Origin of the sequence: Clostridioides sp. ES-S-0054-01 (assembly GCA_021561035.1) — a bacterium.
Taxonomy (GTDB): Bacteria; Bacillota; Clostridia; order Peptostreptococcales; family Peptostreptococcaceae; genus Clostridioides.
This window is the reverse complement of record CP067346.1, coordinates 3,038,573-3,096,243: the sequence shown is the minus strand read 5'-3', so window position 1 is coordinate 3,096,243 and position 57,671 is coordinate 3,038,573. Positions and strand designations below refer to the sequence as shown.

The window sequence follows — 57,671 nt, the reverse complement described above, 5'->3', positions numbered from 1 at the left end:
TAAGAAAAAAAGAAATAAATCCTAGACAGATGTTGACTAAAATAGCACAGATGCAACAAGAAAGTGGATATCCATATGTAGTGTACATAGATACAGCTAATAGAGAACATACATTAAAAGATGTTGGAATGATTAAGATGTCTAACTTATGTTGTGAAATATTCCAATATCAGACACCTTCGGAAATAGAGGGATATGGAGGCAAAAATGAATGGGGACAAGATATAAGTTGTAATCTTGGTTCTTTAAATATAGCAAATGTTATGGATAATAAAACTATAGAAAGTACGGTTGAGACAGCAATAAGAGCATTGTCGTTTGTAGCAGATAATACAGATATAAGACCAGTACCAACCGTAAGTAACAGTAACAGCAAGTCTCATTCTATAGGATTAGGAGCTATGAATTTACATGGATACTTAGTAAGAGAAAATATTTTATATACTTCAGATGATGCTATAGATTTTTCTAATGTATTTTTTGCAATGGTTAGATATTATTCAATTAAAGCATCGATGAAAATAGCTATAGAAAAAAATCAAACTTTTGAAGGATTTGATAAATCAGAATATGCTAAGGGAAGAAATAGCAAGGTATTATCAAAATACTATGAACAATCTTATCTACCTAAGTCGGAAAAAGTAAAAGCATTATTTGAAGGTATTTATATACCAACAAAAGAAGATTGGACAAATTTATTGGATGAGGTAAAAGAAAAAGGTATATATAATGCGTATTTAATGGCAGTAGCACCAACTCAAAGTATTAGTTATGTTCAAAATGCTACATCAAGTATAATGCCAATTACTGAACCAGTAGAAGTAAGAACGTATGGAGATTCTACCACAATATATCCAATGCCATTTTTAACGAATGATAATATATTGTATTATCAATCAGCATACAGAATAGATATGAGAAAGGTTATAGATTTAGTAGCAACAGTTCAAAACCATGTTGACCAAGGTATATCAACAACACTGTTTGTCACAGATGAGAAGACAACTAGAGATATAGCTAGACATTACATATATGCATATAAAAAAGGCTTAAAAAGTTTATATTACACAAGAACAAAGATGGCAAGAGATACTCATGAGTGTCTAGTATGTTCAGTATAGGGAGAGAAGTATATGACATTTAATTTACATAAAATACATAATGCAGTTAACTGGAATAAAGAAGAAGATGGGTTTACACAGGCTTTTTGGGAGCAAAATGTAAAACAATTTTGGCTTCCTGAAGAAATATCTGTTTCTAAAGATATCAAGGTATGGAATGAACTAAGTGATAAGGAAAAGGAATTATATAAAAAAGTATTGGGTGGTTTAACATTATTGGATACAAAACAGGGGAATAATGGAATCCCATCTATGATGAGTTTAACAGAAAATTTGCAAAGAAAAGCTGTTTTATCTTTTATGGGAACTATGGAAGAAATACATGCAAAAAGTTATTCTTCTATATTTATGACTCTACTTTCTAATTCAGAAATAGATGAGTTGTTTGAGTGGATAGAAACAGAGCCAACTTTACAAAAAAAGGCTGACTTAGTTTTAGGTCAATATGAAAATACTACAAATCAAAAAGGTTTGTATTTATCAATGGTTACAAGTGTATTTTTGGAGAGTTTCTTGTTTTATTCAGGGTTCTTTTATCCATTGTATCTATCTGGTCAAGGAAAGATGGTAGCTAGTGGAGAAATAATATCGCTTATTCTTAGAGATGAGTCTTTACATGGTAAGTATATAGGATTGCTAGCACAAGAAATATACGATTCATTTGATAAAATGGATAAGAAGATGTTAGAAGAGAAGATGTATTCTATACTTTATAGCCTTATGGAGAATGAGATAGAGTATACAAATGTTATATACAGAGAAAGTGGGCTTGAAAAAGAGGTTGTGAACTTTTTAAAATACAATGCGAATAGAGCTTTAGAAAATCTAGGGTTTGAGAAGCTATATACTGTAGATGCTATAAATCCAATTGTATTAAATGGTCTTAGCACTGAAACCAAAACACATGATTTCTTTTCAACTAAGGGTAATGGATACCAAAAAGGAGTGTATGAGGAATTAGAGGATGAAGATTTTATAATATAATTTATAATTATGACACACTGTTGTCACTTTTAGCGTGATAATATCAATGTATAAAATATATATGGAGGTATTTTTATGAAATATGAATGGAGAAAAAGAGATAAAGAGTTATATTTACCTAAAAAGAATCCTGTAATAATTGAAATACCAGAACAGAAATTTATCATGTTAAAAGGGAGTGGAGACCCAAATTCTAAAGAATTTACTGAAGCAATAGGAGTACTTTATTCTTTGGCATATGCAATAAAAACCATGCCTAAAAAAGGAATTGTACCAGAAGGGTATTTTGACTATACGGTTTTTCCTTTAGAAGGTATATGGGATAAGGGAGAAAAAAGTAAAGGCTTAGATGTACTTATTAAAGAAGATTTAATTTACACTATAATGATACGTCAGCCAGATTTTGTTACACAAGACCTGTTGGATAAAGCTACTGATATAGTAAAGAAGAAGAAACCTCATAATCTTCTTGAAAAAGTTAGATTTGGGTCTATTAATGAAGGGCTATGTGTTCAAATGCTTCATATAGGTTCATATGATAATGAACCAGAAAGCTTTGACATTATGAACGAATTTTGCAAAAAAAATAAACTTATAAGAAAATCTTACACACATCGTGAAATTTATATAAGTGATGCTAGAAAAGTATCGCCTGAATCATTGAAGACGGTTTTACGTTTTGAAGTAGAAAGGGAAGTATAAATATTTTGAATAATTTATAAGAGTTATAAAAAGTGAAGTCTGTTGAGACTTCATTTTTTGATGCAATTTTAAAATTAAATTTGATGTTTCATAATATTTTAAAAACTTTCTACTTTTATTAGTGTGAATAACTGTTGCTATTAAATAATAATACTAATTATATAAGTATTATTATATAATATTTATAGATTATTATATAAATAGATTATTAGTAAGATGTATGCATTATTAATTAAAATAAATTACATATACTATTTAATATTTCATTTAAAATATTAAAAAATGTAGATAAAAATTGTTTTATTAAGAAAAAATTAATATATTGACAAAATTTAAGTGCTCATTTAAACTATTAATTGATAATAATATTCAATATTAAATAATAGGAGGCGTTATGAATAAATATCTTCTAATAAATCCAGTGGCAGAAAGAATGTATGGAGAAAAGTTTCACCTTATTAAAGCAAATTTGATAAAAAAGGGGTACATAATAGCAGAATGTGAACCACAGTTAGAATATGTAAAAAAGCAGTACAAAGAGTATACAAAAAAGACTGAAAATACAATGTTGGATTGTAGATGTCCAGAAAGTATAAGTCTTTTAAAAAGAAATAATTTGATAAATAATTTTGAAGTACCTATGATAGAACCAATATTAGTAAGGACTTGTAGGGTTTTATACGATAAATATATAAAAAGTAAAGATGATATGTTGGTAGTAACCTGTCCATGTACACAATTAAGAGACTTTGCAAGTGAAAAGTTTAAGGATAAGGGTAATGCTATGTTTTATACATGGAAAGAGTTTGCTGAACAAGAAGGTGTAAAATCACTTGGAAAAATAGATGAATCACCAATTCCATTAGGATATTTCAAAGATACTTTTGAAAAAGTTCTTGAAGTATCAAGTGAAGACGAAATATTAAGTGAAATACAAAAAATAAGAAATGGCTTTGAAGATAAGTATGACATAGTAGAAATGTTTTATTGTAAAGATGGTTGTAATAATGGAGATGGTTTGTAAATGGTCAATAAATTTAATAATAAGTTTTTAAGGCTAGTAAAGAGTGTTCTGATATTTTTTATAATTTTTTTATTATGGAAAATTACAAATTATCTTGGTATTTGGAGTGATTATATATTACCATCACCCGAAAAGGTATATAGTACATTTTTAAATATGATAAGTGATGGTTCAATATTTATTAATGTATATGCAAGTATGAAAAGAGTTTTGATAGGTTTTGCAATAAGTACTGCTATAGGTGTGCCTTTAGGGATATTCTTTGGAATTTATAGTGGAGTATACGAATACTTTAAATCTCTAATAAATTTTTTAAGGAATACACCTCCCCTTGCTTTAATACCAATGCTTATATTATGGTTTGGTATAGGAGAGGAATCAAAAATTATAATTATAGTTTTAGCATCCTTTTTCCCAATCTTTACAAGCACATTGAAAGGGATTAAAAATTGTGACTCAAAACTGATTGAAGTGGGTAGAGTATTTGAGTTTTCAAAGCTTCAGATAATATTTAAAATAATAATACCAAATGCCATTCTTGATATTGCTGTTGGGTTAAAGTTAGCTCTTGGATATAGCTTTAGAGCAATTATTGGGGCAGAACTTGTAGCAGCTTCATCTGGTCTTGGATACTTGATATCTGATGGAAAAGAAATGTCTAGAACAGATGTTGTTATTGTAGGTATAATCGTAATTGGACTTTTAGGAATAATTACAGATTACATATTTTCGATTATTGTGAAGAAGGTAAGTAAGGGAAAGATGGTGGAAGCATATGAATAATTTAGTATGTGACTCTGGATATATAATTAGAAATTTATATAAAAGTTATAAAGTTGACAATGAAGAACATGTAGTTCTTAGTGATATCTCTTTAAACATAGATAGAAACCATATAACAGTAATTTTAGGTGAAAGTGGTTGTGGAAAGACTACCTTGCTTAGAGCAATTGCATCACTTGAAGGTATAAATAGTGGTGAGATTAGGTTTATTAATGATAATAAAGAGTATAGACCTAATGTTGGTTTTGTTTTTCAGGAGAGCAGATTAATGCCTTGGTTAAACGTAAGTGAAAATATAGCTTTTCATAATCAAAGAAAAAATACTATTTTAAACAAGGTGCTTAGAAAATTTAAACACAATAAAAGAATTATTGGTAAAATTATAAATGATAATTTTAGAAGCTTAGAAACAAATGATAATTTGAACAAATCAAATAAATATAATAGGAAAAGTAATATTGATGTAGAAAAATATCTTAAGATGATGAACTTGCAGAAATTTAAAAACTCTTATCCAAATGAATTGTCAGGAGGTATGGCGCAGAGAGTAAGCATAGCTAGAGCTCTTTCTTTCAATCCAGATATGTTGCTTATGGACGAGCCTTTTTCGGCATTAGATTATTTTACAAGGATTGATATGCAAAATGAAGTTATAAGAATACATAAGTCAACTAATAAAGGCGTGATATTTGTAACTCATGATATTGATGAAGCGTTAAAGATAGGCAAGAAAATAGTTGTTTTCACAGACGAAAGAAAAGTAAAAGAATTTAATATAGAAGATGGTTATAATAGAGATTTAACTTCAGATTACTATATTAAATTAAAAAAAGATATTTTAATGACAATGAAATCAAATAAAGGCATTTAAAGAAATTAATAATATTTTAAGGAGTAAAGTAAATGAAATTAAAAAAGCTATTGATAGGTATAACGATATTAACACTTGCAACAGCATCTTTAGCTGGATGTGCTAAAAAAAATAATGGAGAAAAACTTTCAGAAATAAATTTAACTTATGTAAAGTCACCATTAAATGTTCCTTCTATAATTCAGAAACAGGATGATTTATTTGGAAAGGAATTTAAAAAGGATAATATAAAAGTTAACTTCCACGAAATTACTACAGGTCCAGAGCAAACACAAGCTTTAGCTGCTGGAGAAATAGACTTCTTACATGCACTAGGTGGTACATCAGCTTTAATAGCTGCATCTAATGGAGTAGAGTTAAAGATATTAAACACTTATAGCAGGTCACCAAAAGGATTTATGATTTTGACTAATAATAATTCAATAAAATCAGCAGCAGATTTAGTAGGTAAGAAGGTGGCAGGTCCAAAAGGGACTATATTACATCAGGTATTGATTTCAGCACTTGATAAAGAAGGATTAAGCATGGATGATGTGGAATTTGTTAATATGGGTATTCCAGAAGCATCAGCAGCTCTTTCTGATGGTAGCGTAGATGCTGCATTGATTGCTGGTCCAGCAGCTCTTAAAGCTATGAAGTCAGGGAGTAAACTTGTAGCAAATGGTGAAGGTTTAGTAGATGGTATAATAGTAACTGCTGTTAGCACAGACTTTGCAGAGAAACATCCAGAAATAGTTGAAAGATTTATGAAGGTTGAAAAGGAAACTTTAGAATATGTAAATAATAATTTTGATGAAGCTATGGAAAAAGTAGCTAAAGAAGTTGATTTAAGTCTTGAAGAAACTAAAGAATTATATGCTTGGTATGATTTTAGTTTAGATATAACAGATAAAGACATATCTTCGCTTGAAGATACACAAGACTTCTTAATAAAAAATAAGTTACAAGAGAAAAAAGTGAATATAAAAGAATTAATCTATAATGCTAAGTAGAAACTATGCTAAAATAATACTAAGTAAGAAATATAATAAAAGTTTAAGTTACCTTATTAAGGTAACTTTTTCTATTTTAAATTAGTAATTTCAATTTATTTTAGAATGACTAATTGATAATAATGATTAATTAATCATAAAAAGATACTTTTTTATAGGGTTTTATTAAGATGTCTAATAATATAGTTATACTTATGAAGTCAGTAATTGTGAAGTTAGCAATATAATTAAATTTATATATTGTAAAAAGATTATAATACATTAAAATTGAACTTTTATATGATGAGTAAATAGGTATATTAGGAGGAATTATATGAGTTATAAAGTATATATTGTGGAAGATGATATATCAATAAGTACATTACTTAAAGATTATATTGAGAAATATGGATTTGAAGTAATTGTTGAAGAAAACTTTGATGATATAATGATTACATTTGAAAGTTTTAAGCCAAACTTAGTTCTATTAGATGTAAATTTACCTAAATTTGATGGTTTCTACTGGTGTAGATGTATTAGGCAACAGTCGAATTTACCTATAATTTTTATATCAGCTAGAGATGGCAATGTAGACCAAATTAGAGCTTTAGAAAGTGGAGCAGATGATTATATAACAAAACCTTTTTACTATGATGTAGTAATGGCAAAAATAAAGAGTCATATAAGAAGGGTATATGGTGAATATTCACCTAAAATAGACGAAAGAATAGTGGAGCTAGATGGATTAAAGTTTTATCCAGAAAGGTTAGAACTAGAATTAAATGGTGAAAATCTAATTATAACTAAAAAAGAAGGTATACTGATTGAATGTCTTATCAAGAGATACCCAAAAGTAGTAAGTAGAGATTATCTTTTAGAAAAGATATGGGATGATATTGAGTTTGTAGAAGAAAATACTTTAAATGTAAATGTTAGCAGGATAAGGAAAAGATTTGAGGAATTAGGTATAGATAACGCTGTTCAGACTGTCCGAGGGTTAGGATATAAATTAAATAAGAATTGGTAAGGAGAAAGTATGAAGTTATTTTTAAAAGATTATAAAGGTTATATTTTTATATATTATATAGGCATAGTTATGACAATTATTTACTGTAATCTTATGAAGTTTATTAGTTTTGGAGAGAGTTTATATATTCTTTTATTTAGTTCTTTTATATTGTTATGTTTTTTAATATATAAGTATTATAAAAATAGAGAAGTATATAATCTGTTTGAAAAAGGAATACATTCTTTGGAGGAGTCATTTTTGTATTTAGGAAGCTCATTCTTGGGGAGAAATATATCAGTTATTTTAAAACAACAACATAAATTGTATCAATCAATGATACAAGAGCATAAAAAGATACATAGTGAACATTTAACTTTCATCAACCAATGGATTCATCAGATGAAAACACCAATATCAGTTATAAGCCTTCAGCTTCAAGATTATGAGGGAGAAGAAGTAACTGAAAATATAAGAAAAGAAATAGATAGATTAAATAAAGGGTTAGATATGGCTATGCATTTTGCAAGGGCAGATAATTTTCAGAAAGACTTTATAGTTGAAAAAGCCAAATTAAATGAAATTGTATCTAGTATTGTAAATGAAGAAAAAAGGTTATTTATAAAAAGTGGAATGATTCCTAAGATTCAAGTAGACAAATTTACTTATGTTTATACAGATGTAAAATGGATGAAATTTATAATAGGTCAATTAATTACAAATGGAGTGAAATATTCTAAAGATTATAGTAACTACCTAACTATAAAATCTGAAGAAAATAATAAATATGTAATTTTAAGTATAATAGATGAAGGAATTGGAATTGTTTCTAAAGATTTAAAAAGGGTATTTGACCCATTTTTTACAGGAGAAAATGGTCGTAAGTTTGGAGAATCTACAGGTATGGGTCTTTATCTAGTAAAAAAGGTATGTGATGATTTAGGTCATAAAGTAAGTATAAAATCAGAAGTAGGAAAAGGTACAGAAGTTTCAATCTACTTTAATAAAGATGTAAATAGTTTAATAAAGGTGTAAATAGTTTGATAAAGATGTAAATTATCTGTTACAATAGGGTTTTTAGTTAATTGTACTTTTTTATTATACAATTTATTAAATGAAATATTCATAGTTAAATAATCAAAATTTAAGAGAGTTTATTTGCAAACCTTACATAGATGTAAGGTTTGTGTAATGTTTGCAGATAGTTAAATTTTCTAATCTAAATTACAATTAATATAAGAAATAACATAAGAGAAATAACATAAAAAAAGAAATTTTGTAAAAAAGGAAGGATGTTTATTGATGAGTTTAGATGTTATTTTTATATTGAAATCAGTCATAATAGCTATAGTAGAGGGGTTTACAGAATTTATTCCAGTTTCATCTACAGGTCATATGATTTTGGTTGGTAATTTAATAGATTTTAAGGGGCAATTTGCTGAAATGTTTGAGGTTGTAATACAACTTGGGGCTATATTAGCAGTAGTAGTACTTTATTGGAAAAAGATAAAAGATAGCGTTATAGAATTTTTTAAATTTATATTTACTGGCGGAAAAGAAGGAAAGATTGGTTTTAGATTTGGAATGAATGTAATTATAGGTTGTATACCATTTGCGATTATAGGAGTTCTATTTTATGATAATATAAAATCATTGTTTAATTTACAATCTGTAATTATAGGATTTATAGTGGGTGGGATTTTATTATTAGTAGTAGAAACTTTGTTTAGAAAAAAGAATCATTCAACAGATAATATAGATAAAATTACTCCAATACAAGCTTTAAAGGTTGGGACATTACAAGTTTTGTCTGCATGGCCAGGTATGTCAAGGAGTGCATCTACTATTATGGGTGGATGGATAGCAGGACTTAATTCTCCTACAGCAGCTGAGTTTTCTTTCTTTTTAGCAGTACCAGCTATGGTGGCTTCTTCAGGAAAAGATTTATTTGAATTTGATTATTCAATAATGACACCAACATTGTGGATTGCTTTGGTAGTTGGGTTTATAGTAGCTTTTATTGTATCAATAATAGTTATGGAAAAATTCGTGAATTTTTTAAAGAAAAAACCAATGAGAGTGTTTGCTGTATACAGAATAATCATGGGTGTAGTACTTGCAGTATTAGCTTTTACTAACATAATTAGTGTATAGAAAAAATAGATTTATTATCTATAAAAATTAAACTAAGATAAATTATAATTAACAATTATATATATGTTATTTCAAAAATTAAATTAGGAAGGATAGTTAAATAATGAAAATTTTAACTGTAAATAATTTAAGTAAAGTATATGGTAAAAAAATAATTTTCAACGCATTAAATGACATAAATTTTAGTATAGAAGATGGAGAATTTGTAGGAATTATGGGTCCATCTGGTAGTGGAAAAACTACTCTTTTAAATATGATTTCTACTATTGACAAGCCAACTACAGGAACTATGGAATTAAAGGGCAAGAATCCTTTATTGTTAAGAGGTGAGGAACTTGCATTATTTAGAAGAAGAGAGTTAGGTTTTGTATTTCAGGATTTTAATTTATTGGATACATTAACTATAGGAGAAAATATAGTATTGCCATTGACATTAGATAAGGTCAGTGTAAAAGAGCAAGATGAGAGATTGAATGAAGTATCTACAATATTAGGTATAAAAGATTTATTAGGAAAAAGAACTTTTGAAGTATCAGGTGGTCAAGCTCAGAGGACTGCTATTGCTAGAGCATTGATTAACAATCCATCAATACTTTTAGCAGATGAACCAACAGGTAATTTAGATTCAAAGTCATCAAAGGTTGTAATGGAGCTATTTCAAAAGATAAATAAAGAAAATAAAGTTACTACTATGATGGTAACTCATGACCCATTAGCAGCGAGCTACTGTAGTAGAATCTTATTCATAAAAGATGGGTCTATATATAATGAAATATATAAGGGTAGTAGTAGAGAGCAGTTTTATCAAGAGATAATGGATGTACTTACATTATTGGGAGGCGATAACTAATGAATATAAAACAGTTTGCTATTAACAATATTTCAAGAAATATTAAAGCGTATTTAGGATACTTAGCAAGTATTGTTATATCATCTTCACTGCTATTTTCTTTTATTATGTTTACAAGTCATCCAGATTTAGATGTATCTCAATTTCCTGATTATTTAAAAGAAGGTCTCAAGATGAGTAAGATAATTGCATATCTATTCTTATTCTTCTTTGTGTTTTATTCAGTTAGTGTGTTTCTTAAAAGTAGATATAAAGAATTTGGAATACTTTATATTACAGGTATATCAAAACGCCAAGTAATGAAATTAATCTTTATAGAAAATATGATAATAAATATAGTATCTTCTGTAATTGGAATAATAATAGGCTTAATCTTTGCAAAGATATTTTTAGTGATTATGGCTACTTTTTTAGAATTATCACCATTAAAATTCTATATACCATTTAATGCAATATTGTCTACTTTAATATATTTTATGATTTTAGCTATATTGACATCAATATTTACTTCTTTTATAGTTAAGGAAAATCAGGTGTTGAAGTTACTTAAAGGTACAAAAACTCCAAAACCAGAGCCTAAAACATCACTAATGCTTGCTATATTAAGTATTTGTCTGTTTATAATAGCATATTATAATGCTGTTACCTCAACTGACCAATATACGACATATCTGCGCTTAGTTCCAGTTACATTTCTTACTATAGTAGCAACCTATTTATTCTTTTCTCAATTTAGTGTGTTTTTTATGAAGAAGCTAAAATTAAACAAGAGATTTTATAGAAAAAATACAAATATGCTTTGGATTTCAAACTTAATTTATAAAGTAAAGGATAATGCTAGAATATTTTTCTTGATAACTATAACTTCTGCAGTAACATTTACTGCTATAGGTACAGTTTATTCTTTTTGGAAAGATGTAAATCGTCAAATTAATTTAATATATCCTAATACAATATATTATTCAACTATGACCTTGCATAATGACCCTAAGAAGCCTGATAGCAAAGAAAAAGACAAGGAAAGAATGAGATTTATAGAAACTAAGCTAAAAAAAGAAAATATAGACTATACAATAATTAATGGTGAATTTAAAACTGTATTTCCCAAGAAAAGTGATTTTAATGTCAGAATTATGAAAGAATCTAAGTACCTAGAAATAACAGAGGCTATAGGGGTTAAGCCTATAAGTTTTGAAGATAATGAATCTATATCATTATTATCATCAAGTTTACCAGGAAATAAGAAAGTCAAAGAAAATGTTATTGTAGGGAATAAAAGTTTAAAGGTAGCAAAACAAGTAGAAGAATGTGTTATGCCAGCATATTATAAAAATATGTATGTGGTAAAGGATAATTTTTATGATAGTATAGAATCAAAATTTATAGTGGATAGATTTACTGCATTTGAAGTAGAGGATTCAAGTAAAACTATAGAGATATGTAGACAATTTGAGAATAAATTTAATAATGAGTCTGGGATGCAGCCATATTTGTTTTTCTCTAAAGACTTAATGATAGAAACTGGGAAATTAATGTATTCTACATTTATATTTTTAGCAATATTTATAGGTTTAATTTTCTTTGTTACTACAAGTAGCTTTTTATATAATAAGTTTTATATGGATTGTCAAGTTGATAAGAAAAAGTATGAGCAGTTAAATAAATTGGGGATGACATATAATGAGATTAAAAAAGCTTCAACTATTGAGATTGGAATTGTGTTTTTATTACCTTATGTAGTGGCAGTTGTACATTCGATATTTGCACTTACTGCTTTGAAGAATTCTTTTGATATAGAAGTAGCATCTTCAGCAGTTTTGGTAATGGGAAGCCTATTTTTAGTTCAAATAGTGTATTTCTTAATTGTGAGAAATAATTATTTAAAAGAGATAAGATTAAACTTAGTTAATTTTTAGGATAGGCTATTAACTAATAAGAAGTATTTAAAATTGATTAATATTACTGGAATTATAAATATTTATTTTTTCAGTAATATTTTTTATTGTATTAATTATTAAAATTATATACTAATATGTCATAATAAGTATCTAAATAGTAAAAAATTCTACTTATATAAAACATAAGGAGGTTATATGTATATATGTGTAGAAATAAACAATATAAGATATTAATTAATATTATTAGGAGGTGTTATTCATTAGTAAATTAGCTAATACAATAAGAATGATGATATTAATTCAAAGTAGAGGAAGAATGAAGTGTAAAGAGCTAGCAGAAGAATTGGAAGTAAGTGAAAGGCAAATAAAAAGTTATAAGGAATATTTAGAACAAGCAGGTATATTTATAAATTCAACACCTGGGATTTATGGTGGATATGAAATTGATAAATGTAATAGTATCTCACTAATTAAATTATTGGATAGTGAAGTTTCAATTCTAGACATGATAAATTCACAACTAGAGTACAATAATGATATTTACAAAAATGAATTTAATAGTATTGTAGAAAAAATAAAAGCAGTATTAAATACAGGAGAAAAAAGCGATACATATATGGATTATTTCACAGTACAAGCACAACGTAATTGTAATTATGAGTTTGAAAAAAATAAATGTAACGAAATAACTAGAGCGTATACGACAAAACGTAAGCTTTGGATAGAATATTATTCATTGAACTTAGGTAGTAGCGAAAGAATTGTTCATCCATACGGTTTATTTAACTATAAATCAGATACCTATATGGTAGCTTTTTGTGAAAAAAGGCTTAAGTTTATAGATTTTAAATTATGTAGAATTAAAAGTTATAAGGTTTTAGAAGAAAAATATAATGTAGATAAAAGTTTTAATTGGGATGAATATAGTAAAAATAGTATAGGAATTTATAAGGGAGAAGAAATTAATGTTGTTATAAAAATTAGCCATCCATTTTCAATAATTATAAAGGAGAAAGTTTGGGTTAATAATCAACAAATTGTAGAGTATGACAATAATTCTATACTATTTAAAGCTAAAATGAGAGGTTATGAAGAGATAAAAAGTTGGATTTTGAGTATGGGAGCTTATGTTGAAGTTATAGAACCTATTAGACTTAGAGATGATATATTGTCAGAAATTGAAAAAATGAAAAAAATTTACTGATTTTTTTAAATAATTTATATTCAGACAGATATACTTCACGGTCTAGTGTTAATATATTAGTTGAGAGAGGTGATATTATGAAAATGAAAATTGAATTTAGTACAGATTGTATACCAATATCTTATAATTCACTCTTTATGAGTATTATAAAAGAAGCGATAAGAAAGTCTAATGAAGATTACTATAAAAATATGTACTATTATAATGAAAAAAATAATAAAAAAACTAAAAATTTCACATTTTCAGTTTATATAAAAAAATATAGCATTGAAGGCGACAATTTTATTATTAAAGATAAAGTAATATTAAATATAAGTACTCCAGATTTAGAATTAGGTTTTCATATATATAATGGATTAATGACTTCTAAAAAGTGCTTATATAAAGAATATGAACTTACAAGGATTAGAATAGACTTATCAAGAGAAAAGAAGGTAACAAAAGAGATGGTACTATTTAATGCACTATCTCCAATTTGTATAAAGTCTAAAGAAGGAAAATTCTTGGAGATAAATGATGATGGATATATAGAAGAGTTAAACTATATAACTAATGAAGTTATCAAAAACTATAGAGGAAATGGATTAAAAAGAAAACTAGAATTTGAAAATATAGGTTTTAAAAAGGTAGTTGTTAAAGAGCGTTTAAGAGAATTTAAAAAAATAACAGGAAAAGAGTATCAATATGTTAATGGTTACAAAGGTAAGTTTATATTAAAAGGCGATATTGATGACTTAAATCTTATCTACAACCTAGGAGTAGGTTTTAGGCGAGCACAGGGGTTTGGAAATGTAGATATTCTAGAATGGAGGTGAGATAAATGAAGTTAAGAGTTTATAGAGGAGACTGGTTCTTTAATATGGGTATAGTTGGATTTTTAAACATAATAAAGAAATCAGAGAAGAAATCAGAAATATTTATTATGGAAGACTATATTGAATTTGATAGTTCCTTTCTTGGAAACTTTCATGAGTATTATTTTGATTACTTCATGGATGAATATGATGTATCCAAAAGGATTAGAAAGAGTGTTGATTATAATATAAATTTTATTAAGTCTAAGCCTGATAAAATCAAAGATGGAATTAAGAAAATTAAGGATAATATAAAACAGCAAAATGATAAGGTCAAAAAATTTGATGAAGATAATTCTAACTTGATAAAAGAAAAGCTAGACATTATGTCTAAGATAAAAAGTTATGATGAATTTGATTTATTAGAAACTTTAATTGATGAGATTATTGATATATTTAAAATAAAATCAATAAATGACAGACTTACAGCCAATCTTTATAAATATGTAGTTCAAGATAATTATTTTGGACAAGTTAGTTTTTTTAATGTTGCTAAGGCTAAATTAGATTTAGATGGATTAAAACAAGTAATGTTTAATGATTATTTAAGACAAATTATATATTTTGGAGAGTTAGAAGATTTATTAGAAGAGAATGACTGTGATAAGTTGAAAAACTATTTGAATGATAGATTAAATAGTATAGCTAAGGATATAAGTGAAAAAAAAGTTAGTAAGTCTAGTGTAAATACTATAGAAAAAATTATGAAGGAAATAAATAAAAACTTTATAAAGAAAAATAAAAGTATTGAAGACATAAAGTTGTATATGGATGGTTTAGAAGTATGTGAAATGTGTGGTTCATATAAAGGAATATTAGATGAATACTCAGAAAGTAATTTTGCTCCACTTGGAGTAAGTACCAATAATGCTAGGAATATGTTTTGGAATCAGGAGTATACATCATCAATATGTGATGTTTGTAAGCTTATATTATTCTGTACTCCAGCAGGGGCTACTTATACAAGAAAGAACTATTTATCTAATGAAGAGAATGAGTTTTATTTATTTGTTAACATGGATACTTCTATAAATGAGCTTTTTGAAAGAAATAATGAGTTGAAACTACAGAAAAGTGAGTTATCAGATTCAAAATATGAAAACTTTTTTAATAAATTTATAAAAACTATAATAGTAGAAGAAAATAAATTAAAAAGTGAATGGCAACTTGCGAATATCCTTTTTGTAGAATTCAAAGCAAGTATAGATTCTAAAAAGTGTAAAATAAATTACTTTAATATTCCTACTTATTTAGCAAAAATTTTTACAGATGAGTATGCAAATAAAAAAATACAAAGTATCTATGATTATAAGCTTAAATCAAATGTATTAGATTTAAGCTTGAAAAATAGGGACTTGAAGCATTTAACTAATAATACTTTAAGAAATAAAGTTAATAATTATATGGAAAGCAACAACAAATCAAATATATTAGGAATAGATTGTTTTAGAGTAGTCCAATTAAGAGCATTAATAAATAGTTATAAGAAGGGGGTATATAGAATGGATAGTAAAAATTTGGAAAAGAATGATGAAAAACTGAGAATAATTTATTATTTGGGTTGTGATATACATGACCATTATGTCAATAAAAATTCTAAAAATAAAATAGATGGAGTAAGTTATAAACTTTTAAATTTAGTTAAAGTAGGAAATAAAAGTGATTTTATGGATACACTTATAAGAATTTTTATGTCAGCTGAAAAAAAGCTTCCAGCGTTTTTTTTAGATATAGAGATTGAAAAAGATTTAGACTTTGAATCTATAGGTCATGCTTTTATATCTGGATTAATTTCTGGAAAATATGAAGGAAAAGATAAACTAACAAACGAAGAGGAGGAAAAATAAGATGAAAAGAGGATTAACATTTACAGTAATAGCACAGGCTCAAAGTTTAAACTATGGTGAAGGGATAGGTAATATATCAGAATTAAAAAAACTAAGTAGAGATGATGGAAACATCTATACATTTGCATCTCGTCAGTGTCTAAGATATGACATAGTACGATTAGCTTCGGAGTTATTTAATTGGAATTTACAAGTTGTTGATAAAGGAAAAGGTACAATTCAGTTTAAAGACAATATAAGCATAAGAGAATCAGAAGAAATGGACTTATTTGGATATATGAAAACAAATAAAAAAGATGAGAAAGATAAAAAAGGGGGTTCATTGACTAGAGAAGCCACTGTAAGATTGAGTAATGCGATTTCTCTTGAGCCATATAGAAGCGATATGGATTTTTTAAATAATAAAGGATTAGCAGATAGAATAGGAGAACACCCTAATCTTGCCAACATAGAGCAACATTTAAGTTATTATACATATACAGTGACTATAGATTTATCTAAAATAGGTAAGGATGGAGATATAGAACTTGATAATAAAGATAAATGTAGAAGAGTAGTAGAATTTTTAGAAATAATAAAAGTATTGAATAGAAATATTAGAGGTAGACAAGAAAATTTATCTCCTCTATTTTTAGTAGGAGGAGTATATGAAATACCAAATCCATTTTTCTTGGGTAGAATTAAATTAAAAGGAGATAAAAATGGATTTAAAGTAAATAAGTCAGCAATAGAAGAAGTAGTTCAAGGTACTTTTTTAGGAAAGGGTCTAAAAGAGTTTACCTATGTGGGAATGGTAGACGGAGCATTTACAAATAAAGAAGAATTTGAGGAGTTATTTGAAGATAATTTTTTAAGTGTAGATAAATTTTTTGGACAATTAGTTAAAGAGGTAAAGGAATATTATGGGGTGAATTAATATGAAGGTTTTGAAATTAGATTTATTTCAAGAAACTGCATGCTATAAAAAGCCATTTGCTATGAAGATTACAGAGACATATCCACTACCACCGTATTCTACAGTAAATGGATTAATTCACAAAACATTAAATGCTACAGAGTATATACCATTTAATATAAGTGTGCAAGGAACATATGAAAGTATATTTAATAATTATCAGACAACTTATTTTTACAAAAAGGATAGTATTACATCTATGCCAATGAACAGTCATATGTTATTGAATGTAAATTTGATAATTCATATAGGTGGGGATTTTGAATTATTAAAAAAATTATATGATAGTTTATTAAATTATGATGAGCATTTATCATTAGGTAGAAAAGAAGATTTAGTAAGAATTAATGATATTAGATTTGTAGAAGTTAATAAGTTTGAAGTAAATGCTGTGAAAGTAGAAGTAGATGATTATGAAAATCACAAATTATCAAAATATAAGATAAGACGACCTATATATATACCAAAGTCAACTTTACAAGATAAAGTAATAAATGGGATAAGCTATAGACTCAACAATTATTATAAAAATAATGCTAATAAAGATAAAAAAAGAATTTGGAACAAAATTGATAGTTATTATATTGAAAAAGGTAATAAAATAAGACGTGGATATATATTGTTAGATGCAGATGGAGATTTATTATACTTTAATAGAAAAGAAGGAGATGAGTCTTATTGATATATGCAAAATCTAATCCAGTAGAAACATTAAGAGAACATACTGATGAGCTTTTAGAACAAAGAAATATATTAAAGTGTTGTTATGATACAAGTATAAATAAGTTAGATTTTTTAGGTAAAGAAAAATTCTGGGAATGGCTTGATTTTGTTATAGAATTTCATGATGTTGGAAAAGCATTTTCACCATTTCAAAAGCTAATAAGAAGTAGAATGGATATTGAAATAAATGAACCTGAAATAACAACTAATTTAGAGAACAATATAGGGCATAATTTTATTTCTCCTGCATTTATCAATTATGGATACTTGGATATAGAAGATGATTGGGATTTAATGGATGTGCTCAATCAAATTATTGTATATCATCATGAAAGAGATATCTTTATAGATGAAGATTTTAAAGATTTGGTACAAAAAGTATTAGATAAGGATTTAATAAATAAAGTAGATGAAATACAAAATGAATTTAATGTCAGATATCATATAAAAACTAAGAAACTTAGCAATATATATTTACAAGGTATAGAAAAAAGAATAGATAAAAATCATAAATACTATAATTTATATATTATGTTAAAAGGTATACTACATAGACTAGACCATAGTGCTTCTGCTCATGAGGTTGTGGAGTGTAATAGTAATATGAATATAGGCGAATACACAGAAAAACATTTAATAAAAGAGTTTGGTAGTCTAAGGGAAGTTCAGGCATTTGCTAAATTGAATAGAAGCAAGAATATAATACTGATTGCATCTACAGGAATGGGAAAAACAGAAACTGCTTTAATTTGGATAGATAAAGAGAAGGCATTTTTTACATTACCATTAAGGGTAAGTATAAATGCATTATTTGATAGGGCAAAAAATATAGTTGGAGTAGGAGAATCAAATGATACATTCTTAGGATTGTTACATTCAACAGCAATAGATTATCTGGAAGAAAGTAATCAAGAAAATTCAAATGAGATTGTAGATTTAGCAAAGTTATTATCTTGTAAGCTGACATTTTCTACAATAGACCAAATATTTAAATTCCCTTTTTTGTATAGAGGCTATGAAAAAGTATACTCAACATTAGCATATTCAAAGGTAGTCATAGATGAGATACAAGCATATTCGCCAGAAATAGCAGCTGTACTGGTAAAAGGCATAGAAATGATACATAAGATAGGTGGCAGATTTATGATAATGACAGCTACTATGCCAACTATATATATAGATGAACTAAAAAAAAGAGGTGTAATAGATAGTAATATAGCTATATTAACAAAAAATACAACAAAAATACGACACTGTGTAGCCATTGTAAAAAATTCAATAGATAAAAATTTAGAAAAAATAATACAAAGTGGAATGAATAAAAAAGTTTTAGTAATAGTAAATACAGTTAAAAGTGCTGTAGAAAAATATGAGTTAATAGAAGAGATAGTTAAGTCAAAAGGAATAGATATTAATGTAAATCTTCTACATTCTATGTATATACAAGAAGATAGAGCAAAGTTAGAAAAATATATAAAAGAATTTGCCAATAGTGATAGAAATGGAATTTGGATTACAACACAATTAGTAGAGGCATCCCTTGATATTGATTTTGATGAGCTTCATACAGAAAATTCAACACTTGACAGTTTATTTCAAAGGTTTGGAAGATGTTATAGAAGTCGTGAGTATAAAGAAAATAGTCCAAATATATTTATATATACAGAAAAAGCTACAGGAATAGGCAGTATTTATGATGAAACAATTGTAAAAAATGGACTTGAGTTATTGAAAGCTTTTATAAATGGCAAAGAATGTGTGAAGATGGAAGAAAAATATAAGGTAGAAATGGTTAAGATACTATACTCTAAGGAAAGTTTAGAAGGTACAGCTTTTAAAAAGAGATTTACTAGTGCTTTAAATATTTTAGATACTATAACACCATATAGTTTGGGTTCTAAAGACGCACAAAATATACTTAGAAATATTGAAGGATATACAGTAATTCCAGAGGATATATATAATAAAATTGAAGAAACTTTAATAAAAAATTATAAAAATTTGGGTCAAGAACTTACAGAGGCATATAGTAATGAAGACAGACAATTAATAAATGAAATAAAATCTAAGAGAAAAAAAGCTAGAAGAGAAATAATTAAAAAAAGTGTAAATATACCAATATATAAAGCTAAACAAAATATAGTGGATATAAATATAAAGGGGCTAGAAGATTTAAAAATACTTTTATATAAATATGATATACATGAAAATGAGCATACAAAACAGATATTTGGCAAAGGTGTGCTTATAGGTAAGGAAATAGACCAATTTATTTGATTTTTATATTAACAATGTGGCTAAAATTTACTAAAGAAGGTGATTTTGTGCCAATAGATTTAGAATTATTGAAAGTTCAAGGAGTAAAGATAAATTATTATTATATATGTAAAAGAAAGCTATGGTTATTCTCTAAAGGAATAACCATGGAACAAAATAGTAGTAGAGTTTTATCTGGAAAAATAGTACATGAAGATTCTTATAAAAGAATGAAAAATAAAGAAGTATTAATTGATGATATCTTGAGATTGGATATAATAAAGGATGAGTATGTTAGGGAAGTAAAAATAAGTTCAAAGATGAAAGAAGCAGATGAAATGCAATTATACTATTACTTATATTATTTAAAGAATAGTCTGGGTATAGATAAAAAAGGAACCATAAATTATGTTAAGGAAAAGAAACAAGAAGAACTGATATTGACAGAGGAAAAAGAAAGAATTGTTGAAAATACACTTATAAATATAAATGAAATAAATATGAAGTCATCTCCTCCTAAAATTGAGAAAAAATCTTATTGTACAAAATGCGCTTATTATGAATTTTGTTTCGTGAAGGAGAAGTGACAATGTATAGAGATTACTATATGATAAGTAATGGTAATATAAAAAGAAAAGAAAATACGATTTACTATTATAATTTAGAAGGTGAGAAAAAAATATTACCAGTAGAACAAGTTGATGATATTCATATATATGGAGAAGTAGATTTAAACACAAAACTTATAAACTATATAAGCCAATATGGAGTTATGCTTCACTTCTACAATTATTATGGGTATTATTCAGGTACATATTATCCAAGAAAGAAAAGTGTATCAGGATTCAGCTTAGTATGTCAATCAGCTCATTATTTAGATAAAAATGAAAGACTATATTTAGCAAAATCATTTGTAGAAAGTGCGTCATACCATATTTTAAGAAATATGAGGTATTACAATGTTGATAATAGTTTAATTAATACTATAAAAGATGAACTAAATGATTTGAATGATGTCAAAGAAATATCAGAACTTATGGGTAAAGAAGGTAGAATAAGAAAAACATACTATAAATCTTTTAATCAAATATTAAGAAATGATTTTGAATTTTATAAGAGAGAAAAAAGACCTCCTAAAGACCCAGTAAATGCTCTTATGTCTTTTGGAAATAGCATAATGTATACGAATGTTTTAAGTGAGATATATAAGACACAGCTTGACCCTACAATAAGCTTTTTACATGAACCATCTACAAAGAGATTTTCCTTAAGCTTAGACATTGCAGAAATTTTCAAGCCAATTATAATTGACACAATAATTTTTAGCTTGATTAATAACAAAAGAATTAATAAGAGTGATTTTGAATATCAGGACAAAATTTGTTATTTAAGTGAAAAAGGAAAGAAGAAATTTCTACAAGAATTTGAAAATAAGATGCAGACAACTATAAAACATAGAAATCTTAATAGAAAAGTTTCATATAGAATGTTTATAAGGTTAGAATGTTATAAATTAATTAAACATTTTATCAATGATGAAAAGTATAAAGTTTTAAAGGCATGGTGGTAAAGTATGTTTGTTATTGTTACTTATGATGTTGTTGAAGCAAGGTCATTAAACAAGGTTAGAAAAATACTTAGAAAATATTTGACTTGGACTCAGAATTCTGTTTTTGAAGGAGATATTACTGATGGGAAGTTACATAAATGTATTTCTGAAATAGAAAAGATTATTGATAATAGTGAAGATTCGATTTATGTTTATGAGATAAAAAATCCTAATTCAATTAAAAAGAAATGTTATGGTATTGATAAGTATTCTGATGAAATGTTTATATAGGTTTGCAGTGAGCGATATTTATGCTAAAATAGGTGTTAACAGTTGGAATATAAGGGATTGAAGGCATATGATAACTGTTATCAATTGCACTACTACTCGCTCACTGCAAATTTTGATGTTTTTATTGAATTATAATTGCTTGAATGCAGTATTTTCAATGTATTCAATTACACCTATTTTGGGGTTTTATATTAACTAAGTGGTATGTAAAGTTTCTTTAGACCACATTTTTTCATTATAGTAGTATTGTTTTATATTAACTAAGTGGTATGTAAAGCTGTACAAGCTTTCAAAACTGTTTAAATTTATAACTCGTTTTATATTAACTAAGTGGTATGTAAAGCGTGCTGAACTTAAAATAATGATGCTATTTTGGGACAGTTTTATATTAACTAAGTGGTATGTAAAGCCTTTAAAAAATTTTTCGTCTGCATGTAAAAATAGCGTTTTATATTAACTAAGTGGTATGTAAAGACTATCTAGCTATAGTAAGTAACAGTAATCTTTTACTGTTTTATATTAACTAAGTGGTATGTAAAGTAGTAAAAGTATTTCTATCAACATTATTTCCAAACCCTGTTTTATATTAACTAAGTGGTATGTAAAGGAAGATGTTAAATATGATGACTATATTCTTCAAAGAGTTTTATATTAACTAAGTGGTATGTAAAGTCTAGTATGTCTTGTACTGATGCCAAGTCATCATTAGGTTTTATATTAACTAAGTGGTATGTAAAGAATGACCAGTACAAATGCGAGGTTGGCGATGATAAAGTTTTATATTAACTAAGTGGTATGTAAAGCTTACTGCATCAAAACTATCATTCTCAGTTATGTTAGTTTTATATTAACCGTATCATATCTAAATAAAATACACTTACCTATAAATATGACAAAAATCAATACAAAAATGGGGTGAAACAAAATTTATGATAAGGAAATTAAACAATAAAGATATAAATAAAATCATGGAAATATGGAAAGAAAGCACAATCAAAGCACATGACTTTATAAGTAAAGAATACTGGGAAAATAGCTATAATGCCGTTAAAAATGAATATATACCTATATCAGATACATTTGTGTATAATGATGGAGAGGAAATAAAAGGATTTATAAGCATAATAGATAAAAACTTTATAGGAGCTTTATTTATAAACCCAAACTACCAAAACTTAGGTATAGGAGGTAAATTTTTAGATTATGCAACTAAAAAATATAAAAGTCTAAGCTTAGCAGTATATAAAGATAATAAAAAAGCAGTTGTATTCTACAATAAAAAAGGTTTTAATATATTAAAAGAGCAAATAAATGAGGACTCAGGATTTAAAGAATATATAATGGAATATAGTAAATAATATGAGCTAATATATTTGTCATTTGATTATGCAAAATTTTATGAAGCAGGAACCATGTGACTTTAATCATGGGAGGTTCAGTAGGAGTACTTTTATAAAATAATTTTTAGAATTATAAATTCTATATGCTTAAAATATTAAAAAGTATAATGATGAGATGAAAGAACTATGAATAAAAGAGCATTTATGTATTACACTAGAATAAGAGGATAGCGCACAAATTGTGGCTATCTTACAACAGCTTATAACACATTTTATATAATCTAGAAAAGTTATCTTATGAAAGTAGCCATAATTTAGTGCTATTTAAATTAAATAGTGAATTTAAGGAAATTATGGGAATGAAACAGAATATAAGTAATGTAAATAAAAAAATATTAGTAAACTAAAAAAGATAGAAACAACTAGATTACTACTTAGTGAAAATATAGATGTATTTAAATGTCCACTTTGCAAAGAATATATGGTTACTATTGATAAAAATAGTGTTAAATGTGTGAACAAACACTGTTTTGATATATCTAAAAAAGGATATGTTAATTTATTAAATAGCAATGCAAAAACTATTTATGATAAAGAACTATTTGAGTCAAGACATGAAATATATAGTTCTAAAGTGTATGATTATTTAATAGAAGAAATAAAATCTATAATTAAAAATTACACTTTAAATAAGTATAGTAACTATATATTAGATGCAGGTTGTGGTGAAGGATATTTCTTAAATAAATTATATGGTGTATTTCAGATTTAGCAAATTTACCATTTAAAGATAATAAGTTAGATATAATACTAAATATACTTTCTCTTACAAACTATAAGGAATTTACAAGAGTTTTAAATAATTATGGAATGGTAATAAAGATTGTTCCAGAGTCAAATTATTTAAAAGAAATAAGGACAAGTATACAGGAAAATATAAAAAATATCTATTATAATAATAAAAATATTATACATGTGTTTAAAAAGCATCTTGATTTGATTTATGATAATAGAATTAATTATAAGAGCAATATTAGTACATTAAATTTAAGAAATTTGGTTTAAATGACACTTTTGACATCATCATTAGATGAAGAAGAGATTTTAAGGTTGATGAAATCAGGTATATCTAATATAACTATTGATTTGAGAGTTATGGTTGGCGTTTTGAGAACATAATAAATATATATTTATATAAAAATATATAATATGGTATTACAAAATTTGTAATGGAAATAATCTTATTTTGATAATTTATTAATATAGATTATTTCCATTATATTTTGTGCACTTATACGAAAAAATTTTATCGAAAAATAAAAAAACTGAAGTAAAGAGGTAAGTATTTTTTTTGTAAGGGCGATAAGTATAGTATAAGTTAAATTTAAACTGAGGATGTTATCAGAAGAATTAAAAAATTATCTGAGGGGGGATAATATGAAAAGGTTTAAGAAAGTAATATCATCATTAATTGTTATTTTTATGGTATCTAGTTCAATGCCTACATATGCACTTAGTGAAGAAAAGTTGTCTGGAAATAACAGGTATGAAACAGCAATAAAAGTTAGCAAAAAAATAGGTGACACTTCTAATAGTGTTGTGTTAGTAAATGATTATTCTATGGTAGATGCATTATCTGCAACTCCTTTTGCGAGTAGAGAAAATGCTCCAATTCTTTTGACATCAAAACATTATCTGACAAAACAGACTGAAGATGAAATAAATAGGCTGAAAGCTAAAAAAGTTTATATAATTGGAGGTCTTAATTCTGTATCACAAAAAGTTATAGACAAAATAAAAGCTAAAGGGCTAGAGTATGAGGTAATAAATGGTAGTGATAGATTTGAAACTGCTTTAAAAATAGCAAATAAAATGGATAAAAAGAAAAATATATCTGAGATTGCTGTTGTAAGTGGATACAATGGACTTCCTGATGCAGTGAGTATAGCTGCTATAGCAGCAGAAAAAAATATGCCTATATTGTTAGCTGATGATTTAACAAAAGGAACTAAAAAAGCTAATAATTTTATAAAAAGTAAAGATATAAGGAAAACATATGTTATAGGAAATACAAATGTGATATCTGAAAATACAAAAAATAGTCTGCCTAATTCAGAAAGAATAGGTGGTCAAGACAGAGATGAAACTAATGCCAAGATTATAGAAAAATTCTATCCAGCAAAAAATTTAAAAAATGTATATGTGGCTAGAAACGGCATGAGAAATCAAGAAGACTTAATAGATGCACTAGTGGTAGGAGTACTGGCTAACAAAAACTCATCTCCAATTGTAATATCTGGTGATAAGTTGAATTCTAAACAAAAAGATATATTAAAAGGTAAAAAATTTGATAGTATAACTCAAGTTGGAGGTATAGTAAATAGTTCTGTTATTTCTGAATTGAAGAAATATCAAAAAGATAGTAATGGAAGTTCTAGCAATAATAGTAAGGAACAAAATAGAACTATTGAGGCAAAAAATATTTCAGAATTGAAAAATGCTATTACAAATAGTAAAAATAATGATACTATAAACTTTAATGCCTCTTCAAGTATAACATCAGATTTTATAATGTCTACAACAAAAAGTATAACTATAAATATGAAAGGTACATATAATTGTACTGTTACTATAGATATACCTAATGGCGATGTAAATAATAATGGAACAATAGATAAGGTGGTTATTGAAGATATAAAATATAGCACTTTTAATAATAGTGGAACTATAAAATCTTTGATAGTAAAAGATAATAATGGTTCTAGAATTGTAAACAAAAGTCAAGGAAAGATAGAGAATATTGAAATTATTAATGCAGTTAAGAATTTACAAATAAAAAATGATGGTAAGATTAATAAAGTAACTTCTAATGCTGAAAATGTTAAGATACAAAATAATGGTACTATTGATACTGTGGATGGAAGTCATAAGCCAACTATAGACGGGACAGCTCCTGATGATACAGGGCAACGTGAAATAAAAATTAATTCTATCCAAATCGTAAACTCAGAAAAAATAAAATTAGAAATGCCAAATATAGATTCTATTAAGTTTAGTATTACAGGAAATGGATACGATGGTAATGTTGATTCAATTATAAGTGGAAATTCGTATACTTTGGTATTGAGTAAACCTTTAGTTGAAAATTTAAAATATACTCTTAATATTAGTGCACCAAATTATAAAGATTTGTCTAGAGAGATATGTTTAAGTATTGTAGAAGCTCCTAAAAGTGAAGTATCAAGTATAGCAGCAAAATATAATTATTATAATAAAGATAATATATATGTAGAAGCAAAATTCCCTAGAATTGTTAAATTATATAAAAAAGGCACTAATCAAGAGTCAGATGTATGGCATCTATTTGGTAACTTTAAAGTTTATAAAAAAGAAAATGAAAAGCTTGTGTTGCAAAAAGACCTTATAGGAAGTAGCTATCATCATGGCACTAAGTATTATTTTAGGATTAAAGATAAAGCTATAGAAGATTTTGGAACCTATTTTATAAGGTTTGAAAATGTGGATATAAAAGATTTATCAGGTAAAGATTTTAAAGATGAAATTATATTTAAGATAGGTCCTGATAAAGCGTCAGTATCAACTATGGAAGAACTAGAAAATGCATTATCCATTGGGACTCGAGAAGTAACTTTAAAAAATAGTATCAATGTTACAAAAGATTTAACTATTGGAGAAGGTACAAATTTGATAATACCAAAAGATATGATACTTGGAATAGATGATATAAATTTGAATCTTAATGGTAAAATAACTGGGGAAGGAAAAGTTAGTAAAGAGGATAATGTTAAATTAAGCAAATTTGGTGTATTATATGAGCCTAAACTTAAACTTGATACTGTTGATAATAATTCTGCAATAGAAATAAAGAATGTTGCTAATACATCTATTGATAGCATTATTGTAGATAGATGGAAATTTCTTGAAAAAGATGAAAATGGAGTATATTCAACATCAAGTGGATACCATGGTCCTGACGGGATTGAAGTTAAAGAAATTGAGAATACTGATTTAGTTACAAAAGTTAAAATTACTTCTAAAGAAATTATTGAAAATTGTAATGTAACTGTAATTTGTGGTTCTTATGCTGATTATATACTTAATGGGATTGTTTTAGAAAAAGGTCCAACTATAAATGCTGATAAGAGTAAGTTAATAGATAAGATAAAGGAATGTAATCTTTTACATGACAAATCTGAAGAAGGTACTGAAACTGGTCAGTATCCACAAGGATCAAAGAGTGTCTATAAAAATAAAATTAATGAAGCTCAAAAAATGGTAGATAATAAGGAAAATAATATTCCTCAAAGTAAAATAAATCAAGAAATAGAGAAACTTGATGTTGCAATAAATGATTTTAAGAGTTTAGTAGTTCCTGAAAAAGCTATAAATGAACAAGAATTAAATAATAAATTAAAGTTACATAATACTTTACTTATATCGGAAGATATAAATGTTAAATCATATGATGAATTGAATATTAAAGAAGGGCAGACTTTAATTATAGCGTCAGGAAAAACATTAACAATTAAAAATTTAGAAGTTAATGGAAGGATAAAAGTAGAACAAGGGGGAAATGTCATAGTTGAAAAAACTAAAATAGGTGATGGTGGTGTTATTGATAAGCCTGAAATTGAGCAAATTAAAATTAATGGTGTATCAGGAATTGCAATTAAGAATTCTGGTAAATTTGGTATTAATACCATAACTATAGATGACAAAGCTTATTTTCGTATAGGAAGTTCTGGAATAGTATCCAGGAGCACTCCTCCCCAAGGTTATAATTTAAATATGAATTTAATAAACGAATCAGAGGTGCCAGAAGATTCTTTAGTTAAGAATAGTAATTATAATTCAACTCCTATCTTGTATATAACTGTAACTACACCTAATGCAGGAAAAGAGAAATTTAAGGTGAGAGTATCCGATATTTATGGAAATAAAAGTGATGAGATACTAGACATTCCTTTAGTATTAAAAGTATCTAAAGAACAATTAGAAAGCCAAGTAAATTATGCTAGATATATCCTAAATGTACTGGGTCCAGACAATGTAAATGCTACTCCTGAATCTAAAGAAACATATGAAAAGGTAATAGATAAAATAGATTCAATATTGAAAAAAGAGAACATAACTCAGGAAGAGTTAAACAATGCTAGTATAGAATTAAAAACGGCTACAGATAATTTCAAAAATCAACAAGTTAGCAAGATTAAAAAATAAAATTTGAATTAAAAGTGCTATCTTAAAATAGAAAGTAAATTTTTATATTAGATAGCACTTATTTATGTGAGGGATGAAATTGAATAAAGATAAATATATAACCAAAATTATAGATGTAATACCATTATTATTGATATTAGGGATAATGCCATTGATTTCATATGGGAAAATTGATATTTTAAGTGAAAATATATTCTTAAATTGGAATGGAAAAAATGCTGAAATAGATCTTTTTGCATACTATAAGTTTATATTCACTATTATTATGACAATAATGTCTATATTAATGTTATTTATTAAAAAACAAAAACTTGTAAAAGACATACCAATATATAAATTTATTTTAATTTATATAATTTGTATAATAATTTCAGTTATATTATCAGAGTATAAAGATATGGCGATTAATGGGTTTGTTTTTAGATACGAAGGCATGATAGCATTAATTGTGTACTTATTACTATTATTTATGAGTATTAATATGTTTGATAATAAAGATAAAATAAAAAGTATATTTATAGTATTGATTACATCTTCACTAGTGATATCAATAATAGCTGTATTTCAATATTACAATCATGATATATTTCAAAATTTCAATATACAGAAAAGTTTAATACCTAAAGAACATCAATATTTAGCTGGCAAAATAGTATTTTCAAATGCTGATAATGCTAAGGTGTATTCAACATTGAGTAATTCAAACTATTTAGGCAGTTACTTTGCGCTTATACTTCCAATAATGATAACAATATCAATTTTATCAAAAAAATATAGAAAAATATTTATACCTATATCAATATTAAATTTATTTGTACTGGTGGCATCAGATTCAGCTGCTGGATTCATTTCAGTAGTGGCTACATTTTTAATTTTAATTCTAATATTAAGAAAAAAAATAATGGAAGAATATAAAAAAGGCTTTTTAGTGCTTTCTTGTTTGATTGTAGTTTTAGGAGTTTTTGACTTTTTATCCAAAGGATTAATCTATACTAAGACAAGCAGTGCCTTAAATGAATTTATCTATGAAGTAAATGTTGGAAAAGAAAAATCGAAACTTGAAGATATAAAACTTAAAGACAATTTAGCAGAAATAAATTTCAAAGGTAAGGTTTTAAATATAGAATCAAACAATCAGCAGTTATTTTTTAGAGATGAGAATAATAATCTGCTAAGTCTTAAATTTGATAATCAGTTAAAGTCATGGGAATTTCTAGAAAATGAGTATAAAGATACAATTATTGAGTTTGTACGATTAAAAGAAAGTGGTAAAAATATAATAAAAGTCGATGTAGATGAAGATATACATATAAGATTAACAACTGAAAATGATGTATTTAAATATATAACTCATGGTGGTAGAATAATTGAACCTAAAGAAGTAAAATATTGGTGGGGAGATGGAAAAGAAGAGCTTCTTACATCAAGAATATACATATGGTCAAGAGCTTTACCTATTATTTTAGAAAAACCTTTATTTGGATATGGGCCAGATACATTTGTAGCAGTATTTCCACAATATGATTATGTAGGTTTGTATAAAGCATACGATACTACTAACATGATTGTGGACAAGCCACACAATATGTATATTCAGATTGCCCAAGGTACAGGTATTATATCGTTGTTTGCATTTTTAGGGATAACAACTTTATACATAGGAAAAAGCTTTAAAATATATACAAAATCTAGAAATAATGATTTTTATCATATAATTGGATGTGCAATATTGATGGGGATTATTGGTTTCCTGATTTCTGGATTTTTTAATGATAGTGTTGTATTTATTTCACCTATATTCTATATTCTTATGGGTATTGGTGTAAGGATAAATTATATCATAGAAAGCAATATTGATAAAGAAATTCAGTAAACTATTCAAATATAGGGTATCCTTTAATAAATTAGGTCATTTTATCAACTTGTAAAGGGGTATGATTAGCTTGAAAATTATATATTTTATAATACCTTGCTATAATGAGGAAGATGTTTTAAAAGAAACATCAAATAGACTAGAAATCAAAATCAATTCATTAATAAATGATAAGATAATTAGTGAAAAAAGTAAGATTGTATTTATAGATGATGGGAGTAAAGATAATACATGGTGTATTATAGAAGAATTAAGTAAAAATAAATCTGTTTTTTGTGGTATTAAACTTTCTTGTAACAGGGGTCATCAGAATGCTATATTAGCGGGTTTACTGCAAACAAAAGAATTTTGTGATGCTACAATTTCTATAGATGCAGATTTGCAAGATGATATAGATATATTAGATGAATTTATACAAAAATTTTATGATGGTTGTGATATTATATATGGAGTGCGTAAAAGCAGAAAAAAGGATACTTTATTTAAGAGGAATTCGGCTAAATTGTTTTATAAATTAATGAGTTTATTAGGTTCAAATATAGTGTATAATCATGCGGATTATAGGCTTTTAAGCAAACGTACTATAGAATCACTTTCACAATTTAGAGAGGTAAATTTATTCTTAAGAGGAATAATTCCTCTTATAGGATATAAATCCAGCTTTGTTTTTTATGAAAGAAAAGAAAGACTTGCTGGTGAGTCAAAATATACGATAAAAAAGATGTTGTCATTTGCATTTGAAGGTATAACTTCTTTTAGTATAAAGCCATTAAGAATGATAATGTCAACTGGTATTTTGATTTTTTTAGCTAGTTTAATAATATTAGTGTATTTACTTGTGCAGTATTTCCTAAAAAAACATGTTGATATGTGGATAATTATTGTATTTTCAATATGGGCTATTGGAGGATTTCAAGTGTTTTGTATAGGTTTAGTTGGAGAATACATTGGTAAAATATATATGGAAACTAAGAATAGACCAAGATTTATAATAGATAAATTTATAAATAACAAATAGTTTTGCCGAAGATATTAAGGAGATATGATGAGTAAATTAAACTTTAAGGAAATACTATTATTTTTATTTACATCAATATTTATTTTTAGTTTCATATGTATAATAAAAATTATATTGTTTGATAATGTAAATTTATTTTATAACATGAATCCATTTATAATTATTATTGGAATATTAGTATTATTATTTTTATTATATACTTTAAATAAATTTTTTAATAATTTAGAAGATAAAAAATTAAAAAAAATAAGAAGAAATTGTTTTATAGGGATTTTAGTTTTACAGATTATTTTTGCTGTCTTTCTTCATGTTAATCCTACTTGGGATTTTAGAAGTGTAAATCAATCTGCAATAGAACTTGCTCTATATAATAAGCCATTAGGAGAATATTTTTATGTATCATATCCCAATAATATCGCAATAACATTATTATTATCATGTATGTATAAATTTATAGGTATGTATACAGATAATATACATACTTTTTATACTTTTGGAACTTTACTAAACATATTTATGATAAATATATCAATACTAATATTATCTAAGTTTATAAAGAAAGTGTTTGGGATATGTAAAGAAACACTATTTAGTGTATTTGCCTTGTTGATAACTCCTTTTTATGCTTATTCGCAAATTGTATATACTGATACAATTACAATGTTTTTTCCAATTACAATGTTTTTATTCTTATATAACTATATAAATAGTAAAAGTAAGGTAAGGTTTAGATATTTAATTTATATTGGCATATTAGCATGTATAGGGACTGCATTGAAAACAAATGTTATAATATCTTTAATAGCCATAGTGATATATTTGTTTTTTTTAAATAAAATTAAACCTTCAATAAAGTGTATATCACTAATAATAATTCCTTTTATAATAGGGACGATGTTTTTTCAATATATGGTAACTTACTTTATACCTGTGACATATAAAGAAGCTGGATTACCATACACACATTGGATGATGATGGGACTAGAAAAACCGTATGGGAGTTTTTCTCATGAAGATGTTCAATTTTCATTAAAGCAACGTTCTTTAAACGGAAAAGAAGGCACTAAGAAAGCTAATATTAAAATTATAAAACAAAGATTAAAAAGTTATGGAGTGGAAGGATATCTTAGATTTTTAAAGAATAAAATATCTTTTACATGGGGTGATGGAACATACTATTCTTTGAGCAAGCTTAGTAGAGAAGCTGTATTTAAAGGGAGTATTTTTTATGAACATGTTGTAGGAAAAAAGAATGGTGTATTTGTGAGTGTAAGTCAGTTTTCACATATACTTATTTTAATTATGATTGTCGTATCAAGCATAAGATTTTATAAATATCCAAAAGAATTTACAAGTTCCCTTAACATATGCATATTTGGAGTATTTTTGTTTTTAATCATCTGGGAGACTAGGTCTAGATATTTATTGTGTTATCTACCTATTTTAATATTAAGTGCGTTTTTTGGATTAGATTATATTTTAGAAGTGTTAGAAAAATCAGCAAATAAAATTAAAAGTTACTTTAATGGATTGTTTAAAAATTAATAAATTAAATATTAATAAAAAATTGCTATATAACGTGCTCGTTATTATCAAGTTGTATAGCAATTTTTAGATATAAAAGAAGTCTATTCATATATTCGAAAAATTTATTTATAATTCTATTTAAATACTTTATAACGTTACACTAAAAATGAATTTTTAAATCTTAAAATGTTCTTTTTGAGATAAATTTATTTCAGTGTCACAATTTCCACAACAGTAAGATGTTGAGACATGTTTAAATTCTTCACTATTCTCATCAAAGTCCATTTTTTTCTTTGCAATGATTCCTACTTTAGTTAAATTAGAGCCACAATTATTACAATTTTGAATTTTACATAGGTTATATAATTTGTCAGGTGTAATACCTTCTAAGAATCTATCACAATTACAACATCTGATAGAGGAAACTTCATTAGATATTTCAATAGGTTCAGATTCTTGAGAAGAAAATTTATAAGTTATGTCATTTGATACTTTATAACCTGTATCAAATATATTAGAATTACAGCTTGGACACAAGTACTTTGGAATATATACATCTTTTTTTTCAAAAGTATCACCACTAGTATTGTAATTCAAGTCATCTGAAGTAGAACTTTCATCTAGAGTGTTATCTTTATTTAAGCTTAGAAGATAATTATAAATTTTTTTATCTTCATTCTGTTTTGCCGTATCTAAAAAATGGCTCATTATATTAGGGTATTCTTTATTTTTTGATGGCATGTTTAAATCTATATAATTGTTTTCAATAGCAAAGGATAATATATTGAAATAGTTATATTTAACTGCAAAAAATAATAACATTTCATCAAATACTTTATCTATTATTTTGTCAGAAATGCTTATCCAAAAATCTGGTGATTCTAAATAAACTTTCTTACTAAGTTCATCTAACTCTTCATCTATATTATTTAAATTATTTTCATTGACCTTCATATCATCACTTCCTTATTGTTTTTTATATAAAATAAAATATCATATAAAAATATATCATATTATAATTTACAAGTATAGACTAAATATAGCTGTTTTTAAGCAAAGTTTTATAAATAACCATTAAAATATAGAGCTACAATATAGAGTTTACTTACAAATTAAATGTAAACTTATATAATTACATAGGTTGACAAAAAAACATCTTTATTTTATACTAAAACAAAGCTTTAATAGAGACTTTGTATATGTACATATAAACTAAATTGAATAAGGTGTATGAAGGGAATTATAAAAATGAAAAGAACTAAAGTAAATATTCAAGATTTAACTAAAATGTCAATATGTGTAGCATTATTGTGTATATCATCTTACATATATATACCATTACCATTTACTCCAGCGGGAGTAACAGCACAGACAATAATGATAAATTTAATAGCTTTGATTTTAACACCAAGACAAGCATTTAGTACAGTTGGTGTGTATATAATGATAGGTTTAATTGGAATACCAGTATTTGGTGGAGGTACATCTGGGATTGGAAAATTGTTAAGCCCAACAGGTGGTTTTTATTTTGGATTTTTGTTTGCAGTACTAATTATTAGTTTATTAAAAGGACGAAATAATGATATTAAAAGATATATACTAATAACAATTTTTATTGGCATGCCTATTATATATTTTATGGGAACAGTATTTATGTGTTATTTTAATCAAATGACAGTAGAAGCAGCACTTTTTGCAGCTGTAATTCCATTTTTAATTGGAGATACAATAAAATCAGTTATTGCATCTTTTTTAGGTACTAAACTGAATAATGTACTAAGAAGAAATCTATGATAAAGGAAGGATGTAATATATGGATGAGGTTTTTATATTAGGAGGACTTAGAAGTCATATAGGTCTAAAAAATGGAATTTTTCAATTTGTTCAACCTGAATTACTAGGAGCGAGTGTGTTAAAACATCTAATTGAAAAGTATGAAATTGACAGAATTGATGAGATTATATGTGGAAATGCAGTTGGGACAGGGGGTAATATAGCTAGATTAATGACTTTAACAGCAGGAGTGTCAAATGAAGTACCTGCTTTTACTGTGGACATGCAATGTGCTTCTGCTATGATGAGTATAGACATAGCATTTTCAAAGATTAAATCTGGGCAGTGTGATTTAATTATTGCAGGAGGCTTTGAAAGTAGCTCTCTACAACCAATGCGCACATATCATAAGAATGATAAACGATATAGTATAAATAATCCAAATTATACAGTTGCTCAGTTTTCTCCTGATGATAATAGCCAAAATAGTATGCTAGAAGGAGCAGAAAGAGTAGCGAAGTTATATCAAATTGAGAAAACAGAATTGGATTTTTGGGTAAAAAAAAGTCATAAAAGAGCAAAAGAAGCAAGAGAAGAGAAAATACTTGAGGATATTATATCTCCTGTAAATAATAGTATTTATGACGAAGGTATACGTGATAAGATGAATCAAAGGTTATTGGATAGGATACCATCGATTTTAGGAAAAGAAACTATTACAAATGCAGCAAATTCATGTCTTATTAATGATGGAGCTTCATTTATTATACTATGTTCTAAAAAGTATCTAGAACGTACAAAAAAGGAGTCTAAAGCAAAAGTTATCAATACATGTACAATAGGAACAGATGCAAATTTAAGTCCAACATCAGCGATAAAAGCAATGGATAAAATTTTAAAGATAGAAAACCTTAATTATTTAGATATATCTGCTGTTGAATTTAATGAAGCATTTGCAGTTATAGATGTGCTATTTCAAAGAAAGTATCCAGAATTAATCAATAGATATAATATATTTGGTGGAGCTTTAGCGTATGGACATCCATATGGTGCTTCAGGTGCAATTATTGCATTGCATCTTTTAAAAGCATTAGAAAAGACTAAGGGTAGATATGGAATTTGTTCTATAGCTGCAGCTGGTGGTTTAGGTTCAGCTTTATTGATTGAGAGGGTGTAGATTATGAACTACTATGAACTTCTAAGAATAAAGAGAGATATACATAAAAATAAAAATTTTTTAATTGTAGATGGAGAAAAACATACTTATGAAAATATATTAAATGATAGTGAGGAGTTAGGAAAACAAATTTTGACAGGTGAAAATATCCCTATTTTAATATATTCTAAAAATATAATGTTTCAGTTGGTTAGTTTTTTTGCTATTAATTATTCAAAAAATGTTCCTATTATTTGTCATTATAATCTTTCTAAAAAAGTGTTAAATGATATTTTATTAAAAAATAATATTTCAATTATTATATCTGATGAATATATGGACATTGTTGATTTATATGATAATAATGATAATGAAGGAGTAAAGGAAGTTAATTTTTCTATTTTTAATCCTAAATTCAATGTATATATATATCAATATAAGAATCCTACAAATTATTTAGATAAAAGTATTTGTATGGGAGTTTTATCTTCGGGTTCTACAGGTGTTCCAAAAGCGTTGTATAGAACGTATGAGAGTTGGGCTGGATTTTTTCCTGTACAAAATGGTGTTTTTAACATTTCTGAGGAATCAATCTTGTTTATTAATGGAACACTTAGCTTTACAGGAAATCTAAATTCTATAATATCAGTATTATATGAAGGTGCTAGTGTTGTAATAAGTTCAGGTCTTAACTGTAAGTTATGGATAAAGACAATAACACAATACAATATAACCAACATATACCTTATACCTACAAAGCTTCAACTCTTGGTTAAACACTTAAAAGAACCAATACTTAAAGTTGTAAGTATTTTTACAGGTTCTCAACTATTGTTTGAAGACACTGCAAAAAATCTAAAAAAATATATGCCAAATTCTGAAGTTGTTTTATACTATGGAGCAAGTGAATTAAACTATATTACATATTTATGCTATGATGAACTAATTGAAAAACCTCTAAGTGTAGGTAGACCATTTCCGGAAATAGATGTATATATTAGAGAAGGCAAAATTTTTGTGAATACAGAATATGCAGTATATAATGCAACCAAGCCTTATTCTGTCAATGATATTGGATATTTTGATGATGATGGATACTTAATATTTGAAGGAAGAAATGATGATATTGTAAATATTGGAGGATTTAAAGTTAGCTCTACTAAGGTTGAAAATGAAGTGAAAAAAATTCCTCAAATTGAGAACGCAGTTGTATTGCCATATTCAGACTCCATAAGAGGGAGTCAAATTGCATTATTTGTAACAATTATAGATAAAATTACAAAGAAAGATTTATTAACTAAAATGAGAGAGAACTTAATAAAAAATGAAATACCAAGAAAAGTTATCTTTTTAAGCTCATTTCCATATACCTCTTCTGAAAAAATAGATAGATTAGCATTATTAAAAATGTTATAAGTATAATATTTAGTAATTTTAGTGAACCAATGTATTGATAAAAACATATTGTATATAGTAAAGGAGGCTTACAATATGTCAAATCAATACGATATAACTGTTATCGGGGGAGACCTGCGACAAGTGTACATGGTAAAAAAACTAATTAATAAAGGATATTCTGTAGTTACTTATGGAATATCAAATGAAATTGTAAATGGAATCGTTGGAAAAGCAACTTCACTAGCTGAAGCACTATCCAAAAGTTCCATTATTTTATGTCCAATTCCATTTACAAAGAATCAAGTTAACATTGAAAATACTGGTGGTTGTCTGGATGCTACTATTGATAACTTGCTAATTAATTTATCTCCTAATCAAATATTATTTGGAGGAAACATACCAACTAAGGTTTGTAAATTTTGCGAGCAACACTCTATTCAGATTTATGATTTTATGAAAATGAATGATGTTGCTATTTTAAATGCAGTTGCTACAGCTGAAGGAGCTATAGCAGAAGCTATTAAAAGAAGTATAATAAATATACATCAAAGTAATTGCTTAGTATTAGGTTTTGGAAGGTGTGCACAGATACTTGCCAAAAAATTATACTCTTTAGATGCAAAAGTATGTGTTGGTGCAAGAAATAATGGTGCAAGAAGTACGGCTAATGCATTTGGATACTCTAGTATTTCTTTGAATAAACTTGATGAGAAACTTTTACAGTTTGATTATATTTTTAATACCATACCAGAATGTATTTTAACAAAAGAAAGACTGGAAAAAGTATCACAAGAAGTAGTGATTATCGATATAGCTTCTTCTCCTGGTGGGGTGGATTATTCTGTTACGAAAGATATAGGTATTAATGCGACTATTTGTCCTGGGCTTCCTGGTAAATACTCACCAAAAACATCTGGTGAAATTCTTGTTAACGCTATAGAAAATATTATAAATGAAAGAAGGGATTAGAAATGAGACTTAAAGGACTTACAATTGGAGTAGGATTTACTGGTTCGTTTTGCACTTATGATAAAATATTTATAGAGTTAGAGAATTTAGTTAAAGAAGGGGCAAATGTGCACACTATATTTTCAGATGTATCACAAAATATCGATTGTAGATTTGGAAATTCTGAAGAGTTTATGAAAAAAGCGTATGAACTTACAGGAAATAAGCCGATAGTTACGATTGAAGAGGCAGAGCCATTTGGACCTAAAGGAATTGCTGATATTATAATAATAGCTCCTTGTACTGGAAATACTGCTGCAAAATTAGCAAATGGGATTACAGATTCACCAGTATTAATGGCAGCAAAAGGTCATCTTCGTAATGATAAACCACTGGTAATATCAATATCAACGAATGATGCTTTAAGTTTTAATTTCAAAAATATTGGTATTCTTCTTAATTCTAAAAATATATATTTTGTACCTTTTGGTCAAGATAACTGTAAAGCAAAGCCTAATTCTATGATTGCACATACTGAATTAATAGTTCCAACTATAGAACTTGCTCTAGAAAATAAGCAATTACAACCTGTTATAAATAGCCCACATCAATAGATTAGTAATGTGATATATGTATGTAATATTAACAAAGTCCAGCAATATTATTTGCTGGACTTTAATCTATAATATATCAAAATTATTTACTTAATCTAATTTATAAATTGGAATTTATATTACTTTGCTTCTTTAAGTATTAAGTTCACTGTACTTGATACAAAACAAGCAGACATACTCAAGATAAATACTGATATTCCTCTAATAAATAAATTATCTACATAATAAGTTACTACTGCAATACCTCCAATAGCTGAAATTGTACTTATAATTAAATATAAAATACTGATTACTTTTGATTTTTTCATACGGATTTTTCCTATGAACTTTAAGTTTATTTATACTGTATTAGCTATATATTATTTCGTATTATATAAGAATTGTGAATGCATATGTTTAATTATACTATATTAAAAAAATTATCAGTATATATTTTTATTTATAAGAAAAATGCAAAATATTTATGTTAAAATAATAACGTTATCATTAAGTTTTGAGATTAATTTTTCTATAATCTGCATAAAAAATAAAGTAATATACAATGAAAGTAAAGATTCATAAAGTAGGGTATTGGCGAGATAAGCAAGTTTATATTAAATAAAAATAAAATGTTAAAAAAATAACTTGAAAATAGGAAAATAAGATGTTATACTGTTAATAAATTAACGTGATAAATGAAAATACTATTCTAGGAGGTTGCTAAAATGGACAATAAAGAACAGGATATAATAGAGAATATAAAGGGAGATGAAGTTATGTCAATTAGTGTAGATGTTGTAAATAATGTTGAAACTTTAGTTAAAAAATTAGCAAAAATTAGAGAGGCACAAAAAATATTTGCCACATATACTCAAGAGCAAGTAGATAAGATTTTTTTAGCAGCATCTTTAGCAGCTAACAAGCAAAGAGTTCCTCTAGCTATAATGGCACAAAAAGAAACTGGTATGGGAATTGCTGAAGATAAAGTCATAAAGAATCATTATGCTTCAGAGTATATATATAATGCATATAAAGAAACTAAAACTTGTGGTGTAATAGAGAAAGACGAGGCATTTGGTATGACTAAAATTGCTGAACCAATAGGTGTTATTGCAGCTGTTGTACCTACAACTAATCCAACTTCTACTGCTATATTTAAAGCACTCTTGGCACTTAAAACTAGAAATGGAATAATTTTCTCTCCACATCCAAGAGCAAAGAATTCTACTATAGAAGCTGCAAAAGTAGTTCTTGAGGCTGCTGTTTTAGCTGGAGCTCCTGAAGGTATAATAGGATGGATAGATGAGCCATCTTTAGAATTAACTACAACTGTTATGAAAGAAGTGGATTTAACTCTTGCTACAGGGGGACCTGGAATGGTTAAATCAGCATATTCATCTGGAAAACCAGCTATTGGAGTTGGTGCAGGTAATACGCCAGCAATAATTGATGATAGTGCAGATATAAAAACTGCTGTAAACTCAATTCTTGTATCTAAGACTTTTGATAATGGTATGATATGTGCTTCTGAACAATCAGTTATAGTATTAGAAAATGTATATAATGAAGTTAAAAAAGAATTTAAAGAGCGTGGAGCTTATTTATTAGATAAAGATGAAACAGAAAAAATAAGAAATATAATTTTAGTAAATGGAGGATTAAATTCTAAAATAGTTGGACAAACAGCTTGTACAATAGCAAAACTTGCAGGCTTTGAAGTTCCAGTAGATGCTAAAGTTTTAATAGGTGAAGTAGAATCAGTTGAATTAGAAGAGGCTTTTGCTCACGAGAAACTTTCACCAGTACTTGCAATGTACAGAGCAAATGATTTTGATGATGCAGTTAGAAAAGCAGAAAAGTTAGTTGAAGATGGGGGATTTGGGCATACATCTTCATTATATATTGATGATGTAAATCAAAGAGAAAAACTTGCTAAATTTACTTCAGCTATGAAAACTTGCAGAATTTTAATTAATACTCCTTCTTCTCAAGGCGGTATAGGTGATTTATATAATTTTAAACTAGCTCCTTCTCTTACTTTAGGATGTGGGTCTTGGGGTGGAAATTCAGTATCTGAAAATGTAGGAGTTAAGCATTTACTTAATATTAAGACAGTAGCTGAGAGGAGAGAAAATATGCTTTGGTTTAGAGCACCAGAAAAAGTTTATTTCAAAAAGGGTTGTTTAGGAGTAGCATTAAAAGAACTTAAGGATGTAATGAATAAAAAGAGAGCTTTTATTGTAACAGATACATTTCTTTACAATAATGGGTATACTAAAGCAGTTACTGACTTATTAGATGAAATGAATATTAAACATACTACATTCTTTGAAGTAGAGCCAGACCCAACTTTGGAATGTGCCAAGATAGGTGCTAAAGCTATGAGAGAATTTAATCCAGATGTAATAATATCTATAGGTGGAGGAAGTGCAATGGATGCAGGAAAGATAATGTGGACATTGTATGAGCATCCAGATGTAGATTTCCAAGACTTAGCTATGAGATTTATGGATATAAGAAAAAGGGTGTATACATTCCCTAAAATGGGTGAAAAAGCTAATTTTGTAGCAATACCAACATCAGCGGGTACTGGTTCAGAAGTAACACCATTTGCTGTTATAACTGACCAAGATACAGGTGTAAAATATCCATTAGCTGATTATGAACTGATGCCAAATATGGCCATAGTTGATTCTGATATGATGATGAATATGCCAAAAAGCTTAACTTCTGCTTCTGGTATAGATGCTTTAACTCATGCATTAGAAGCATATGTATCTATGCTTGCAACTGATTATACAAATGGTATAGCACTACAAGCTATTAAGAGTATATTTGAGTATCTTCCACGTGCATATGACAATGGAGCAAAAGACCCAGAAGCTAGAGAAAAAATGGCAAATGCTTCTACAATGGCAGGTATGGCTTTTGCAAATGCATTTTTGGGTGTTTGTCATTCTATGGCTCATAAATTAGGTGCTTTCCACCATGTACCACATGGTGTTGCAAATGCTCTTTTGATAACAGAGGTTATGAAATTTAATTCTTCAGATGCACCAAAGAAAATGGGAGCATTCTCTCAATATAAATATCCAGAAGCATTAAAGAGATATGCTGAAATAGCTTCATTCTTAGGGTTAAAAGGAAACTATGATGAAGAGAAGTTCCAAAGTTTATTGGTAGCTATTGAAGATTTAAAACAAAAAGTGGGTATTCCTAAAACTATAAAAGACTTTGGTGTTGAAGAATCTAAGTTTATGGACTCAATAGATGAAATGGTAATTCAGGCATTTGATGACCAATGTACAGGAGCAAATCCAAGATATCCTCTTATGAATGAAATAAAAGACATGTATTTGAATTCATATTATGGAAGATAAATTTACTATAAAATGAATAAATTAAGAAACCTTATGCATAAAAATTAATTTTATGTATAAGGTTTTTTTAATTGGAAAAAGGAATAGTTTTTATTCTTTAATTTAAAAGTCAATTAGATAGTGTTATTATAATAATTAAAGAATGTTTTACGCTAAATAATTAGTGTTTTTTGAATTTTAGCTATGTATTGTCTATGTATAAATTAAAAATAATTGTATTTTACAAAAATTATATTAAAAATAAATTATTTTCCTAATAAACATGTTATTAACAAAATAATAGTACTATAATGTATAGATGATAAAAACTTTAATAAAATTTAGTGTATGGGAGTTGTTTAAGTATGATAGATGTAAGTATTGATGAAAAACTTAAGGAAAGATGGCCTAATGCTAAGTTGGGTTGTATTCAAGCAAAAGTAGCAGTAAATAAAAGCTCAGAAAAATTAATTGATGAGATAAATGAGTTTTGTGATATTCTAAATCAAAGTTTAAAAGTTGAAGATATTACAAAACTAGATAAAATCAAAGATGCAAGAAATGCTTATAAAGAACTTGGCAAAAATCCAAGTAGATATAGAACATCTTCAGAAGCATTGGTTAGAAGAGTTATTCAAGGTAAGGGTCTTTACACAATAAATAATATAGTAGAAATAAATAATCTAATATCAATAAAATCATTATATCCAGTAGGTACATATAATGTAAGTAAATTACATTCACCAGTATGTTTTACTGTAGGAGATGAAGGAGAGCAGTATAAGGGTATTGGGAAAGAATTAATAAATATAGAAAATCTTCCTATATTGTCTGATTCAGTGGGTAAATTTGGGAGCCCAACTAGTGATTCTGAGAGAGCAATGATAACAGAAGATGCAAATGAAATATTAATTTGTATGTTTTCTTTTAGTCAAGAGTCTGATATTGAAGAATATTTTGAATATGCTAAGGAATTGCTTAGAGAATATGCAGGTGGAAAAGATATAGAAACTAAAATAATTAAATAGAATGTATATAACAACGTTATGTTAAGCTAAGATACAATATTAAAAAATAAGTTAATATAAAGAAACTAACGAAAAATTAGTTTCTTTTTTTGAAAAGAATAGTTTAGTGTTACAAAAATAGATAGATACACCCACGATTATTAAAAGTATGGTAATATATTAATATAGTAGAGATTGTATTTAAGGGATTTTGAAAGGAGTGATTTACAATAATTATTTTGTCTAAAAGACAAAATAGTTTTATGAAAATAACTATATATTTAAAAATATAAATAATAATACAGTAATTTGGGTATATGAAATAAGAAGGCATACATGGTTTTGTTTAAAAACAAATAAAGTACGTAGGTAATTATAATGTAAGGAAGGATTTAATTATGATTGATGGAAAAGAGGTAAAACAAGAAAGTGGACAAAAAAATCTGAAAGTTAAGATAGCTATAGTAGTAGGTGTTTTGGTTGTAGCTTATATAGGAATGGCAATCTTTTTTAGAAATCATTTTTACTTTGGAACGACTATTAATGGCGTAAAGGTCTCAGGAAAAACAGTTGAGCAAGTAAATGATTTGTTAGTATCTAGTACTAGTTCCTATACTTTAAATTTAGAGGAAAGAAACAATAAAAAAGAACAAATAAAAGCAGAAGATATAGATTTAAAGTTTATACCAGATGATAAAGTCCAAAAGATAAAAGATAGTCAGAGTGCTTTTGGATGGATTGGTGGAATCTTTAAGTCTAAAGAGTATAATAATATGATAACTCTTTCATATAATAAAGATTTACTAGAAAAAAGATTTAATGCTCTATCTTGCTTTGATAGTAAAAATATCGTAGAACCTAAGAGTGCTTATCCTAAGTATGATAGCATTAAAAATGCTTATGTAATAGTACCAGAGGTACTTGGAAACAAAGTGAAAAAAGATGATTTTTATAAGTTAGTACAAAACTCAATTAATTCTGGTAATACTTCTATTTCTTTAGATGAAAGTAAAGTGTATGAAGCACCAAACAATACAAAGGATTCAGAAAAGTTAAAAGAAGCTATAAAGACACTAGATAAGTATGTAGGTGTAGTTGTTACATATGATTTTAGTGACCGTAAGGAAACTTTAGATGGTGTTTACATTAATAAATGGTTAAAAGTAGACTCAGAAAAGAATTATGAGATAAGCTTTGACAATGATGCAATAGTTGAATATGTAAGAGGGCTAAGTAAAAAATACAGTACTTTTGGAGATTCAAGACCATTTAAAACTGCGACAGGTAGAGATATTACAATTTCAGGTGGAATTTATGGTTGGTTGATAGACAAAAATAAAGAAGCTAAAGCATTGGTTGATATTGTAAAAGCTGGTAAAAATGTTACAAGAGAACCTATTTACATACAAAAAGCTGTATCTCGTAATAGAGATGATATTGGAAATACATATGTAGAGATTAGTCTTTCTAACCAACATATGTGGTTCTTTAAAAATGGAGAAATGCTTGTATCAACAGACGTTGTAACAGGTGATTTAGCTAGAGGATTTGCTACGCCATCAGGTATATACCCTCTTAATTATAAAGCTAGAAATGTTTCATTAACTGGTCAAGGTTACAGCTCACCTGTAAGTTATTGGCTTCCATTTAATGGAAATATAGGAATTCATGATGCTACTTGGAGAAATTCTTTTGGTGGAGGTATATATAGGTCTTCAGGTTCGCATGGATGTGTAAATACACCTTTTTCTAAAGCAAAGAAGATATATGAAAACATAGAACCAGGTACACCAGTTATTTTATACTAGTAAATCTACTGCAACCGTTAAGTGAAGTCATCTTAGTTTATTATAGGATGGCTTCCTTTTTATATAAAGATTATTTAAGAGGAGAAATATATAATGAATGAAAAATTAACTAAGATTTTAGAAAAAGCTAAGAATGATGATAAGTTTAGAAAAGAACTTATAAAACCAATAGAACAACGTTATGTTATGGGTTCATATTGTAAGGCTGTTACATCTAGAGGTTATTATATAAAAAAATTAGATTAAAAATAAGGTGACAAAAATCGATACAGATTGATGATTTATAAAAGTTAGATAAAATAGTGTGACATATTTCTAAAAATTCAAAAAAGACAATAAGTTTCAAGGTTTTGAGGTTGAAAAAGAATATAAAAAACTTTTATATGTAATAAATAAAATTAAAATTAAAAAAAAATTAAAGTAAAAATTTAAAATGTCGACATAGCGTTAATTTTAAAACAAAATAACGCTATTGACAAACTATATCGCTTTAAATTATAATTATTGAAAATAATGGTATTTAAAAATCATACTCATGTCATAGTCTAAAAGTAAGTCGAAAAAGGATGTAAATCTAGGAAAGTACTATTCTAAAATATGTTTTATTAAGAAATAAACGTTGAAAAATATTAATTATTATATAAAAATGCTGTTTATACTTTAACAATGAGGTAGTAATCTAATTAGAATAAAAAATCTAATTGGTTATATACATAGTAAAAAGGTAAGAGAGGTGATTTGGATGGCTTTTGAAATAATAAAAAGCATTGTTGAGGCAGAGCAGACAGCAGACAGTATCAAAGTAAAAGCTGTTACTGATGCAGAGTCTATCAGAGCTGATGCTGTAAACAAATGTGAAAGCATATTTGCTGATGTAAAAAAACAAGCAAAGCTTATGGAAGAAACTCTTGTTGAGAAGGCAGTCACCGACAGTAGAGCAGAGGTTGATAAAATCTTAGCTGATGCCAGAAGTGAATGTCTGAAAATTGAAAAAACTGCTAAAGAAAGAAAAATCAAGGCGATTGAAGCGGTTATTGGAAAGGTAGTGAGATAATATGGCAATAGTTAATATGAACAAAATATCTATTGTTGGCTTAGAAGCTCAAAAAAGCCAGATTTTAAAGCTACTTATGAACCGTGGGTTTGTTCAGATTGATGATAGTGCCTTTCTTACTGAGGAGGAGGAATTAAAAAATTATCTTGTAAAAGATAGTGAAGAATCTGAAGTTATAATGCTAGAGCAGAAGATGTCTCATGTAAATCAAGCAATTAATATTGTTTCTTCACTAGTGAAACAAAAGAAAGCCCTGTTTGCACCAAAAAGAGAGTTTAACAGAATTGATAATGAAAAAGAAGAGCAAATTTATGCTGAAGCTTTGGAGTTAAACAATCTACATAAGGAGATAGGTACAATAAGGTCTAACATAAACCTACTTAACAACAATAAAAGTATGTTAGAACCATGGGTAAACTTTGATATTCCTCTTGAAAATATGGAAACTAAGTATACAAAAACTATACTTGGAACTGTACCTATAAGTGTAAATATTGATGCTTTAAGAGTAAAATTAGAAGATGAAATACCAGAAAGTGTTCTTGGGATTATCAATTCCGACAAGTTAATGAGCTATGTTTATTTAATTACTTTAAAAGAAACTTTTGATGACGTTTTAGAAGTTTTAAAAGAATTTAATTTTTCAGTAGTTTCATTACCAAATGAAGAAGGTACACCATTACAAGCTATCAATAAATATAATGAAATGGTAATTACACAGGAAAACGTTTCTAAAAGCAAGGAAGAAGAAATTAAAAGACATGCAGATAGTATACACATGCTTGAGAATCTATATGATTTTTACACTATAGAAAGAGACCAGAAAAAGATTATAGAGAGGCTTGTAAAAACAAAAACAACATTCTGTCTTAATGGTTGGTTACCAAGTAAAAGGGCAGACGAGCTAATTAAAGAAATTACAGAAAAGTTTGATTGTTGTGTTCAGACCGAGGAAGGAAGTAAAGAAGAAGGCTTCCCAATTCTGCTTGAAAACAATAAACTTGTAACACCTTTTGAAAGTGTAACGAACATGTACAGCTGTCCAAGCACAAAGGATATTGACCCAAATGCAATTATGACTTTCTTTTATGTTGTATTCTTTGGAATGATGCTAAGTGATGCTGCATATGGGATAATAATTGCACTAATATGTGGATTTGTTGTATACAAAGCCAAGATGCAAAAAGGTGAAGGAAATTTAATTAAACTTATTGGTATGTGTGGAGTTTCAACTACTATATGGGGTCTTATATTCGGGGGTATTTTGGGGGATTTAATTCCTATAAAAGCATTAATCAATCCTTTAGAGGATGTTATGGTACTTATGGGAATGTCGTTACTGTTCGGTATTATCCATATATATGTAGGTCTGGGAATAAAAGCATATACATTAATAAGGGATGGAAAGGTAATAGATGCAATTTTTGACATAGGTTTTTGGTACTTATGTATAACAGGTGTATGTCTACTTATAATACCTTTTGTTGCAGGGGATATAGGTGTATTTTCAGAAGTAGGAAAATATTTAGCAATTATAGGTGCTATAGGTCTTGTACTTACTCAAGGAAGAAGTTTTAAAGGCGTTCCTGTTAAGCTTTTTAAAGGTTTTTCAAGTCTTTATGGTATAACAAGCTATTTTGCTGATATATTATCTTATACAAGAATTATGGCACTTTGTTTAACAACAGGAGTTATAGGGCAGGTTATCAATCTTTTAGGGGCTATAGCTGGTCCAATCTTTGCAGTTGTAATTGGTGTTGTGGGACACACAATAAACCTTCTTATAAATGCACTAGGTGCATATGTTCATACAAGTAGATTACAGTATGTAGAATTTTTCAACAAGTTTTATGAAGGCGGAGGAGTTCCTTTTGTTCCGTTTAAGTATAAAACAAAATATACAAGCATTAATAAAAAGGAGATGTAAATATGGAATTTTTAAACGCGTTAGGAAATGGTCAATTTTTGGCAATATCAGGAGCTGCTATAGCAGCATTATTTGCAGGTATGGGTTCTGCTAAAGGTACTTCAATAGCAGGTCAAGCCGCAGCAGGTGTTGTAACAGAAGACCCTAGTAAATTTGGTCAACTTCTAGTTTTACAACTTCTTCCAGGTACACAAGGTCTATATGGATTTATCATAGCTTTCCTTATATTATCAAAAGCAGGAATTATTGGTGGAGATGTAATACCAACATCAGCTCAAGGTTTACAACTTCTTATGGCAGGACTTCCAATTGGTTTAGTTGGTTTAGTATCAGGTATAGCACAAGGTAAAGCCGCAGCAGCAGGGGTTGGAATAGTTGCAAAAAGACCTGAAGAACTTGGTAAAGCTATAACATTTGCAGCAATAGTTGAAACATATGCTCTTTTAGGACTACTTGTTTCTTTCTTAGCTTACAATGGAATTGCAGTTGGTTAATTATAGATTATAATTCATAAGTAAAAAAAATGAAAAGGAGGAAGCACTCCTATGGGTAATGAACAAAAAATGATTGACAGAATTATAGCTGATGCCAAACAAGAAGCACAAGAAATATTGGATAAAGCTAAAAGTGAGGCAGATTCAAAAATAAATTCAGCTAATGAAAAAGCTGAAAAGGAAATGGCTTCCTATACAAAGCTTGCAGAAGCAGAAGCAGAAAAAGCGGCTTCTAAGGAAATATCAGGAGCTTATATGGAGGCTAAAAAACAAATATTATCAAAAAAACAAGAGATTTTAGAAGAAGTAATTTTAGAAGCTAAAAACAAACTTTTAAATCTTAAAGATAATGAATATGAAGAGATTATACTAAATATGATTGAAAAATCAAATTGCACAGATGATTCAGAGATAGTATTATCAAAAAAAGACAAGAAAACATTGAAAGATGTGTTATCAAAAAAAGGTATTAAGGTGTCTAATGAAACTAGAGATATTACTGGAGGTTTCATAGTTAAAAAAGGTGACATTGAGTACAATTATTCATTTGAAGCCATAATTGCAGTAGAACATGAATATATTGAGCAAATTACAGCAGAAATTTTGTTTAATTAAGGAGGGGTTAAAAAATGGCAGAAGAAAAAACTTATCCCTATGCCGTGGCACGAATAAGAGTGCTTGAAAAACAGCTTCTTAACAGACAAATGTTTATTCAAATGGCAGAAGCCAAAAGCCCTGAAGACTCTTTAAGAATTATAGCTGAGGCAGGTTATGCTGATACATCAAATAATGATATACATAATTTTGAGAATATTTTGACTCAAGAATTGTCAAAGACATATGAAATTCTTAAAAGTCTAGCTCCTGAAGAAAAATTTGTTGATGTATTTCTTTATAAAAATGATTATCACAACTTAAAAGTGCTGATTAAAGAAGAAATTTCTGGTGTAGATGGTGAAAAATATTTGATTGATGGAGGTACAATTCCTCTTATTAAGCTTAGAGAATCTTTAGCAAATCGTAGTTTTAGTGATTTACCTAAGATAATGACATCAGCTATATTAGACGCATTTGATGTTTATAGCAAGACACAAAATGGTCAGATGGTTGATATTGTTCTAGATAAAGCAACTTTTTCTAGTATGAAAGAGACTGCTAAAGAAAGTCAAAACAAATTTGTAATAGATTATGTTATGAAAGTTTGTGATTTAACAAATCTAAAGAGTTTTATAAGAGTCAAAAATATGAAGAAAGATTTTGATATGTTTATGAACGTGTTTGTTTTAGGTGGTTCACTTAATAAGGAAAAGTTCTTAGAAGCTTTTTCCTCAGACACTCCAGCATCATGTTTTAAATCTACTTCTTACTCTGATGTCTGCAAAAATGGCATGGATAGTGGTTTTACTGTCTTTGAAAAACTTTGTGATGATTATCTTATGGAATATGTTAGAGAAGCAAAATTTAAGCCTCTTACATTAGAACCACTAATTGCATATTTATATGCTAAAGAATCAGAAATAAAGACAATTAGAATTATTTTGACTAGTAAGCTTAATAATATAGACGCAGATACTATAAAAGAAAGGCTAAGGGATGCTTATGTATAAGGTAGGAGTAGTTGGAGATAAAGATAGCATCATGGGATTTTTAGCTCTTGGAATAGATATCTTCCCAGCCTATGATAGTGACGAAATTAAAAAAAGTATACATAAGTTGGTTGAAGATGAATATGCGATAATTTATATTACAGAACAGGCATCATTGCTTGCAAAAGAATCAATAGCAAAATACAAAGACTACCAACTTCCCGCCATTATAGTTATTCCAGGTATTGGAGGAAGTATGGGATTAGGTATGAATGAAGTAAGAGAATCTAGTAAACGTGCTATAGGTGCAGATATATTATTTAAAGAATAGATGAAAGTTGAATAAAAGACAATCTCAAATTTTATTAGTGCTAAAGATACGTATTGATAAAATATAGGAGGGAATATTTAAATTTTGATAAAGTATATGATTGCAGGTGAGAGAATATGAAAACAGGCACAATTGTAAAGGTGTCAGGACCGCTTGTTGTAGCGGAGGGCATGAGAGATGCGAATATGTTTGACGTCGTAAGAGTTTCAGATAAACATCTTATAGGCGAGATTATAGAAATGCATGGAGATAAAGCTTCTATACAGGTTTATGAGGAAACTTCTGGTCTAGGACCAGGTGAAGAAGTAGTTTCTCTTGGAATGCCTATGAGTGTTGAACTTGGACCAGGTCTTATTTCAACTATTTATGATGGTATTCAACGTCCACTTGAAAAAATGTATGATATTTCAGGTACTAATATAACTAAAGGTGTTGAAGTATCTTCACTTGATAGGGAAGTTAAGTGGGAATTTAAACCTAAAAAATCTGTTGGTGATAAAGTTGTAGCAGGAGATATAATTGGTGGAGTTCAAGAAACAGCTGTAGTGGAATGTAAGATTATGGTTCCTTATGGAGTTAAAGGTACTATAAAAGAAATATATTCTGGTGAATTTACTGTTGAAGATACAGTTTGTGTTATTACAGATGAAAAAGGTAATGACATACCTGTAACTATGATGCAAAAATGGCCAGTTAGAAAAGAAAGACCATATAGAGAAAAGAAAACACCAGATTCACTTCTTGTTACAGGTCAAAGAGTTATAGATACATTTTTCCCAATTACAAAAGGTGGGGTGGCAGCTATACCGGGACCTTTTGGAAGTGGAAAAACTGTTACACAGCATCAGCTTGCTAAATGGGCAGATGCAGATATAGTTGTATATATAGGATGTGGCGAGCGTGGAAATGAAATGACGGATGTTCTTCTTGAATTCCCTGAATTAAAAGACCCGAGAACAGGCGAGTCACTTATGCAAAGAACTGTGCTTATAGCCAATACATCAGATATGCCAGTTGCTGCACGTGAGGCTTCTATATATACTGGTATTACAATAGCTGAATATTTTAGAGATATGGGATATAGCGTTGCACTTATGGCAGACTCTACATCAAGATGGGCTGAAGCTCTTAGAGAGATGAGTGGTCGTTTAGAGGAGATGCCTGGTGAAGAAGGTTATCCTGCATACTTAGGTTCACGTCTTGCTCAATTCTATGAGAGAGCAGGAAAGGTAAATTGTCTAGGTATGGATGAAAGAGAAGGAACACTTACAGCAATTGGTGCAGTTTCTCCTCCTGGTGGTGATACATCAGAACCTGTCAGCCAAGCAACACTTCGTATAGTAAAAGTATTCTGGGGTCTTGATGCATCTTTAGCATATAAGCGTCATTTCCCAGCAATTAACTGGTTGACAAGTTATTCACTCTATCAGGAAAAAGTTGATATATGGGCAGATAAAAATGTAAATGATAATTTCTCAGCTCAAAGAGCTCAAGCTATGAAACTTTTACAAGTTGAATCTGAACTTCAAGAAATAGTTCAATTGGTTGGTGTTGACTCACTTTCAGATGGAGATAGATTGATATTAGAAGTTACTCGTTCGATAAGAGAGGACTTCCTTCATCAAAACTCTTTCCATGAAGTTGATACTTACACATCACTTCATAAACAATATAGAATGATGGGGCTTATATTAAAATTCTATAAGTCAGCACAAGATGCTATCAAGCAAAATGTTACTATAAACGATATTATCAAGCTTTCAGTTCTTGAAAAGATTGGTCGTGCTAAGTATGTAGAAGAAGACAATATAGATGCAGCTTACGATTCAATTGAAGATGAAATAGACAACGAGCTTGCAGACCTTATTAAAAAGAGGGGGGCTGAAGAACTATGATAAAGGAATATAAGTCAATACAAGAGGTAGCCGGTCCTCTTATGCTAATAAACGGCGTAGAAGGTGTAAAATTTGACGAACTTGGAGAGATTGAACTTTCAAATGGAGAGATTCGTCGTTGTAAAGTTCTAGAGGTAAATGGAGATACTGCACTTGTTCAACTTTTTGAAAGTTCAACAGGTATAAACCTTGCTGAAAGTAAAGTTCGTTTTTTAGGAAAGAGTCTTGACTTTGGAGTTTCACCAGATATACTAGGGCGTGTTTTTAGTGGAATGGGTAAACCTATTGATGGAGGTCCAGAAATTATACCAGATAAAAGACTTGATATAAATGGAGCTCCAATAAATCCAGCAGCACGTGACTATCCAGCCGAATTTATACAAACTGGTGTCTCTGCTATAGATGGGCTTAATACACTGGTTAGAGGGCAAAAACTTCCTATATTCTCAGGGTCTGGTTTGCCACATGCAAATCTTGCAGTTCAGATTGCAAGACAGGCAAAAGTACGTGGAACTGATTCTAAGTTTGCTGTTGTCTTTGCTGCAGTTGGTATAACTTTTGAGGATGCTGAATTCTTTATAAGTGACTTTAAAGCAACTGGTGCAATCGACCGTTCTGTAGTATTTGTAAACCTTGCAAATGACCCAGCTGTAGAGCGTGTATCTACACCTAGAATGGCACTTACAGCAGCAGAATACCTTGCCTTTGAGCAAGATATGCATGTACTTGTTATAATAACGGATATTACAAACTATGCAGAGGCATTGCGTGAAGTTTCAGCAGCTAAAAAAGAAGTTCCAGGACGTCGTGGATATCCAGGATATCTTTATACTGACCTCGCTACAATGTATGAAAGAGCAGGTAAAATGAAAGGGCATGAAGGGTCTATAACTATGATTCCAATACTTACAATGCCTGAGGATGATAAGACACATCCAATTCCTGACCTTACAGGATACATTACAGAGGGACAAATTATACTTAGCCGTGAGCTTTATAAAAAAGATATACAGCCTCCTATAGATGTTTTACCATCACTTTCTCGTCTAAAAGATAAGGGTATTGGTAAAGGTAAGACTCGTGAAGACCATGCAGATACAATGAACCAGCTTTTCGCAGCTTATTCAAGAGGTAAGGATGCAAAAGAGCTTATGGCAATACTTGGTGAATCTGCACTTTCTGAGATTGATTTAATGTATGCTAAGTTTGCAGATGAATTTGAGAAAGAATATGTTTCACAGGGATTTAGAACTGACAGAACTATTGAGCAGACATTAGAAATCGGATGGAAGCTTCTTAGTATGTTACCAAAAAGTGAACTTAAACGTATTCGTGATGAATATTTTGAAAAATATATGCCTAAGGAGTGATATCTGTGGCTAGATTAAATATAAATCCAACACGTATGGAAATGACTAGACTTAAGAAACTCCTTAAAACTGCTACAAGAGGTCATAAGCTTCTTAAAGATAAACTTGATGAACTTATGAAACAATTTCTTGAGATTGTAAGAGAAAATAAGCGATTGCGTGAAGAAGCAGAAAGTGCTCTTGACGGTGCTTATAAAAATTTTATAATCGCAAGAGCAGTTATGAGTCAGGAGTATCTAGGTTCAGCACTTATGATGCCAAAGCAATCTGTTTCAGTAGATGTTTCTACAAGAAATATAATGAGTGTTGATGTTCCTGTGTTTGACTTTAAAACTGAAAACAATCAAAGTGATATTTATCCTTATGGTCTTGCTTTTACATCAGGTGAATTAGATTCTGCTATGGAAGCATTCTCAGCTGCTATGGAACCACTTTTAAGACTTGCAGAGAGTGAAAAAAGTGCACAGCTTCTTGCTCAAGAGATAGAAAAGACACGTAGACGTGTTAATGCTCTTGAAAATGTAATGATACCAAATTACATTGAGACTATCAAGTATATAGCTATGAAGCTTGAAGAAAATGAGAGAGCAAGTACTACTAGACTTATGAAGGTTAAGGATATGGTGCTTAAAAAAGCACTTGAAGAAAAGAAAAAAAATGATTTGGTTGTATAATTAAATACTTATAAAAATAAGTCTAACGTTCTAATTTATAGAGGTTAGGCTTATTTTTTATGTTTAAATTAAAAGTATAGATATTATGAAAATTAATATATTGTTTAAAAACAGACTGTATTTAACTAAAAATAATATATTTAACAAAAATTTCTAAAAATTAACGAACTGTTAATTTACACTTAACTTTATATTAACAAATTAGGTGTATTATATAAACATAAGCAAAAACAATAAAAAACAAATAAAAAAAGATAAAAGCATAAAAGGGGGAAGATATGAAAGAATTTCTATTTACTTGTCTGTGTATTGTAGTGATTACATTTATGACAAGTTGCATATCAACAACACCACAAACTACTCAAGGAAAAGGAAATAATAAACTTACGATATATGCAGCATTAGAAGAAGAGCAAATAGCTTACTACATGGAAGGATTTAGAGAAGAGCATCCTAATATAGATGTAGAAATAGTTATGGATTCTCATGGTGTAATAGCTTCAAAATTATTAGCAGAAAAAGATAATCCACAAGCTGATGTTATATGGGGATTATCAGCAATGAATATGATAGAGCTAAAAGAAGATGGAGTACTTGAAGCGTATAAGCCTAAAAATTATGATAAGGTAGATAAAAAATTCAAAGATACTGAAGATGATGTATCTTGGGTAGGAATGAGTGTCCCAGAGACAGCTATAGTAGTTAATTATAAGGAACTTGAGAAATTAGGTATAGATATTCCAAAAAGTTATGAAGATTTAATAAAACCAGAATATAAAGGACTTATAACAATGCCAAATCCAGCATCATCTGGAACAGGGTATCTTACAGTGTCAGGGCTTATTCAAATGATGGGTGAAAAAGATGCTTACAATTATATGGATAAATTACATAAAAATATAGCTACATATACACATTCAGGTTCAAAACCTGCGAAGTTAGCTGGTTCTGGAGAGTATCCAATAGGTATTACACTTGGATATAGAGCTACGCAACAATTATCCAGTGGAGAACCTATAGAAGTAGTATTTCCAAAAGAAGGTTCAGGTTGGGATTTAGAAGCAAATGCCTTAGTTAAAAAAGATAATATAAAAAAGGAAGCAAAGTTATTTTTAGACTGGGCAATGAGTGATTCGGCTATGGATAGATATGCACATGAAGTAGCAGTTACTTCTATAAAGACAGATAATCCAGCTCCAAAAGGTTATTCTAAACAACCATTTGAACAGCTAATAGAAGAAGTTGATTTAAACTCTGCTGCCAAAAACAGAAGTACAGTACTTAAAACTTGGGAATCAAAGTATGGTTCAAAATCTGAAAGTAAGTAAAGTTTAACTTAATAATTCAGATAAAATAATTTTAGAAGAAAAGATAAAGTATAGAATTTAAAATAAAAAATATAACTATAATAAGGAGAGATAAGATATGAGTTACTTGAAAATAAATAATGTGTTTAAGAATTATGACCAAAAAAGGATTTTAAATAATATTAGTTTGGATATTGAAGAAGGGGAATTTCTATGTTTACTTGGACCTAGTGGGTGTGGTAAAACTACATTACTTAGGATAATAGCAGGTCTTGAAGATGTAAATAGTGGAGCTATAATTCTTCAAGATAAGGATATTACAAATTTAGAGCCATCAAAGAGAGGTTTTGGAATAGTATTTCAATCATATGCATTATTTCCAAATATGACTGCATATAACAATATAGCCTTTCCACTTAAGGAAAGAAAAGTTTTAAAAGAAAAAATAGATAATAAAGTTAAGGAAGTGCTTGAAATAGTTGGCTTGACTAATGAAGCTCATAAATATCCTAAAGAATTATCAGGTGGGCAACAACAGAGAATAGCAATAGCAAGAGCATTAGCACTTGAACCAAAGTTTTTACTTTTAGATGAGCCAATGTCTGCATTAGATGCTAAGGTTAGACACAAGCTTAGAATGGATATTAAAAGATTACAAAAAGAACTTAATATAACGACAATAATGGTAACACACGACCAAGAAGAAGCTATAACAATGGCAGATAAAATTGCCATTTTAAATGGAGGAGATATAATGCAGATAGGAACTCCAGAAGAGATATACCAAAATCCTCAAAATCTATTTACAGCTCAATTTATAGGAGATACAAACTGTTTTGATAATGGGAATTCTATATTAACCGTAAGACCAGAATATGTTCAAATAGAGAAATCAACAAAAGAAAATTATCAAGGAATAATATCAAATATAGAATTTAGAGGTAATTTGTTAAGAGTGGAAATAAAAGATAAACTAAATGAAAATTTCATAATAAGTGATGTTTCTATAAAAGAGTGGGTTAATTTAAATTTAGTAGAAGGCGACCTTGTAAAGATAAATATAGATGAAAAATACTATTTAAAGTATCCAAAAGTTAAAGGAGCATAAGTATATGAATAATAATGCTATAAGTTCTAAAAGTATAAGTCTTAAATCAAAAATGAATTTAGATATAAAAAAATGTATGCTTACAGTATTAGTCATGTCTTTAGTAATATTTTTATTAGCGCCCATAATCTATCTATTTATACAAGCATTTTTAGATAAGGATGGAGTTTTTGTTGGATTACAAAATTTTAAAGAATACTTGGCTTCTGAAACTCTGTTGAATTCCTTGAAAAATACAGTATTTGTGTCTATTATATCAACTGTAATATCATTAACACTTGCATTAGTATATGCATATGCATTAACGAGAACAAAGATTAAATTCAAAGGTTTTTTTAAATCATTAGCAATGTTTCCTATGTTTGCTCCAACAATGATGCATGCAATAGGTCTAGTATATTTATTTGGAAATCAAGGGTTGGTAACTAATTTACTTGGAGTAAGTATTCCAATATATGGAGCATTGGGAATAATATTGGCACAAATTATATATGTATTTCCTCAATCATTTCAAATACTTTATATATCATTAGATTCAACTGATTATAGATTATATGAAGCTAGTAACACTATGGGGATAAGTAAGGTAAGAGAGTTTATAAGTATAACAATCCCTAGTATAAAATATTCTTTAATAAGTTCTGCATTTGTATCATTTACATTGTGCTTTACAGATTTTGGAGCTCCAAAAGTAATTGGAGGAGAGTTTAATGTATTATCAATAGATGTATATAAGCAAATTATAGGTCAACAAAATATGCCAATGGGTGCAACTGTATCAATATTACTTTTAATACCTGCAATAATATCTTTTATAGTGACTAAAAAAATTGAAAAAAAT

At 27.9% G+C, this 57,671-nt stretch carries 49 protein-coding genes, 1 pseudogene and 1 CRISPR repeat array (2 of these 51 running past the window's edge); of the genes and pseudogenes, 48 read left to right on the top strand and 2 right to left on the bottom strand.

Annotation, left to right across the window (positions count from 1 at the left end):
- The 27 genes and pseudogenes from nrdE to JJC02_14165 form a co-directional block, all read left to right on the top strand.
- Nucleotides 1–1,121 carry the 3' portion of a class 1b ribonucleoside-diphosphate reductase subunit alpha gene (gene nrdE, locus JJC02_14295; GenBank protein ID UDN54056.1) on the top strand. 979 nt of this gene lie to the left of the window's left edge, so only the last 1,121 of its 2,100 coding nucleotides appear in the window; the start codon falls outside the window, past its left edge; its stop codon occupies nt 1,119–1,121.
- Nucleotides 1,122–1,133: 12 nt separating this feature from the next.
- Nucleotides 1,134–2,105: a class 1b ribonucleoside-diphosphate reductase subunit beta gene (gene nrdF / locus JJC02_14290; GenBank protein ID UDN54055.1), complete on the top strand. Its 972-nt coding sequence runs from the start codon at nt 1,134–1,136 to the stop codon at nt 2,103–2,105.
- 75 nt (nt 2,106–2,180) lie between these two features.
- Nucleotides 2,181–2,807 (top strand): GyrI-like domain-containing protein, encoded by a 627-nt coding sequence (locus tag JJC02_14285; protein ID UDN54054.1) that lies wholly within the window; start codon nt 2,181–2,183, stop codon nt 2,805–2,807.
- Between the two features lie 394 nt (nt 2,808–3,201).
- Entirely contained in the window at nt 3,202–3,831 is a 630-nt protein-coding gene (locus tag JJC02_14280) for a hypothetical protein (protein ID UDN54053.1), read from the top strand.
- The gene (locus JJC02_14275; protein UDN54052.1) at nt 3,832–4,614 is read left to right on the top strand and encodes an ABC transporter permease; all 783 of its coding nucleotides are present in this window, start codon (nt 3,832–3,834) and stop codon (nt 4,612–4,614) included.
- The gene (locus JJC02_14270; GenBank protein ID UDN54051.1) at nt 4,607–5,485 is read left to right on the top strand and encodes an ABC transporter ATP-binding protein; all 879 of its coding nucleotides are present in this window, start codon (nt 4,607–4,609) and stop codon (nt 5,483–5,485) included. The genes JJC02_14275 and JJC02_14270 overlap by 8 nt, the downstream gene beginning before the upstream one ends.
- Before the next feature lie 32 nt (nt 5,486–5,517).
- Nucleotides 5,518–6,477: an NrtA/SsuA/CpmA family ABC transporter substrate-binding protein gene (locus JJC02_14265; GenBank protein ID UDN54050.1), complete on the top strand. Its 960-nt coding sequence runs from the start codon at nt 5,518–5,520 to the stop codon at nt 6,475–6,477.
- A 313-nt stretch (nt 6,478–6,790) separates the two neighbouring features.
- Nucleotides 6,791–7,483 carry a response regulator transcription factor gene (locus JJC02_14260; GenBank protein UDN54049.1) on the top strand — a complete coding sequence of 231 codons (693 nt, stop codon included), beginning with the start codon at nt 6,791–6,793 and terminating at the stop codon, nt 7,481–7,483.
- Between the two features lie 9 nt (nt 7,484–7,492).
- Nucleotides 7,493–8,497, top strand: a complete 1,005-nt coding sequence (locus JJC02_14255; GenBank protein ID UDN54048.1) for a HAMP domain-containing histidine kinase — start codon at nt 7,493–7,495, stop codon at nt 8,495–8,497.
- A gap of 267 nt (nt 8,498–8,764) precedes the next feature.
- Nucleotides 8,765–9,616 (top strand): undecaprenyl-diphosphate phosphatase, encoded by an 852-nt coding sequence (locus JJC02_14250; GenBank protein UDN54047.1) that lies wholly within the window; start codon nt 8,765–8,767, stop codon nt 9,614–9,616.
- Nucleotides 9,617–9,719: 103 nt separating this feature from the next.
- Nucleotides 9,720–10,466 carry an ABC transporter ATP-binding protein gene (locus tag JJC02_14245; protein UDN54046.1) on the top strand — a complete coding sequence of 249 codons (747 nt, stop codon included), beginning with the start codon at nt 9,720–9,722 and terminating at the stop codon, nt 10,464–10,466.
- A complete protein-coding gene (locus JJC02_14240; protein UDN54045.1) occupies nt 10,466–12,382 on the top strand; it encodes an ABC transporter permease in 1,917 nt (638 codons plus the stop codon). Before JJC02_14245 ends, JJC02_14240 begins: the two co-directional genes overlap by 1 nt.
- Before the next feature lie 268 nt (nt 12,383–12,650).
- Nucleotides 12,651–13,568: a transcriptional regulator gene (locus tag JJC02_14235; protein ID UDN54044.1), complete on the top strand. Its 918-nt coding sequence runs from the start codon at nt 12,651–12,653 to the stop codon at nt 13,566–13,568.
- Between the two features lie 77 nt (nt 13,569–13,645).
- Nucleotides 13,646–14,383, top strand: a complete 738-nt coding sequence (gene cas6, locus JJC02_14230) for a CRISPR-associated endoribonuclease Cas6 (GenBank protein UDN54043.1) — start codon at nt 13,646–13,648, stop codon at nt 14,381–14,383.
- Nucleotides 14,384–14,388: 5 nt separating this feature from the next.
- Nucleotides 14,389–16,269, top strand: coding sequence for a type I-B CRISPR-associated protein Cas8b1/Cst1 (cas8a1, locus tag JJC02_14225; protein ID UDN54042.1), 1,881 nt, complete (start codon nt 14,389–14,391; stop codon nt 16,267–16,269).
- 1 nt (nt 16,270) lies between these two features.
- On the top strand, nt 16,271–17,185 hold the full coding sequence (cas7i, locus tag JJC02_14220; protein ID UDN54041.1) for a type I-B CRISPR-associated protein Cas7/Cst2/DevR: 915 nt from the start codon (nt 16,271–16,273) through the stop codon (nt 17,183–17,185).
- A 1-nt stretch (nt 17,186) separates the two neighbouring features.
- Nucleotides 17,187–17,906: a type I-B CRISPR-associated protein Cas5 gene (gene cas5b, locus JJC02_14215; protein UDN54040.1), complete on the top strand. Its 720-nt coding sequence runs from the start codon at nt 17,187–17,189 to the stop codon at nt 17,904–17,906.
- The gene (gene cas3, locus JJC02_14210; protein ID UDN54039.1) at nt 17,903–20,224 is read left to right on the top strand and encodes a CRISPR-associated helicase Cas3'; all 2,322 of its coding nucleotides are present in this window, start codon (nt 17,903–17,905) and stop codon (nt 20,222–20,224) included. Before cas5b ends, cas3 begins: the two co-directional genes overlap by 4 nt.
- Before the next feature lie 14 nt (nt 20,225–20,238).
- On the top strand, nt 20,239–20,790 hold the full coding sequence (gene cas4, locus JJC02_14205; GenBank protein UDN54038.1) for a CRISPR-associated protein Cas4: 552 nt from the start codon (nt 20,239–20,241) through the stop codon (nt 20,788–20,790).
- 2 nt (nt 20,791–20,792) lie between these two features.
- The gene (gene cas1b, locus JJC02_14200) at nt 20,793–21,773 is read left to right on the top strand and encodes a type I-B CRISPR-associated endonuclease Cas1 (GenBank protein ID UDN54037.1); all 981 of its coding nucleotides are present in this window, start codon (nt 20,793–20,795) and stop codon (nt 21,771–21,773) included.
- A gap of 3 nt (nt 21,774–21,776) precedes the next feature.
- Complete coding sequence (cas2, locus tag JJC02_14195; GenBank protein UDN54036.1) at nt 21,777–22,043, top strand: CRISPR-associated endonuclease Cas2; 267 nt, start codon at nt 21,777–21,779, stop codon at nt 22,041–22,043.
- Nucleotides 22,044–22,226: 183 nt separating this feature from the next.
- Nucleotides 22,227–22,911: a CRISPR direct-repeat array (repeat unit 29 nt; unit sequence GTTTTATATTAACTAAGTGGTATGTAAAG).
- Nucleotides 22,912–22,972: 61 nt separating this feature from the next.
- On the top strand, nt 22,973–23,401 hold the full coding sequence (locus JJC02_14190) for an N-acetyltransferase (protein ID UDN54035.1): 429 nt from the start codon (nt 22,973–22,975) through the stop codon (nt 23,399–23,401).
- Between the two features lie 376 nt (nt 23,402–23,777).
- Nucleotides 23,778–24,562 (top strand): annotated as a pseudogene (locus tag JJC02_14185) (methyltransferase type 11).
- 258 nt (nt 24,563–24,820) lie between these two features.
- Nucleotides 24,821–28,624, top strand: a complete 3,804-nt coding sequence (locus JJC02_14180; GenBank protein UDN54034.1) for a cell wall-binding repeat-containing protein — start codon at nt 24,821–24,823, stop codon at nt 28,622–28,624.
- A 79-nt stretch (nt 28,625–28,703) separates the two neighbouring features.
- A complete protein-coding gene (locus JJC02_14175; protein ID UDN54033.1) occupies nt 28,704–30,497 on the top strand; it encodes an O-antigen ligase family protein in 1,794 nt (597 codons plus the stop codon).
- A 61-nt stretch (nt 30,498–30,558) separates the two neighbouring features.
- Entirely contained in the window at nt 30,559–31,515 is a 957-nt protein-coding gene (locus JJC02_14170; GenBank protein ID UDN54032.1) for a glycosyltransferase family 2 protein, read from the top strand.
- Between the two features lie 144 nt (nt 31,516–31,659).
- Nucleotides 31,660–33,060, top strand: a complete 1,401-nt coding sequence (locus tag JJC02_14165) for a glycosyltransferase family 39 protein (GenBank protein ID UDN54031.1) — start codon at nt 31,660–31,662, stop codon at nt 33,058–33,060.
- A 156-nt stretch (nt 33,061–33,216) separates the two neighbouring features.
- Here the strand turns inward: JJC02_14165 and JJC02_14160 are convergent, their stop codons facing one another.
- Nucleotides 33,217–33,996: a hypothetical protein gene (locus JJC02_14160; GenBank protein ID UDN54030.1), complete on the bottom strand. Its 780-nt coding sequence runs from the start codon at nt 33,994–33,996 to the stop codon at nt 33,217–33,219.
- Between the two features lie 294 nt (nt 33,997–34,290).
- On the opposite strand from JJC02_14160, the gene JJC02_14155 reads away from it, so the two are divergent.
- From JJC02_14155 to JJC02_14135, 5 genes are all read left to right on the top strand, one after another.
- Nucleotides 34,291–34,836, top strand: coding sequence for a biotin transporter BioY (locus JJC02_14155; GenBank protein UDN54029.1), 546 nt, complete (start codon nt 34,291–34,293; stop codon nt 34,834–34,836).
- A 19-nt stretch (nt 34,837–34,855) separates the two neighbouring features.
- Complete coding sequence (locus JJC02_14150) at nt 34,856–35,992, top strand: thiolase family protein (GenBank protein ID UDN54028.1); 1,137 nt, start codon at nt 34,856–34,858, stop codon at nt 35,990–35,992.
- Nucleotides 35,993–35,995: 3 nt separating this feature from the next.
- On the top strand, nt 35,996–37,387 hold the full coding sequence (locus tag JJC02_14145) for an AMP-binding protein (protein UDN54027.1): 1,392 nt from the start codon (nt 35,996–35,998) through the stop codon (nt 37,385–37,387).
- Between the two features lie 75 nt (nt 37,388–37,462).
- Nucleotides 37,463–38,338 carry a dipicolinate synthase subunit DpsA gene (gene dpsA / locus JJC02_14140; GenBank protein ID UDN54026.1) on the top strand — a complete coding sequence of 292 codons (876 nt, stop codon included), beginning with the start codon at nt 37,463–37,465 and terminating at the stop codon, nt 38,336–38,338.
- Between the two features lie 2 nt (nt 38,339–38,340).
- Entirely contained in the window at nt 38,341–38,931 is a 591-nt protein-coding gene (locus JJC02_14135) for a dipicolinate synthase subunit B (protein UDN54025.1), read from the top strand.
- 119 nt (nt 38,932–39,050) lie between these two features.
- Here JJC02_14135 and JJC02_14130 read toward each other — a convergent pair whose 3' ends face one another.
- Nucleotides 39,051–39,239 carry a hypothetical protein gene (locus tag JJC02_14130; GenBank protein ID UDN54024.1) on the bottom strand — a complete coding sequence of 63 codons (189 nt, stop codon included), beginning with the start codon at nt 39,237–39,239 and terminating at the stop codon, nt 39,051–39,053.
- 396 nt (nt 39,240–39,635) lie between these two features.
- On the opposite strand from JJC02_14130, the gene adhE reads away from it, so the two are divergent.
- The 16 genes from adhE to JJC02_14050 form a co-directional block, all read left to right on the top strand.
- A complete protein-coding gene (adhE, locus tag JJC02_14125; protein UDN54023.1) occupies nt 39,636–42,290 on the top strand; it encodes a bifunctional acetaldehyde-CoA/alcohol dehydrogenase in 2,655 nt (884 codons plus the stop codon).
- Nucleotides 42,291–42,634: 344 nt separating this feature from the next.
- Nucleotides 42,635–43,297: a hypothetical protein gene (locus JJC02_14120; GenBank protein UDN54022.1), complete on the top strand. Its 663-nt coding sequence runs from the start codon at nt 42,635–42,637 to the stop codon at nt 43,295–43,297.
- Between the two features lie 377 nt (nt 43,298–43,674).
- On the top strand, nt 43,675–45,084 hold the full coding sequence (locus tag JJC02_14115) for a L,D-transpeptidase/peptidoglycan binding protein (GenBank protein ID UDN54021.1): 1,410 nt from the start codon (nt 43,675–43,677) through the stop codon (nt 45,082–45,084).
- A gap of 93 nt (nt 45,085–45,177) precedes the next feature.
- Nucleotides 45,178–45,330 carry a hypothetical protein gene (locus JJC02_14110; protein ID UDN56458.1) on the top strand — a complete coding sequence of 51 codons (153 nt, stop codon included), beginning with the start codon at nt 45,178–45,180 and terminating at the stop codon, nt 45,328–45,330.
- Nucleotides 45,331–45,826: 496 nt separating this feature from the next.
- Nucleotides 45,827–46,138: a hypothetical protein gene (locus JJC02_14105; protein ID UDN54020.1), complete on the top strand. Its 312-nt coding sequence runs from the start codon at nt 45,827–45,829 to the stop codon at nt 46,136–46,138.
- Nucleotide 46,139: 1 nt separating this feature from the next.
- Nucleotides 46,140–48,065, top strand: a complete 1,926-nt coding sequence (locus tag JJC02_14100; GenBank protein ID UDN54019.1) for a V-type ATP synthase subunit I — start codon at nt 46,140–46,142, stop codon at nt 48,063–48,065.
- A 2-nt stretch (nt 48,066–48,067) separates the two neighbouring features.
- On the top strand, nt 48,068–48,559 hold the full coding sequence (locus JJC02_14095; protein ID UDN54018.1) for a V-type ATP synthase subunit K: 492 nt from the start codon (nt 48,068–48,070) through the stop codon (nt 48,557–48,559).
- A gap of 51 nt (nt 48,560–48,610) precedes the next feature.
- Nucleotides 48,611–49,174, top strand: a complete 564-nt coding sequence (locus JJC02_14090) for a V-type ATP synthase subunit E (GenBank protein UDN54017.1) — start codon at nt 48,611–48,613, stop codon at nt 49,172–49,174.
- A 14-nt stretch (nt 49,175–49,188) separates the two neighbouring features.
- Nucleotides 49,189–50,166 (top strand): V-type ATP synthase subunit C, encoded by a 978-nt coding sequence (locus JJC02_14085; GenBank protein ID UDN54016.1) that lies wholly within the window; start codon nt 49,189–49,191, stop codon nt 50,164–50,166.
- Nucleotides 50,153–50,476: a V-type ATP synthase subunit F gene (locus tag JJC02_14080; protein ID UDN54015.1), complete on the top strand. Its 324-nt coding sequence runs from the start codon at nt 50,153–50,155 to the stop codon at nt 50,474–50,476. The genes JJC02_14085 and JJC02_14080 overlap by 14 nt, the downstream gene beginning before the upstream one ends.
- Before the next feature lie 116 nt (nt 50,477–50,592).
- The gene (locus tag JJC02_14075) at nt 50,593–52,371 is read left to right on the top strand and encodes a V-type ATP synthase subunit A (GenBank protein UDN54014.1); all 1,779 of its coding nucleotides are present in this window, start codon (nt 50,593–50,595) and stop codon (nt 52,369–52,371) included.
- Nucleotides 52,368–53,741: a V-type ATP synthase subunit B gene (locus JJC02_14070; GenBank protein UDN54013.1), complete on the top strand. Its 1,374-nt coding sequence runs from the start codon at nt 52,368–52,370 to the stop codon at nt 53,739–53,741. The genes JJC02_14075 and JJC02_14070 overlap by 4 nt, the downstream gene beginning before the upstream one ends.
- Nucleotides 53,742–53,746: 5 nt before the next feature.
- Complete coding sequence (locus JJC02_14065) at nt 53,747–54,415, top strand: V-type ATP synthase subunit D (GenBank protein ID UDN54012.1); 669 nt, start codon at nt 53,747–53,749, stop codon at nt 54,413–54,415.
- Nucleotides 54,416–54,693: 278 nt separating this feature from the next.
- A complete protein-coding gene (locus JJC02_14060; protein UDN54011.1) occupies nt 54,694–55,743 on the top strand; it encodes a putative 2-aminoethylphosphonate ABC transporter substrate-binding protein in 1,050 nt (349 codons plus the stop codon).
- Nucleotides 55,744–55,840: 97 nt separating this feature from the next.
- The gene (locus tag JJC02_14055) at nt 55,841–56,830 is read left to right on the top strand and encodes an ATP-binding cassette domain-containing protein (protein ID UDN54010.1); all 990 of its coding nucleotides are present in this window, start codon (nt 55,841–55,843) and stop codon (nt 56,828–56,830) included.
- A 4-nt stretch (nt 56,831–56,834) separates the two neighbouring features.
- On the top strand, nt 56,835–57,671 hold the beginning of the coding sequence (locus JJC02_14050; protein UDN54009.1) for a putative 2-aminoethylphosphonate ABC transporter permease subunit. The gene runs 882 nt beyond the window's last position; 837 of the gene's 1,719 nt are visible here — the first part of the coding sequence; its start codon is at nt 56,835–56,837; its stop codon lies beyond the right edge, outside the window.

Bases quoted from the DNA above. Each gene is read 5' to 3' on its own strand.
- JJC02_14100 (UDN54019.1), top strand. From the start codon at position 46,140: ATGGCAATAGTTAATATGAACAAAATATCTATTGTTGGCTTAGAAGCT.
- JJC02_14190 (UDN54035.1), top strand. From the start codon at position 22,973: ATGATAAGGAAATTAAACAATAAAGATATAAATAAAATCATGGAAATA.
- JJC02_14055 (UDN54010.1), top strand. From the start codon at position 55,841: ATGAGTTACTTGAAAATAAATAATGTGTTTAAGAATTATGACCAAAAA.
- JJC02_14240 (UDN54045.1), top strand. From the start codon at position 10,466: ATGAATATAAAACAGTTTGCTATTAACAATATTTCAAGAAATATTAAA.
- JJC02_14260 (UDN54049.1), top strand. From the start codon at position 6,791: ATGAGTTATAAAGTATATATTGTGGAAGATGATATATCAATAAGTACA.
- JJC02_14145 (UDN54027.1), top strand. From the start codon at position 35,996: ATGAACTACTATGAACTTCTAAGAATAAAGAGAGATATACATAAAAAT.
- JJC02_14165 (UDN54031.1), top strand. From the start codon at position 31,660: ATGAATCCATTTATAATTATTATTGGAATATTAGTATTATTATTTTTA.
- JJC02_14115 (UDN54021.1), top strand. From the start codon at position 43,675: ATGATTGATGGAAAAGAGGTAAAACAAGAAAGTGGACAAAAAAATCTG.
- JJC02_14160 (UDN54030.1), bottom strand. From the start codon at position 33,996: ATGAAGGTCAATGAAAATAATTTAAATAATATAGATGAAGAGTTAGAT.
- cas5b (UDN54040.1), top strand. From the start codon at position 17,187: ATGAAGGTTTTGAAATTAGATTTATTTCAAGAAACTGCATGCTATAAA.
- JJC02_14110 (UDN56458.1), top strand. From the start codon at position 45,178: ATGAATGAAAAATTAACTAAGATTTTAGAAAAAGCTAAGAATGATGAT.
- JJC02_14130 (UDN54024.1), bottom strand. From the start codon at position 39,239: ATGAAAAAATCAAAAGTAATCAGTATTTTATATTTAATTATAAGTACA.
- cas2 (UDN54036.1), top strand. From the start codon at position 21,777: ATGTTTGTTATTGTTACTTATGATGTTGTTGAAGCAAGGTCATTAAAC.
- cas6 (UDN54043.1), top strand. From the start codon at position 13,646: ATGAAAATGAAAATTGAATTTAGTACAGATTGTATACCAATATCTTAT.
- JJC02_14250 (UDN54047.1), top strand. From the start codon at position 8,765: ATGAGTTTAGATGTTATTTTTATATTGAAATCAGTCATAATAGCTATA.
- JJC02_14075 (UDN54014.1), top strand. From the start codon at position 50,593: ATGAAAACAGGCACAATTGTAAAGGTGTCAGGACCGCTTGTTGTAGCG.
- JJC02_14235 (UDN54044.1), top strand. From the start codon at position 12,651: ATGATGATATTAATTCAAAGTAGAGGAAGAATGAAGTGTAAAGAGCTA.
- adhE (UDN54023.1), top strand. From the start codon at position 39,636: ATGGACAATAAAGAACAGGATATAATAGAGAATATAAAGGGAGATGAA.
- JJC02_14270 (UDN54051.1), top strand. From the start codon at position 4,607: ATGAATAATTTAGTATGTGACTCTGGATATATAATTAGAAATTTATAT.
- JJC02_14060 (UDN54011.1), top strand. From the start codon at position 54,694: ATGAAAGAATTTCTATTTACTTGTCTGTGTATTGTAGTGATTACATTT.
- JJC02_14280 (UDN54053.1), top strand. From the start codon at position 3,202: ATGAATAAATATCTTCTAATAAATCCAGTGGCAGAAAGAATGTATGGA.
- JJC02_14265 (UDN54050.1), top strand. From the start codon at position 5,518: ATGAAATTAAAAAAGCTATTGATAGGTATAACGATATTAACACTTGCA.
- cas7i (UDN54041.1), top strand. From the start codon at position 16,271: ATGAAAAGAGGATTAACATTTACAGTAATAGCACAGGCTCAAAGTTTA.
- JJC02_14095 (UDN54018.1), top strand. From the start codon at position 48,068: ATGGAATTTTTAAACGCGTTAGGAAATGGTCAATTTTTGGCAATATCA.
- JJC02_14245 (UDN54046.1), top strand. From the start codon at position 9,720: ATGAAAATTTTAACTGTAAATAATTTAAGTAAAGTATATGGTAAAAAA.
- JJC02_14080 (UDN54015.1), top strand. From the start codon at position 50,153: ATGCTTATGTATAAGGTAGGAGTAGTTGGAGATAAAGATAGCATCATG.
- JJC02_14180 (UDN54034.1), top strand. From the start codon at position 24,821: ATGAAAAGGTTTAAGAAAGTAATATCATCATTAATTGTTATTTTTATG.
- JJC02_14070 (UDN54013.1), top strand. From the start codon at position 52,368: ATGATAAAGGAATATAAGTCAATACAAGAGGTAGCCGGTCCTCTTATG.
- JJC02_14090 (UDN54017.1), top strand. From the start codon at position 48,611: ATGGGTAATGAACAAAAAATGATTGACAGAATTATAGCTGATGCCAAA.
- cas1b (UDN54037.1), top strand. From the start codon at position 20,793: ATGTATAGAGATTACTATATGATAAGTAATGGTAATATAAAAAGAAAA.
- JJC02_14170 (UDN54032.1), top strand. From the start codon at position 30,559: ATGATTAGCTTGAAAATTATATATTTTATAATACCTTGCTATAATGAG.
- JJC02_14275 (UDN54052.1), top strand. From the start codon at position 3,832: ATGGTCAATAAATTTAATAATAAGTTTTTAAGGCTAGTAAAGAGTGTT.
- JJC02_14285 (UDN54054.1), top strand. From the start codon at position 2,181: ATGAAATATGAATGGAGAAAAAGAGATAAAGAGTTATATTTACCTAAA.
- JJC02_14105 (UDN54020.1), top strand. From the start codon at position 45,827: ATGGCTTTTGAAATAATAAAAAGCATTGTTGAGGCAGAGCAGACAGCA.
- JJC02_14255 (UDN54048.1), top strand. From the start codon at position 7,493: ATGAAGTTATTTTTAAAAGATTATAAAGGTTATATTTTTATATATTAT.
- JJC02_14150 (UDN54028.1), top strand. From the start codon at position 34,856: ATGGATGAGGTTTTTATATTAGGAGGACTTAGAAGTCATATAGGTCTA.
- JJC02_14135 (UDN54025.1), top strand. From the start codon at position 38,341: ATGAGACTTAAAGGACTTACAATTGGAGTAGGATTTACTGGTTCGTTT.
- JJC02_14085 (UDN54016.1), top strand. From the start codon at position 49,189: ATGGCAGAAGAAAAAACTTATCCCTATGCCGTGGCACGAATAAGAGTG.
- cas4 (UDN54038.1), top strand. From the start codon at position 20,239: ATGTGGCTAAAATTTACTAAAGAAGGTGATTTTGTGCCAATAGATTTA.
- dpsA (UDN54026.1), top strand. From the start codon at position 37,463: ATGTCAAATCAATACGATATAACTGTTATCGGGGGAGACCTGCGACAA.
- JJC02_14155 (UDN54029.1), top strand. From the start codon at position 34,291: ATGAAAAGAACTAAAGTAAATATTCAAGATTTAACTAAAATGTCAATA.
- cas8a1 (UDN54042.1), top strand. From the start codon at position 14,389: ATGAAGTTAAGAGTTTATAGAGGAGACTGGTTCTTTAATATGGGTATA.
- JJC02_14120 (UDN54022.1), top strand. From the start codon at position 42,635: ATGATAGATGTAAGTATTGATGAAAAACTTAAGGAAAGATGGCCTAAT.
- nrdF (UDN54055.1), top strand. From the start codon at position 1,134: ATGACATTTAATTTACATAAAATACATAATGCAGTTAACTGGAATAAA.